Raw genomic sequence first — 57,671 nt, forward strand, 5'->3', positions numbered from 1 at the left:
GACACTCGCCCCCCGAAACGTATATGCCCTTTGAGCCGATCATAGTATCAACACCCTCAGGGAACTTCTCGATTATATCCATGCACTGTGCGTCACGAAGCGCCTGCATAACTTCCTCGTCCGTGGCGTCAGGTCTGCCCATTCGCACGTTGTCGAGAATACTCATTTTAAGAAGCTTGCTGTCCTGGAAAACATATGAAACATACTTCATAAGCTCCTCTGACGGAATGTTTCTCACGTCTGCCCCTCCTATCTTTATAGAGCCGCTCTTTACGTCCCAGAAACGTGCGATAAGCGAACAAAGGGTGGTCTTTCCTCCTCCTGAAGGACCTACTACCGCAATATGCTCTCCTGCCTTTATGTTCATCGTTATTCCGTCAACAGCGTTGCTCTCTGCATTGTCATAAGCAAACACCGCATTGTCAAGCTGGATAGATGAGTCCTTTGGAGTTTCACCGCTCTTTGTCTCAGCAAGCGGCTCAGTTTCAAGAATAGAATACATTCTGTTCACAGCGTCGTCCACCAACATCTGTGACTCTCCTGCATATGCTATCTTCATAAGCGTTACAGTAAGAATAGAAGTTATTATCACATAAAAGAAAAGATTAAGAACAAACTCGTCCGTAACTCCATGGGAAGTGAGTTTGAAAGCCGCAATTATAAGCGCCGCAAAAATGCCGTTTGCCGCAGTGGTGAAGCATATCATCGGAAGCATCATGTTCTTTGTGTATCCAAGAGTCCACTTTTCATATTCGTCAATAGCAAGCTTGAAACGCTTGAAAGAAAATATCGTCTGACCAAAGGTTTTTACAACAGGTATTCCACGAACATACTCCACCGCCTCAGATGACATTTTTTCAAGTGCATTCTGATACTGCTTCATATCCTCCGCCATTTTAGGACCCATCATAAGCGTGCCCATAAGCACAAATGCGATGAACGCAGGGATAAGGCTAATAAGTCCAAGCCGCCAGTCGAATATGAACATCATAACAAGCAGACCCACAGGGGTCGCCATTGAAACAGCCTTGTCAGGGAAATTGTGGGCAAGATAGGTTTCCGTTGACGCACTTGAATCCATAACTATCTTTCTTATCTTTCCTGTTCCCTCAGCTTCAACATAACCAAGCGGAAGCTTCATAATATGCTTCATCATGCTCACTCTCATGTTAGCCTGCACCCTGAACGCTGCCTTGTGAGAACACATTAGCGCAGCGATATAAAACACCATTCCAAGAAGTGCAAAGCCCACAGCCTCCCAGCCGTATCGGCTTATGTTCTCCGCCTTTGAAAAATCAGGTCTTACCCTGAGTATCTCTTTTATGATGCGCCAAACATCATAAAACGGTATAAGTGCTATCCATGCACTTATTACAGCAAGAACAGCAGAAGCGTAGGAATAATACTTATGTCCGCCTGCATAGTGCATAAGAACTGCAAAGGAACTTTTCTTTTTCTCTTTCTTTTTCACAACAATACCTCCTGTTTGTTTATATAGTTAGATTTAACTAACTTATTACCATTTAAAAAGCAACACCCTATAAGGGGTTGCTGAAAATGTTAAAAAAGTCAAATGATTTTGACATCTTTTCTGTAGGGGAGCGGCGCAATTTCTGCTTTGCAGAAATGCGAAGTCCCGCTCCCTGCTCAAAGTTCTACTAAAAACCCGAACAACACCAAGACCCTACAAGCCCAGATCCTCATAATTCTGCCCCAGAACTTTCCCCCAGCCTGCGAAGCAGAACTCTCTTATGCTTTTCATAAAGATCTGCGCCTCATCATAAGAAAGATCATGAGAGACCACCTCGTAAATATAAGACCAGCCTGTTCGGCAGATAACGTGTATAAAGAAGTCGCTCACCATGTTTTCACGCCTTGAAAACTGCTTTACAAACTCCCTGTAATACTTTTCCTCTATCTCAGCAAGCTCGTCAAAATAACGCTCATACTCTGTTCCTGCCGAGTGGCAGAAGATAAGCTTGAAAACGTCAAAGTTTTCATAAATATATTTCAGCACAAGCTCAGTTCCCTCATTGCCCTGACTTGTCGCCTCCGCAGGGTCGCCGCTCTCCCTTGCAGCGGTTATGCTTTCAAGATACAACTCCATAAGTCCGTCTGCAGCTGGCTTTACCACCGCCGAAAAAAGTCCAGCCTTGTCCCCAAAGCGTGTATATATAGACCCCGTACTTACTCCGCTCTCAGAAGAGATCCTGCGAAGATTTGCATTTTGAAAGCCGTGTTCAAGAAATTCTTTTTTTGCACTCTCTATAAGAGTTTCTGTAACTCCTGCTGTTTCCGTTCTCATTTTGCACCTGCCTGAAAATAACCATGTTATAATAACAGTGTTATTATAACATGGTTATTTAAACTTGTCAAGTTTTTTTCTTAAAGCAGCTCAAAATCTTGTAATAATATCATTTTCATGATATAATTTTATCATATGAATAAACGACAGGAAATGATAAAATGAAAAACATAAATAAAGCGATCGCCTTTGCTAAAAAAGAAACCGTCCTGATAGTGGCAATGCTCTTAGCCGTTATATCTGCATTTTTCGTCACACCTGACAAAGCATATGCAAGTTATATCGACTTCCGAACACTTGGACTTCTGTTCTCTCTTATGACAGTGACCGAGGGCTGCAAAGGTCTTGGCATTTTTGAACGCAGTGCAAAATTTATCATAAGCAAAGTCAATACCGCATTTCAGCTTTCCATAGTGCTTGTGGGGCTTTGCTTCTTTTCAAGTATGTTCATAACAAATGACGTTTCACTTCTGACCTTTGTTCCCCTCACTCTCACCGCCCTCTCAACTCTCGGTGAAGCAGGTAACAAGCTTCTCATACCCATTGTCGTTCTGCAGACCATTGCCGCAAATCTTGGCAGTATGCTCACGCCTATAGGCAATCCTCAGAATCTATACCTTTTTGGTGTATCGGATATGAAGCTGAAAGATTTTCTTGTACTTATGCTTCCCTTTACTATTGTTGCAGGAGCGATGCTTTTTCTGTGGACGCTTGCAGTGTGTAAAAAGTCAGGAAAGCTGTCTGTCAAGACAGATATAACTGCTGAAAACTTCGATACATATTCGACTAAAGACAAGACAAAGCTTTCAGGATACGTCCTGCTTTTTGTCCTTTGCCTGCTTACAGTTGCAAGGCTTGTCCCATGGCAGATAACAGCCCTCTGCGCACTTGCTTTCTCTGCCATTGCTGACAGAAACGTGCTTAAAACAGTTGATTACTCACTGCTTCTTACTTTCTGCGGATTTTTCATCTTTATCGGAAATATGGGCAGAGTAGAGATTTTCCGCAGTGTCCTCAGCAGCATAATAAACGGTCACGAGCTTTTTATTGCCGTTGCCGCAAGTCAGATAATAAGCAACGTTCCATGCGCTATACTCCTTTCAGGCTTCACCAACAAGCTGAACGCACTTATAATAGGAACGAACATAGGCGGCCTTGGCACTCTTATCGCCTCCATGGCAAGCCTTATATCCTACAAGCAGATATGCCGCAGCCACCCCCATATCAAAGGCAGATATTTCGCATATTTCACAGCCGCAAACATCGCTTTTCTCGCTGTAATGGCTCTGACTGTAAAGATCGCATACTGAAATAAGTTTTCTATACCCTGCCCACTTTATCTGCATAACATTTTCGCTAAATGCCCACACTATCCGCAGGAGGTGTTTTTATGCTTGAATTTTTTGCAGGAACGCTGGTAGGCGGTTTTGTGGGCGTTGTGACAATGTGCCTTTGTATCACCGCAGGCGAAAGCGACCGTCATGATGAACGATGATGTTTTACACAGGTAAACTTCGTGATTTTCACCAAAAAAGCTGCCGCAAAATTTCCCTTTGCGGTGGCTTTTTTTATGCCTGTCCGTATTGACAAATACTCCGCTTTGTACTATAATAGTATCATTGTACTTTAGCAAGTAAAAACGCAAAAGCATAAAAGCTTTAAAGCGACACATGATGTAAAAGGAGTGTATTGGATTGACAGCAAGGTGGATAGTATTGGTATTATACCTTGCACTTATGATAGGCATAGGTGTTTATTACCGCAGAAAATCGGCAAGCGTCAATGATTTTGTACTGGGAGGAAGAGGTCTTGGAGCGTGGTTCACAGCCTTTGCATATGGAACTTCATACTTCTCGGCAGTAATTTTTGTAGGCTACGCAGGAAAATTCGGCTGGAATTACGGTGTGGCTTCCACATGGGTAGGAATTGGAAACGCCGTCATAGGCTCATGGCTTGCATGGAAAGTTTTGGGCAGACGTACAAGGATAATGTCAAAGCACCTTGAGGCAAAGACCATGCCTGAGTATTTTGAAAAGAGATACAACAGCAAGCCCTTGAAGATAGTTTCGGCACTTATCGTGTTCGTATTCCTTATCCCTTATACGGCTTCGGTCTACAACGGCTTGTCAAGACTTTTTGAGAAGGGCTTTGGTATTCCTTACAAATATTGTATAATCGGCATGGCAGTTTTCACTGCAGTGTATGTTATCATGGGTGGCTACAAGGCTACAGCACTGAACGATTTTATTCAGGGAATAGTAATGCTTGTAGGCATTGCGGCGGTAGTGCTGGCGGTGCTTGGTGAAAACGGTGGCCTTGGAAATTCTCTTGACCTGCTTGGCGATATTTCTGACGCAAATGGCGACAAGGGTGCATATTCGTCACTATTCGGCCCTGATCCTATAAACCTTGCAGGCGTTGTTATTCTTACCTCTCTCGGCACATGGGGACTTCCGCAAATGGTGCAGAAATTCTATGCAATAAAAGACGACAAGGCTATCAAGACAGGAACTATAGTATCCACATTCTTTGCAGTAGTGGTAGCAGGCGGCTGTTACTTCCTTGGCGGATTCGGCAGACTTTTTGTCAAGAGCGCTGACGGACTTCCGGAGGGCGGTTTTGACGGAATAGTTCCGACTATGATGGAAAAGCTTCCTTCACTGCTTTTCGGACTTGTTATCGTTCTTGTGCTTTCGGCTTCAATGTCAACACTTTCATCGCTTGTGCTTACATCAAGCTCCACTTTGACGATCGACCTTATCAAGCCTATAATGAAAGAAAAAATGGACGAGAAAAAACAGCTTATCACAATGAGAATTTTCATTGCCGTATTTCTTATCATCTCAGTTGTGCTTGCAATAATCACCCTTGAAAATCCACAGACAGTAATTTCAACTCTCATGTCTATCTCATGGGGCGCACTTGCAGGAGCATTCCTTGCACCGTTTATGTACGGACTTTTCTGGAAGGGCGTAACAAAGGCGGCCTGCATGGCAAGCTTTATCGCAGGAGTAGGCATAACAGTGATACACATGGCATACTACACCCTTGCAGGTCACACAGGAACACTTTGGGGCATAAACCTTGCCTCGCCTATCAACGCAGGCGCATTTGCAATGCTTTTCGGACTTGTTCTTGTACCTATCGTTAGCCTTATCACAAGGCAGAGCGACACTGACAAGGCTCATGCTGAAAAGGTGTTCGAGTGTTATAATGACAGCGAAATATAATCTTATATCGCTTACATACTTGAAATGCAGACAGGAACGGACTTTGTTCGTTCCTGTTTTTTTGGGTGATAATGCAAATGATATAGTGAGCGAAACGACAAAACAAGCGGGCGAACGGTGTTCGCCCCTACGATTTTGTTGCCGTGGGTTTTAGCCTTTTTTATTCAATTTTCAAATTGAATTCGGAGTATGACACTGGGTATTATGCCCTAGGTTTTGTATACACAAAATATCACAATGCACGCCCACGTCTTGATACAAGTACTCTACAGCCTGTTCCAGAATCTCTCATCGTATTCACTAAGTCACAGGGCTTGTACGTGCCCGCAAGTATCTAAGACGCTTTCTACTTATCCCTGAAAAATGCTCTTTTTGTTGCATAAAAAATGCAACAATTAATGGATTATTGCCAAATTAAATCATAAATCATTTGTTTGCACAAATTGACCACATGAATTTTGTATAATATCCACTGTAGGGGCGAACAGTGTTCGCCCGTTTTCCTACCTGAACTAACTTTTGGGGGTCCACATTATTAATGTGTATACAGACAGCAAAAAGTTCCATAAAACACCGTTCAACACCTGAACGCATTTTATGGAACTCTTTTCAGATTATAAATTTCTTCGCCTTGTTTACAATACTGCGGTCGTTTTCGTAAGACAGGACCTGTCCTGCCCTGCCGATCTCGACCCAACGTATGTCTGCGATCTCCTCTTCCTGAGGAGTGTAGTCGGTGTTCTTTGCTTTGCCGATAAAGTAGACAACGATCTTCTGCGTGTCCTTCCTTGGTGAATAGGACACTATCTCCCGAAACGTGGTATCAAGATTTACGTCTATCCCCGTTTCCTCCATGATCTCACGCTTGGCAGTTTCTTCCTCTGTTTCATCGCCCTCAACGTGACCCTTTGGGAATGACCAATGACCGCTGTTGATATGCTTTATCAGCAGTATCTCGGTGTTGCCGTGATACTTTCTGTAAACGATAGCACCGCAGGATTTTTCATGTAGCATCATTTTTCCTTTCCGGAGCTTAGCCCCAATATTTACTCATTGATTTAATTATATCACAATAGCCCTCATTTGTCTATACCCTTTAATAAATATACTCCCATTTTGTGCATATTCCACAAATCAGGTAAAATAAAAAAAGCCGTGCAAAAGCACAGCTTTTTGAAACAGTCAAAGATTATTCCTCGACCTTGTTCTCGATATACTTAACGATATCGCCAACAGTCTTGATGTTCTCGACCTCTTCATCAGGGATCTCTACATCAAAGCTCTCCTCGATGCTCATTACAAGGTCAACTACGTCCAGTGAGTCAGCGCCGAGATCCTCTGTGATAGAAGCCTCCATAGTTACTGCGTCCTCTTCAACGTCGAGCTGCTCTACGATAATGTCCTTGATCTTATCAAATACCATTACTTTACCTCCATTCTGTACTTTACTGGGTCTGCCGCTCAGCGCAGCATTTATGTCAGCCGCCGCCGCTCATAAGTCGGCAAATCATTCGGCATGATCATCAAAAAAAACTCATTCCTGCGAACTTTCCTCAAACTCGCCCACAGTTCTAAACTTATTATACCGCCCCTCAAGCAATTCGTCAAGACCTTTTTGCAATTTTCTTTTCAAAGCTCCCTCAATATAGTCAGAGATATTCTCCGCAGTGAGCTGTGGGTCGTTATGTGCGCCGCCGTCGGCTTCGGAAATTATATGGTCGCACACCCCAAGTCTTGTAAGATCCTCGGCGGTTATCTTCATTATATCGCAGGCTTCACGCTCTCTTGTGGAATCCTTCCACAGGATACTTGCAAAGCCTCTTGGCGATATTACTGAATAAATAGCATTTTCAAGCATTGCAAGCTCATCGCATACTGCAAGAGCCAGCGCTCCTCCCGAGCCGCCTTCTCCGAGTATTATGGAGATAACAGGAGTCTTGAGGGTCATGAACTCCATGATGTTTTTGGCTATCGCTTCGCCCTGACCACGCTTCTCAGCTTCTACGCCGCAGAATGCGCCTGCTGTATCAACAAGGCATATAACAGGTCTATGGAACTTCTCAGCCTGTCTTGCAAGCCTGAGAGCCTTTCTATAGCCCTCCGGGTGTGGCATACCGAAATTGCACTTCTGATTTTCTGCAAGATCTCTGCCCTTTACCTCAGCAATGACTGTTACCGGTATGCCCTTAAAATAGGCTATACCGCCCATAACAGCACCGTCATCACCAAAAAGTCTGTCTCCGTGCATCTCAAAGAAATCGTCGAATATAAGAGGGATATAGTCCTTGGCAGTCGGTCTGCCCTTGTGTCTGATTATATCAAGTCTTTGACAAGCTGTCAGCTCACTCATTTGAGGACACCTCCTTTGCTGGCTTATGAAGTCTGAGTATATGAGCGAGAACTCTTCTCATTTTCTTTCGCTCAACTATCATATCAACAAAGCCGTTTTCAAGCATGAACTCGGCAGACTGGAAATCGTCAGGAAGCTTCTGCTTGATAGTACCCTCTATAACACGTCTGCCTGCAAATCCGATAAGCACCTTTGGCTCTGCGATTATGATATCGCCCAGTGACGCAAAGGAAGCTGTTACACCGCCCGTGGTAGGGTCGGTCATAACTGCGATATAAAGCAGACCTGCTTGATTATGTCTAGCCACAGCACCGCTTGTTTTCGCCATTTGCATAAGGGAAACTATACCCTCCTGCATTCTTGCTCCGCCTGAAGCTGTGAATGCGATAACAGGGAGCTTATTTGCGGTGGCGTATTCGATAGCTCGTGTTATCTTTTCGCCCACAACGCTGCCCATGGAAGCCATCATATAGTTGGAATCCATAACGATTATAACTATCTTCTCGCCTCTTATGGCAGCCTTTCCTGTGATAACGGCGTCTTTAAGACCGGTCTTTTCTCTCAAAGCCTGCTGTTTTGCTTCATAGTCAGGAAAATCTATAGGATTTTTTGATACCATATCCTTATCAAATTCCTCAAAGCTACCCTTATCTATGGTGATATCAAGACGTTCTTTTGCGGTAAGTCTTGAATGATAGTTACAGTGAGGACAAACCTTGCCGTTTGCCTGAAACTCCTCCATAAAAGTGACGTTTCTGCATCTTGGACACTTGAAAAGCAGACCCTTTGGGATATCGGTCTTTTTCTTGTCATCGTCCGCCTTATCGCCGTTAAATCTTACTTTAACGACAGAAAACAGATCTTCAAGCATTATTCCTTACTCCTCTCATCTGCCAAAATGTCGGTACGGTTAAGAAAACCGTTATCGTAATTGCCCTCTAAAAACTCCGGGCGTCTTATAAGCTTAAGCTGGAAATCAACATTGGTTGCAACGCCGTCCACGATAAACTCAGACAGTGCCCATGTCATTTTTGCAATAGCTTCTTCTCTATTCTTACCATGAACGATGAGCTTGCCTATCATTGAATCGTAATAAGGCGGTATCTCATAGCCCTGATAAACTGCGGTATCTACTCTTATTCCAGGGCCTCCTGGGATAAAGAGAGACTTTATCCTGCCAGGTGACGGTCTGAAATCAAGAAGCGGATTTTCCGCATTTATACGGCACTCTATTGCATGACCTGTCAGCTTTATATCCTCCTGCTTTATGGACAATCTCTGTCCTGATGCGATAAGGAGCTGTTGCTTTACAAGGTCAACGCCTGTGACGGCTTCTGTGATAGGGTGTTCCACCTGTATACGGGTGTTCATTTCCATGAAATAGAACTCGCCGTTTTTATCCACGAGGAACTCTATTGTGCCTGCATTCCTATAGCCGCAGACCTTAGCGGCTGTACAAGCGGCTTTGCCCATTTTCGCACGAAGCTCCTCATTCATAAAGCTTGCAGGGGAAGGGGCTTCCTCGAGGACCTTCTGATTTCTTCTCTGCATGGAGCAGTCACGCTCGCCCAGATAGATAACATCGCCGTAATTATCCGCAAGTATCTGTATCTCGATATGCTTAGGGTCTTCTATGAATTTCTCGATATAGATCTCGTCATTGCCGAAGCAGGCAAGAGCTTCCTGCTTTGCGGCGGTCATCTGTGCTTCAAGCTCATCGTCGGAGTGAACGATCCTTATACCGCGTCCTCCGCCGCCTGCTGAAGCCTTTACCATAACAGGGTAGCCAAGATCTCTTGCAAGGGTATGCGCCGCATGGATATTTGAGATAGCGCCGTCTGAACCCATTATAACAGGCACGCCTGCTTCTTTCATTGTTTCCTTTGCCTGCGCTTTATCGCCAAGCATTTCAATAGACTCGGCTCTTGGTCCTATGAAAGTTATGCCGCACTTTTCGCACATTCTCGCAAAGGACGGATTTTCAGACAGAAAGCCAAAGCCCGGGTGGATAGCGTCTGCACCTGTTATCTCGCAGGCGGAGATTATCGCCCTGACATTAAGATAACTGTCCTTGCTTGGTGCAGGACCTATGCAGACTGCCTCATCTGCTATCTGAGCGTGGAGAGCGTTTCTGTCGGCGGTGGAATATACCGCAACAGTATGTATGCCAAGCTCTCGGCAGGCTCTTATAATGCGGACAGCGATCTCGCCTCTGTTCGCTATCAATACTTTTTTGAACATATTATGCCTCACTAATTATGACTAGAATAAGAGATACCTTACTTTATCGCAAAAGTTATCTCAGCGGAAACAGCCTTCTTGCCGTTTACAGAAGCAAGTGCCTTTCCAACGCCGATAGGACCCTTGACTTTGATTATCTCCACCTCGATATCCAGCTTATCACCAGGCACTACCTGCTGACGAAACTTACAGTTGTTTATGCCGCCGAACAGACCTATCTTGCCCTTGTTCTCAGGAAGTGAAAGCAGTGCAACTGCACCTGCCTGCGCACACATCTCTACCATAAGTACGCCTGGAGTAACAGGATAGTTCGGGAAATGTCCCTTGAACCAAAAGTCCTCAGCCTTTATATACTTTGTAGCCTTTACACGCTTGCCCACTTCAAGCTCGTTTACCTCGTCGATAAGCAGAAAAGGGTCACGGTGAGGGATTATTTCCATGATCTGCTCTTTATTCAAAACAACTGCCATTGTCTTTCCTCCAAATCAGTTTAGTCAAGTATCATTATGGTCTGATCGAACTCAACAGCGTCGCCGCTGTTTACGCATATCTCTCTTACCACGCCGTCAAATTCGCTCTGTACTTCGCTCATTACCTTCATGGACTCGATAATGAAGATAGTGTCGCCCTTCTTTATCTTGTCGCCAACGCTTACGAACGGCTTTGAATCAGGTGACGGAGCGGCATAGAATGTTCCCACGATAGGGGCTTTAACTGCCTTGCCGCCTGTTACCGGCGCTGATGTTGCCGACGCTTCTGGTGCTGTCTGTGCTGCAGGTGAAGCTGTGCCCACAGCCATTGGCATAGGCATTCCCATTGGTGCAGGAGGAGGGCATTTCTTGCCCTTTACTGTTATCACCTTGTCACCGTCAGCTATTGTTATCTCACCGAGGTCTTTATTTTTCACGATATCGGCAAGCTTTTCTATTGTTTCAAGGTCAAACTGACCATAAATTTTTTCGCTCATATCAGTTTCTCCTTATTAGTCGCACTTCTTGATACAGATAGTAGCGTTATGTCCGCCAAAGCCCAGAGAGTTTGAAAGTGCTGCATAGACAGGCATTTCTCTGTTGCCCTCAATGCAGTAGTCAAGGTCGCACTCAGGGTCAGGAGTGGTGTAGTTTATTGTCTTATGAACAAAGTCGTTCTGTACAGAAAGTGCAGTAACGATAGCTTCCATGCCGCCTGCCGCACCAAGAAGGTGACCTGTCATAGACTTTGTGGAGTTTATGACCGTCTTTCTTGCGGCTTCTTCGCCAAGAGCAAGCTTGATAGCTGTTGTTTCATACTTATCGTTAAGACCTGTTGATGTGCCGTGAGCGTTGATGTAGTTCACCTGCTCAGGCTTCAGACCTGCTTCTTCATAGGCATACTTCATTGCATGGGCGGCAGCCTCACCTGTTGGTGATGGGCTTGTCATGTGATAAGCGTCGCCTGTTGCGCCATAGCCTGCTATTTCAGCTATGATATTTGCACCTCTTGCTTTAGCGTGCTCATACTCCTCAAGGCAAAGTATGCCTGCACCCTCGCCAAGGACAAAGCCCTGTCTGTTCAGGTCGAATGGAGTTGAAGCCTTGTCAAGCTCTGTTGCCTTTGAGAGAGCCTTCATATTGTTGAAGCCGCTGAGTGCGAAATGAGAGATACAAGCCTCTGAGCCGCCGCAAAGGCAAACGTCAAGGTAGCCGTCCTTTATCTTTCTGAAAGCCTCGCCGATAGCGTGAGTACCTGAAGCGCAAGCTGTAGTGGTACAGAAATTATCGCCCTTAAAGCCTGTCTGCATTGCAACAGTGCCGGCAGCCATATTGCCTATCATCATAGGGATAAAGAATACGGACACCTTGTCAGGCTTTTCGTTGAACTTTGTGACTTCCTTTTCGGTCATGTTAAGACCGCCGATACCAACGCCGATTATAACGCCTGCTTTGAAAGGATCAACGTCCTTGAAATCAGTGCCGGCCATGGCAAGAGCCTGCTTTGCAGAGCACACAGCGAACTGTGTGAATCTATCCATTCTCTTTGCCTCTTTTTTGTCTATATACTCTGTGCAGTCAAAATCCTTGACAGCTCCGACTATCTTTACAGGGAAATTCTCAGTATCGAACTGGTCAACATATGAAAGACCGTTCTTGTTAGCCTTGATGTTCTCCCAGAACTCTTCTACGTTTTTTCCAAGAGGGTTTACTGTACCCATACCTGTGATAACAACTCTTCTCATTTAAACACTCCTTTATTTCTGAAACAATGATATATCTTATCTTTCCACGGCACATATCGAGCACATGGCTTGTGGGATAACGGGCAAACGCTGTTCGTCCCTACATTATTGCTTGATATAAAGCCAAACAATATTTTTATTCGGTCTGCATATTTTCGCTGAGCGGACACAAATTACATCATACCGAAACGCACGGCGTAAAATGCCCGTCACGGCGAGTGACCGAGTGACTACATCATAAGTCCGCCGCTTATTTCTATTACCTGTCCTGTAACGTAGCTTGCGTCCTTTGAGGCAAGGAATGATACAACGCCTGCTATCTCATCTACCTCGCCGTAACGTTTCATAGCTATCTGATTTATCATAGCCTGTTTCTGAGCGTCTGTAAGCTTGTCCGTCATAGGGGTCTTGATAAATCCAGGGGCTACTGCATTGCAGGTGATACCTCTTGAGCCAAGCTCCTTTGCAACTGTCTTTGTCATGCCGACGATAGCCGCCTTTGTTGCGGAATAGTTTATCTGTCCAGGGTTGCCGTAAAGTCCTGCAACGGAAGCAAGATTTATTATCTTGCCTGACTTCTGTCGCATCATAACGTTACCAACGAACTTTGACATATTGAACACGCTCTTCTGATTTACAGCAACTACCATATCGTACTGCTCCTCGCTCATACGAGCCATAAGACCGTCACGGGTGATTCCTGCGTTGTTTACGAGAACGTCGATAGTGCCGAAACGAGCCTTTACTGCCTTGACTGTTTCCTCTACCTGTGCATAGCTTGAAACGTCGCAGATGAACTTTTCACACTCTACGCCCTCTGCCTTTATCTTATCCATTATATCGTTATCTTCAAACATTGTCTCAGAGATATCGTTGAGAGCAATATTATAGCCGTCCTTTGCAAGTCTGAGTGCTATTGCTGCACCTATTCCTCTTGCGGAACCTGTTATCAATGCTGTTGCCATTTTATCTTCCTCCGTCTTTTACTTGCCGAGAAGCTTTTCTGCTTCTGTGAACATTTCCTCTATCATATCCTTTGCAGGCTCGACCTTCTTTACCATGCCTGCGATAGCTCCGCAGAGGAAAGAACCCTCCTCAAGGTTGCCGTCCTGAACGGCTTTTCTCAGTGAACCGAGGGTTATCTCCTCAAACTCCTCAGGTGTGATAGTGCCGTTTGCTTCGCCGCTTGCAAGCTTCTTTGAGAACTTTGTCTTAACGTTTCTGCATGGGTGACCTGTATATCTTCCTGTTACGATACTGTCTGTATCCTTAGCCTTTACAACAAGCTCCTTATAAACAGGGTTTATCTGACACTCCTCTGCGGCAAGGAAACGTGTGCCGAGCTGTACGCCCTCTGCTCCAAGCATGAATGAAGCGGCTATTCCTCTGCCGTCTGCTATTCCGCCTGCGGCGATAACAGGTATCTCAACTGCGTCAACTACCTGTGGTACAAGACACATGGTTGTGTTCTCACCGATATGTCCACCTGACTCTGTTCCCTCTGCGATAACAGCGTCAGCGCCTGCTCTTTCCATTCTCTTTGCAAGAGCAACTGACGGAACGACAGGTATCACCTTTATGCCTGCTTCTTTCCATGCAGCCATATACTTGCCTGGGTTGCCTGCACCTGTTGTTACGACAGGTACGCCCTCGTCTATAACGAGCTGAGCGAGGTCGTCGGCATTAGGGCTCATGAGCATGATATTAACACCGAAAGGCTTGCCGTTTACAGCCGCCTTTGTCTGTCTTATCTGATCTCTCAGGTAGTCGATAGGTGCAGAGCCGCCTGCGATTATGCCAAGTCCGCCTGCGTTTGAAACTGCGGAAGCGAGAGTATGCTCAGCTATCCAAGCCATACCGCCCTGAAAGATAGGGTATTTTATACCCAAAAGTTCAGTTATTCTTGTCTTTGTAGTAGTCATAGTAGTTCTCCTTATTGTCAAAAGCAAATTTTATGCCATAATACATAATAACAATTTATTATGTACCGAATATAAACTGTATATTGATTATCAATACTCGAAAACAGCCGCACCATAAGTAAGTCCACCGCCGAAGCCTACAAGACAAATCTTGTCGCCTCTTTTTATCCTGCCTTCTGCAACTGCGTCGCAAAATGCGATAGGGATAGATGCGGAAGATGTGTTTCCATAGCGGTCGATATATACCGGGAACTTGTCCATTGAAACGCCAAGGTGCTTTGCGGCAGTTTCGATTATTCTTATATTTGCCTGATGCGGCACTATCCAATCAAGGTCATCAGGGGAAATTTCGATCTTTGCACAAGCCTGCTCAACTGCATTTGGAAGTGCCTTTGTGGCAAACTTATAGACCTCTTTGCCGTCTTGCTTGAAGAAATAATCCTTTGTTTCAGGCATATCCATATCAAATTCCTCGGTATTGGTTCTGAATGCGTTCTCAGACTTCAAAGCACGGGAAGCAAGATACTTTGCACCGTTTCCGTCTGCGCCAAGGAAACTTGAGTATGTAGTATCCTCTGCTGTTTCAAGGACGAAAGCGGCTGCGCCGTCACCGAAAAGCACGCAGGAAGAACGGTCGGTATAATCAACGAATTTTGAAAGCTCCTCAGAGGCCACCAAAAGAACGGTCTTTATTCCGTCGCCTGTCTGGAGATATCTCTTTGCGGTATCAAAGCCGTAAACAAAGCCTGCACAAGCAGCGTTAAGGTCAAATGCGATACAGCCTATCGCGCCTATCTCTCTCTGGATAAGGCAGGAAAGTGACGGAGTGAAATAATCCCCTGTTACTGTTGTGGCAATAATAAGGTCGATATCCTCTGCCTTTACTCCTGCGTCAGCCATTGCAGCCTTTGCCGCCATTGCTCCAAGATAGTATGTAGGCTCGCCATTTGTAATGTGTCTTTGCTTGATGCCTGTTCTCTGAGTTATCCACTCGTCGCTTGTTTCAACGATCTTTGTGAAATCCTCGTTTGTTGCGACCATTTCAGGCACATATTTGCCTATGCCCTTGATCTTTACGCCTGTTACTTTACTTCCCACTGATTTTTCCTCCTGAAAATTCTATATTATATATTGTATATTTCCGTAATTTGTGCTATAATGTTCTTGTTCCTATGGAGCAAGTCAAAATATATTATATCAAAATATAATTAGTTAATTTTTTAACTATATAACACATATCATAACATTATAATTATAAACTGTTTTTTTAGATACGTCAATAACAAATTATGAACAACTCTTGATGAATTTAAACATTTAGAGAATTTTTCACAAGTTTTAGGGCGTTAGTTAATATTATGTGTCTATTTTTGAAAATATCTTGCAAAAATTAAATCATAAAACAATAATTGAGCGGAGATAACTTTCAAAAATTTACAGATATGAGATAAGGCGGCTTTGATATTATCAGGCGGCTATGTATAAATTTAACCACAAAGGAGTAAAATTTTATGTCAAAAAATATTTTTTTGTTTTCAGGTCAGGGCTCACAGTATGTAGGAATGGCTAAGGAGCTTTGCGAAAAGTATGATGCTGCAAATGCGGTTTTCGACACAGCGGAAAAGGTGCTGGGATATGACCTGAGAGCGGTAACATTTGACGGTCCTGACACTGAGCTTAACAAGACAGTGAACTCACAGCCTGCTATAATGGCTTGCTCGCTTGCCGCTTTTGAAGCCGCAAAGGCTGAGGGCATCACATTTGACGGCGTAGCAGGTCACTCACTGGGCGAATATGCTGCTATGGTAGCCGCAGGTGTTGTAACTATGGAGGACGGCTTCAAGCTCATCAAGGCGAGAGCGGCTGCAATGCAGAAAGCCGCAGAGGCTAACAGCGGTTCAATGTATGCTATAATCGGTCTGCCTGCTGAAGAGGTCGAGAAGATATGTGAGGAAACAGAGGGCTATGTTGTTCCTGTAAACTACAACTCAGCTGTTCAGACAGTTATCGCTGGTGATACTGCGGCTTGCGAGGCGGCTGCGGCAAAGTTTTCGGAGATGAAGAAAAAGGCTATAAAACTCAACGTCGCTTCTGCTTTCCACTCAAAGCTCATGCAGAGTGCGGCTGATGAATTTATTGAAACTGCAAAGACAGTTGAGTTCAAGACTGCAAACGTTGATTTCTACTCAAACGTTCTTGGAACAAAGCTTGAAGATTTTTCTGCTATGCCTGATATGCTTGCCAAGCACATCGTTTCACCCGTTAAGTTCACTTCTGAGCTTGCAGAAATGGAAAAGGCAGGCTATGAGAACTTTATCGAGCTTGGCCCTAACAAGGTGCTTACGGGTCTTGTAAAGAAAACTCTCAAGGGCAAGAACGCTGTGAACATTGAGAACAATGCCACAATGGAAAAGGCTCTTGCTTCTCTGAGCTAAAATATCGAGGGGAGAAAAATGAAAAAGGCTATGAAAAGGGCTTTGCTGTTGGCATTGGCGGTGGCAATGCTTGTTTGTCTGAGTGCCTGTGGAAAATGTGCGTGGGAGATAAAGATAAACGGCAAGGATATACAGATACCATGCACTCTGGACGATATTGGCGAGGAATATGAATACACGCTGGATTATCCTTTTTCGGGAAACTCAAACGGCAAGGGGATATTCTCGGTGGCGCTTATGCAGGACGGCAGTATAATAGGCACTGTTAAGGTAGAAGCGGACAGTGTTGACGACATTGACAGAAAGTCGAAGATACGTCAGATAAGTGCGGCGCAAAGCAGTTCCGATAAAAAGGGAATGAGCATTGCAGGGGTAAAATGCGGTGATGACAAGGCGGAAGTCAAAAAAGTTTTCGGCGAGCCTGACAGTCCTGACGCAGACGCATGGAAATACAAGAAAAGGGGCTTTTTGGCGACTTTCTTTTTTGATGATGACGGCAAGGTGACAATGCTGAGCATATCAGACATTGATGATGAAGATACCTGATAAAAGGCGGTGTATAAAATGAAACGCAATGACTACATATCATGGGACGAATATTTTATGGGCATTTCACTGCTATCTGCACAGAGGAGCAAGGATTCTCACACGCAGGTAGGGGCGTGCATAGTTTCTCAGGACAACAAGATATTGTCAGTAGGCTACAACGGTATGCCTACCGGATGTTCTGATGATGAGATGCCGTGGGACAGGAACGGAGAGTTTCTTGACACGAAATATCCATTTGTGTGTCATGCCGAGCTTAACGCCATTCTCAACCATGCGGCAGGAAGCTTACAGAATGCCAAGATATATGTTTCACTTTTTCCATGCAACGAATGTGCAAAGGCTATCATTCAAAGCGGCATAAAGGAAGTCGTTTACTGGGAAGACAAATACGCTGACACTGACGGAGTTAAGGCTTCTAAGAAAATGTTTGAGCTGACGGGGGTAAAGATACGCAGGTATGTGCCTACTAACCGTGAGATAACTATAAGGCTGTAAAAGGCAATTATCCTGCCGAAACGGTTTCAGGCGACAATGCGGGCGAACACTGTTCGCCCCTACTGTACATTGTGCGGTTATTAAGGTTTGTGCAATAAATTGCAAGTTGCCCCTACAGATATACATTATTAATATGCGGAAATTTTTTATAAAGAAGGAATGTAAAATGTCAAGAAAATACGCTATACTTGGAGAAACGCTTAAACACACTATGTCGCCCCCTATTCACGCCAGGCTTTTTGAGCTGAAAGGACGTGAGTTTGAGTATGAGATACTGGAGGTAAAGCCTGAGGAGCTTAAGGACAAGGCGGAGTATCTTAATTCTCTTAACGGCTACAACATCACTATTCCCCACAAGATAGGCATTATCGACTACACTGATGAGCTTGACCAGTCGGCAAAGCGTTATCACTCAGTGAACTGCGTTGACAACAAAAACGGCAGGCACGTTGGTTATAACACTGACTGCGACGGCTTTCTCAGAACTGTTCGTGCAATGAATATCGACTTCACGGGAAAGATACTGCTTATAGGCTGCGGCGGAGTAGGCAGAATGATGGCAATTGAGGCAGCTCTTGCCGGGGCTGACCTTTACATTGCGGTACTGGAGAGCGATATGCCTTTGGCTAAGCAGGTAGAGAAAGAGATAAAGGCTATGAAGTCTGACGCTAGGATAACTATTGTTCTAAACACTGAGATACCGACCGACGTTCACTACGAGCTGCTTATGAACGCTTGCCCTGTGGGAATGTATCCTAAGACAAACGCCTGCCCTGTTCCTGATGAAGTTATAAAGGCGAGCGGTGCGGTATTTGACGTTATATACAACCCTCGTGAGACTTTGCTCATGCAGAAAGCCAAGGCTATGGGCAAGAACGCTGTCGGAGGCATGGCAATGCTGGTTTGGCAAGCGGTTTCCGCTCACGAGATATGGGACGGCGACGAATACACAGACGAGGAAGTTCAGTCTATCATAGACGAAATGGAGATCGCTGTGGAGAAGGATTTTAAATAACTTGCGATACTGACATATGAAAATGTCAAAAACAAGGCTTATCGAGTAAAAACACTGTGCGCTAGGAGAAACGGGCGAACGCTGTTCGCCCCTACATGAAACACGGTGTTTGCTTGATTGCAGAGATGACAGACAAACAGTGACAGCGGGCGACCAGAGGTCGCCCCTACATTAGTTTGGCAAAATACATTATAATACATTATAATAAGGATAGTAACTATGAAACCAATATTTTTGTGCGGCTTTATGGGCTGCGGAAAATCTACTGTGGGAAAGATCTTGGCGAAAAAAATGGGCTGTCAGTGCGTTGACCTTGACAAGTATATCGAAGATACGGCAGGAATGAGCATACCTGAAATATTCGACAAATACGGTGAGGAGCATTTCAGGAAGCTTGAAACCGAGGCTCTTGCAGCATTTGCTGACATTGGCGGCGTTGTTGCAACAGGCGGCGGAGCATTGCTTTCGGAGGAGAACGGCAAGGTGGCTAAAAGATCGGGCATGGTGGTCTTTATCGACACATATTTCAACACCTGCTACGGACGCATAAAAAACGACCCTAACAGACCTATCGCTTACAACTCCACCAGAGAACAGCTTTCAGAGCGGTTTGATTATCGAAGGCCTTTATATCTTGCCCACTCACACTATGTCATAAGCGGTGGTTATCCGCCTATCGTCATCGCTTCTAAGATACAAAAGCTTTACAAGAGATTTGATTTCGGGCAGGGCTGATTCAGCTCTTCCCTGTGGGGCGACCTTCATGCCCACTGTTTTCGGGCTTATCGCAAACCATGCGAGCCTTAAGCTTATGCCCGTTTATCTTGCATTTTTCTTCATACTTCTCCTTGTGATGATATCAAAAACGGAAAAGCTTTGTCATAATAAATAGTACGGCTTGTGCAAACAGTACCAAATTATTTGTATTTTGGATAATCAAAAATAGCTATTTATAACGAATAATCCAAAAAGCCTGCAAGCACTGATAAAAAATGTTGAAAATCCTAACGACATGTTGTATACTTATGATATGAAAACGTTATATTAAACTGCAATATGACAGAAGGGAGTTGCAAATGGACATACAGAAAACCGTGCTTGTCGTTGACGACAGCACAACGAACCGATCTATACTTTGCGACATACTACATTCTGACTATACTGTGATCCAAGCAGGAAATGGCATACAGGCTCTTACAATGCTAAAAAAACAGGATAAAAAAGTTGACGCTATAATACTGGATATCATAATGCCCGAAATGGACGGATATGAGTTCATGAATAAAATAAAGCAGGATAAAACCTTATCTCAGATACCTGTTATTATACTAACAGAAAAATCAGACAGAGACACTGAAAAGAAGGTGCTTGAAAGCGGTGCGTGGGACTTTGTTCCAAAGCCTTATGACGCTGAGATTATAAAGCTAAGGCTCAAAAACGTTATCGCAAGAAGTCAGGTATCGCTGCTCAAAGAGCTTAATAACGTTATGAACTACGACCCTCTTACGGAGATATATTCAAAGAATAAATTTTTCAGTGCGTCAAAGGCACTTCTTAAGGCTAATCCTGACAAGCAGTTCGCTTTTCTAAGACTAGATATCGACCGTTTCAAGCTTATAAATTCATTTTTTGGCACTGCGTATGGAGACAGACTGCTAAAGCATGTTGCAAAACGTATAAGAGATTTTGCAAAAACAACGGAATGCTGTACCTTCGGTAGGATAGATGCTGACGTTTTCGGTATCTTCACCCCTTATCAGGGCAAGGAAGAAACAGTAAAGCAGATAGAGCAGGCTGTTGAAAACATGAAAAAACTGTCCGCAAGCTATAACATCATGATCGTTTACGGTGTTTATGTGGTGACTGACAGAAGCCTGCCAATATCCTTCATGTGCGATCGTGCCGCTCTTGCCGCTAAAACTGTAAAAGGGCATTATATGAAAAGCTATGCTTTTTATGATGACAAAATGCGGCTTTCTATCGAAAATGAGCAGAATATAATAAATGAAATGAGCGACGCTCTTGAAAATAATGAGTTCGTACCTTACTATCAGCCTAAATACGATGTAAAGACAAACAAGCCTGTGGGTGCGGAGGCTCTTGCAAGGTGGATACACCCTACCAAGGGATTTATCTCACCGGGGGTGTTTATCCCTATATTTGAGAAAAACGGCTTTATCTCAAAGCTTGATTTCTACATATGGGAATGCGTATGCAAACAGCTCAAGGAATGGAAAGACAAGGGAGTTCCGCTCTTCCCTGTTTCTGTAAACGTTTCACGGGTCAATCTTTATAACCCTAATCTTTCAAAAATAATAATCGAACTTACGAAAAAGTATGACATTGAGCCTAAGTATTTCAACATCGAGATAACGGAAAGCGTTTATACTGACGACAATATAATGATAGATGATATCACTAGCCAGCTCAGAAATAATGGCTTTACTGTCCTCATGGACGATTTTGGCAGTGGCTATTCTTCCCTGAACGTACTCAAAGATGTTCAGGTGGATATGCTAAAAATGGACATGATGTTCATGTTCAAGGCAAAGTATGACGGCCGTGCAGAAACTATAATTTCTTCTGTTATCAGAATGGCCAAATGGCTCAATATCCCTGTTATAGCGGAAGGCGTTGACAGAGCGGAGCAGGTAGAATTTCTGAAAAGCGTAGGCTGTGACTACATTCAGGGTTTCTATTATTCAAAGCCTTTGCCTGCGGCAGAGTATGAAAAGCTTATATCAGATCAGGAGGAACAGCCTGTGCCTGAGAACGGGACGTCAGTAAACGACCTGCTGTGGGGCAAGAGCGGAGGATTGCTGGCATATATCGACAGCATCGACCAGCCTGCTACGATATATGAATGTTTTCCGGACGGCACAGTGGTAATGGTATGTTCAAACAAGGCGTTTTTACAAAAATACGGCTATGACAGCAGTGTGTACGGCAAACTCAATGTTATGAACTGCATTGACAGCGAATGCAAAGAGAAATTCACAAGCTCTGTAAACAAGGCAATAGAGAGCAAGGACAGAGCAGAATGTGTTCTCAGTATGCACGAGATAAACGGCAGGAAGCACTGGTTCAAGACGCATTTACGATTTGTCAGCGAAATGGGTGTAAGCTCTGTGCTTATAGCGTATTTCACGGACGTGACCGACATGGTGCTGATGGATAAACGCATAAACGAATATAAGAATTATATCCAAGATGAAATAGACCGAAAGCACAAGATCCTTATCGTCAGCAACAACAGCGACGCACGCTGTCAGCTCGAAGAGATACTTTCTCAGGAAAATACTGTTTTCACTGCAGAAACCATTCAGGCAGGAAAAAAGCTTCTTCTTAACGAGGATATCGACCTTATTTATTTTGACATACAGCTTATTTCCAAGGATGATGAATTTCCTCTTGACATTGATGAAAGAAGACTTCCCGTTATTGCTATAACCCAGGCTCATGGCGTGCTTAAAGGCATGACAAAATTAAAGAACAGAGTTTCAGACTTTGTTATGAAGCCGTATATAGATGAGCTGGTACGCCTGAGAACGACCAATCTTATAAAGATCAATATTTCAGGCAGTGCAAACGAAAAATATTTTAGCCGGACGAAATGATTTGAAAAGTCCTCTGCGATAAGCGTGGGACTTTTTCTCTTGTTAAGCAGTCAGCTTTATTGACAAAATATACACTATCTGATATTATATAGGTATGAATGCTGAAAGCGAGGGAGAAAAAATGTATCTTGACAAGTGGCGTGTGGCAATAAGAAATTTGAAAAATTCACTTTTTTCATATCCAAACACGGCTCAAAGCTGTTTCCCTGACCCTATCACAGACGACACGGTGTTTTATTGCGTTCAAGGTCTTGTATATGGCAGTCAAAAGTTTCCTGACGGAAAATTCATACGCAGTTCTCCTGTGACCTCGGTATACACTGAGGACGGAAAGCTTTTTGCCAAAACAACAAACAACGTTTATGAGCTTAAAACGCCAAGCGATTATTTTGACTGCGATATAGCTGAAAATGCCGCACAAAAAACAGGAAGCAGTGAGCTTGCTGAAACAGCTAAAGTGCAGAGAGAAAAGCTCATGGCACAGCTTGATAAATTTTTCACGATCTGCCGGAGGCTTTGTGATAATGAACAGGCTGACGTTGCAAATGAGTTACCTGAAGATACTCTTGTTATATGCTATTACGGCACTGACCCACATGGAAACAAGATGTTCTACAAAAAGGAAGATATGGTAGTGCCTGTTTTTGCAGATGTGACCGTTGGGCTGGTCATTGATTCTGTGGGGCTTGCGGAAAGCGAGGAAAAGCTGGATTTATGGGATACGCTGGGGAGATATTATATTGACAGCGAGCTTATGGAGTTTTATGACTGTGACACGAAAAACCTTATTTTCTGCAATTTAACGAACTCTCCTATATATGTCACAATTTATGAAAGCTCCGCTGCTATGCTCTGTATGCCGAACACGGCTAAGATAGCTTCAAGAAAAGTAAAAGAAAAATAAAACTTTTATCCGTCTGAGATCTCAGGCGGATTTTTTTCATTGCACAATATAGAAAAGAACGCGAAAATTAATAGAATGTTAAACTTTTAACGTGTCATAGCAATTGAATAATCGTCGAAAGTGTAGTATAATTTTCTTATATAGTTGTTTTTTGATGTAAAATAATATATTTAACTATTTTTTTGTATCGTGAGGAAAAGATCATGGAAATTTTAAAACAGCGTATTCTTAAGGACGGAGTAGTAAAGGAAGGAAACGTTCTCAAAGTCGATAAATTCCTTAACCACCAAATGGACGTCAAGCTTTTCAACGATATTGGTGAGGAGTTTGCAAAGAGATTTGCAGGAACAGGCGTAAACAAGATACTCACTATCGAGTCATCCGGTATCGGCATTGCCTGCATTGCGGCACAGCATTTTAACAACTGCCCTGTTATTTTTGCAAAGAAAACTCTCAGCAAAAATCTTGACGGCGAAATGTTCGTTACTCAAGTAAAGTCCTACACAAAGGGCGTTACATATGACGTAATGGTATCTGAAAAATATCTCGGCAAGGGTGACAAGGTGCTTATTATAGACGATTTTCTTGCTAACGGCTGTGCTCTTATGGGGCTTATAGATATTGTAAAGCAGTCTGGGGCTGAGCTTGCGGGAGCAGGTATCGTTATCGAAAAGGGCTTCCAGGTTGGCGGAAAGACTATCCGTGACATGGGCGTAAAGCTCGAATCTCTTGCTATCGTTGACTCTATGGACAACGGCACTATCACTTTCAGGGACTAACGCACAAGGCGTTACCAATAAATATTTTATGGAGGAAGATCAAACATGAAGGTAAGACGTATTCTTGCGCTCGTTCTTTCTGCGGCTCTTGCTGTAACAGCTCTTACAGCATGTACATCTGCTAAGGACGAAGCATCACAGAAGTCGGCTGACAATCAGACGACAACTCTCAGCTATGACACTGTAAAGATCGGTGTTATACACATCGGCAACCCTGCCGACGGTTCAGGTTACACATATGCTCACGATCAGGGTATCGTTGGTATGCAGAAGGAGCTTGGACTTAAAGACGATCAGATCGTTAGAAAAAACAACGTATCAGACAGCGACCCTGCTGCTACAGAAACAGCTATCCGTGAGTGCATCGAGGAAGGCTGCAACATCATCTTCGGCACAAGCTGGGGCTATATGGACAAAATGGAATCCCTCGCTGAGGAATATCCTGACGTTTATTTCTGCCACGGCACAGGCTACAAGAACAACGGCAAGAACCTTAACAACTACTTCGGAAGAATTTATCAGGCAAGATACCTCACCGGTATCGTTGCAGGTATGAAGACAGAGTCAAATCTTATCGGTTACGTTTCCGCTATGGGCAGCGAGAACTCTGAGTGCACAGGCGGTATCGACGCTTTCGCAATGGGCGTTTATTCTGTAAATCCTGACGCTAAGGTATATGTAAAGGTAACAAACAGCTGGTATTCACCAACAGAGGAAACAAACGCTGCAAAGGCTCTTCTTTCTGAGGGCTGCGACGTTATCGCTCAGCACTGCGACACACCTAACCCACAGCTGGAGGCTGAAAGCGCAGGCAAGTGGGGCGTAGGCTACAACACAGATATGTCTAAGGACGCTCCTAAGGCTACACTTACTTCAACTCTTTGGAACTGGTCTGCATACTACACATATCAGGTAAAGCAGATAGTTGATGGCAACTGGAAGTGCGAGAACTACTACGGCGGCATGGCTGACGGTCTTGTAGACATCGCTCCTCTGAACAAGGATCTCTGCACAGAGGATATGCAGAAGGCTGTTGACGAGGCTAAGGCTAAGCTTGAGGACGGCTCATTCAACGTATTTGACGGCGTTATCGAAACAAACGACGGCAAAACAGTTGGCGAAGAGGGCAAAACTCTTGACGACGCTACTATCACAGGCGGAATCAACTGGTACTTCAAGAACGTTGAGGTCAAGTAATAAGGCTTAACAGCTTAACAAAACATTTATACGGGCGGTGCAGGTTGCCGCCTGTTTTGTTAATGATATGAGCATACGGCAGCAGGTAATTCTGCTGTCGGTTTCTGATGACATTAGCAAATCTAAGGAAGTTCATAAAAAGGAGCTGAAAGTATGAGTGAAGAAATATCTGCTGAGATCGCTGTAAAATGCAGCGGTATAACAAAAGTTTTCGGCAGCGTGGTTGCAAACGACGGCATTGATCTTGAAGTAAAATACGGTGAGATACTTGCACTGCTGGGCGAAAACGGATCAGGAAAGACCACGTTGATGAATATGCTTTCGGGTATCTATCACCCTGACAAGGGCAATATCTACATTGCCGGCAAGCCTGAGGCGATAAATTCACCTATGGATTCTATCGAACTTGGCATAGGCATGATACATCAGCACTTCAAGCTTGTGGAGGTGTTCTCCGCCGCAGACAACATTGTGGCAGGCACAAAGGGCAAGCTTAAGAGCAAGGGCGCTGTGAGAGATGAGATAAAAAAGATATCTGAACAGCTTGGTCTTGAAGTTGACCCTGACAAAAAGGTATACAATATGTCCGTCAGTGAAAAGCAGACAGTTGAGATACTGAAGGTGCTTTACAGAGGTGCTAAAATACTTATTCTTGACGAGCCTACGGCGGTTCTTACTCCGCAGGAAACTGAAAAGCTTTTCAATATCCTGAGAAAAATGAAAGCTCAGGGCTGTGCTATCATTATCATCACCCACAAGCTGGGCGAGGTAATGGATATATCTGACAGAGTGACCATACTGCGAAAGGGCAAGAGCGTTGAAACTGTAAACACAGCAGAGAGCAGTGAAAAGCAGCTCACTGAGCTTATGGTGGGCAAGGCGGTGGAGCTTTCAATAGAAAGACCTGAACCTGTGAACGTAAAGCCGATACTTAACGTAGTCGATCTGACGGTAAAGAACTCTGAGGGAAGCATTGCCCTCGATGACGTAAGCTTTGTTATAAACAGGGGCGAGATACTTGGTGTGGCAGGCATTGCAGGAAGCGGTCAGAAAGAGCTTTGCGAGACTATCGCAGGGCTTCAGAAGATAGAAAAGGGCGCAGTGCTTTACAACAAGGAGAACATCATAGGCAAGACACCTAAGGAGATAATAAATCTCGGCATAAGCATGAGCTTTATCCCTGAGGACAGACTTGGAATGGGTCTTATCGCTTCGGTGGGTATGACGGACAATATGCTTCTTAAAACATACAAGCAGGGCAAGCTTTGCTTTGTGGACAGAAAGCCTGCTAAGGCGCTTTCAAAGGAGCTTATAGAAAAGCTTGAAATAAAAACTCCGTCAACTGAGCTTCCTGTAAGAATGCTTTCGGGCGGAAACGTTCAGAAGGTCCTGCTTGGACGAGAGATACACAGTGAGCCTGATCTGCTCATAACCGCATATCCTGTTCGTGGACTTGACATCAACTCATCATATCTTATATACTCGCTTCTTAACGAGCAGAAGAAAAAGAATACGGCTGTGCTTTTCATAGGCGAGGATCTTGACGTTCTTCTGGAGCTTTGCGACAGGATAATGGTGCTTTGTCACGGCAAGATAACAGGTATTTGTGACGCCAAAAAGGTCACAAAGGAACAGGTAGGCATGATGATGACAGGCTCGACAATGGAGGAGGTGCTGGGCATTGGCTGATATTATAAAAAAAGAGCCTCTTATAAGAATAGCCAAGCGTGCTGAACGCTCAAACAAGCAAAAGCTTATCATAAGGCTTCTGTCGGTGCTTCTGGCTATTTGTGCAGGCGGAATATTCATTCTTATTCTTGGTAAAGATCCGTTTTCATACTATGCAAAAATGGTAAAGGGTGCTTTTATCGGCAAGAACGCCGCAAGCCCTTTTATGCCGTTCAAAGAGACAATAAAGATAATGATACCGCTTCTTATATCTTCTCTTGGCATTACTCTTGCGTTTAAGATGAAGTTTTGGAATATCGGTGCAGAGGGTCAGATAATAATGGGCGGAGTTTTCGCTTCATACTTCGCTCTTTATCATTACAATATGCCTCACTATCTGCTTTTCATTGTGATGTTCGTTGCGGCGATGATAGGCGGAGGATTGTACGGCATTATCCCTGCATTTTTCAAGGCAAAATTCGACACAAACGAAACTTTGCTCACCCTTATGCTCAACTATATTGCACTTTACGTTATAGATTGGCTCACAAAGGGCGCATGGCAGGATCCTGAGTCAAAGGGATATCCTAAGATAGCAAGATTTGACCTTAACGCATGGCTTGACTCGCTAGGCGGTGTGCAGATAGGCTGGTTGATAGGTCTGGTGCTTGTGGTATTGGTATTTATCTATCTTAAATACACAAAGCAGGGCTACGAGATAACTGTAGTATCAGACAGCCACGCAACTGCAAGATATGCAGGCATGAGCCCTAGCAAGATAATGATAAGAACGATGTTCCTCAGCGGTGCTATCTGCGGTATCGCAGGAATGGTACAGGCTTGCGGAACGGAACACACACTTTCAACATCTGTTGCAGGCGGAGTAGGCTTCACGGCTATCATAGTTGCATGGCTTGCAAACCTCAATCCATTCGGCATACTTGTGGTGTCATTCTTATTCGCAGTTTTGGAAAAGGGCAGCACTGTGGTATCGTCTGAATTTGTTCTTTCACCTTACTGCTCGGACGTTTTGCAGGGAATAATCCTGTTCTTCGTGCTTGGCTGTGAGTTCTTCATCAGATACAGATTTGTAACAAGAGGAGGCAGGAAAAATGACTAGACTTATTTCATTCCTTGCCCATGCGGTATACATGGGTACTCCTCTGCTTTTCGGCACAGTAGGAGAGATACAGAACGAAAAGGCGGGACACCTTAACCTTGGCGTTGAGGGAACAATGGCAATGGGCGCTTGCGCAGGCTTTATGGTAGCATACAAGACAGGAAGCCTTTGGCTTTCCATACTTGCGGCATTTCTTATGGGTGCGCTTGTTTCCCTTATCTATGCTTTTCTTACCATAACAATGATGGCGAACCAAAACGTAACAGGTCTTACACTGACTATATTCGGCACGGGACTTTCAAACTTCATAGGCGAGCAGATGATATCCGCTTCACCTACAGGCAACCTCAAACTGCCTGACGGAGTGATGAGCAGTCTGAAAAACATTGACATACCGCTTCTCAGCAAGATACCTGTTCTTGGAGAGGTGCTTTTCTCACAGAACATTTTCACATATCTGAGCATTGTTATCGCTGTGATAATGTTTATCTATCTGAAAAAGACTAAGGTGGGTCTTAACCTTAGAACTATCGGTGAGAATCCTGCTGTTGCGGACGCTGTGGGAATAAGCGTTGTGAAATACAAATACATAAACGTTCTTATCGGCGGAGGAATATGCGGAATAGGCGGAGCGTTCTGCTCAATGGTAATAAACGGCGGTGTTTGGATGGCAAACAGCGTGAACGGTCTTGGCTGGATAGCTGTGGCGCTTGTTATCTTCGCTGTATGGAATCCTGCAAGGGCTATTTACGGAGCGTATATTTTCGGTGCATTCATGGTGCTGAAATACTACTTCCCGAAAAACCTCGGCTTCACTGTTCCTGAGTCATTCTTTGATATGCTCCCATATCTTGTAACGGCTCTTGTTCTTATCATCACTTCAGTGAAAAAATCAAGAGAGCGTTCACAGCCACAATCCTGCGGTATAAATTATTTCCGTGAGGAGAGATAGGATATCGAAGCTTGGCATTTTTTACAGATAATACCTAAAGCAACATATTTAAAAGCTCTGCATTTTGCAGGGCTTTTATTTTGCCCTAGTGACAAAATGCAGAAGATGTTCATAGCCCAATTACGATACAAAAAAAAGCGGGCGACCACAGGTCGCCCATACGCTTTGTTAGGTTATGATAAACTGTTTTTACTTCGCCTTTGCCGAAGCCACAAAAGATTTGAGCTCCTCCTCAGGCATATAGCCGACAGTTGAAGCAACTACCTTGCCATGTTTCACAACAAAAAGGGCAGGTATGCTCGAGATACCGAAAGCGGCTGCAAGCTCGTTTTCCTCGTCAACGTTGACCTTCCCCACCTTCACAGAACTGTCCTCCTCAGAATACTTATCCACCAGCGGTGAAAGCATTTTGCACGGACCGCACCATGCTGCCCAGAAGTCAAGCAGGACAGGCTTTTCCGAGTGCATTACTTCGTTTTCAAAATTATCCTTTGTTATGACCTTTACAGACATTTTTCACAGCTCCTTTTCTAGTCTTTGCTTTTGTAATAGAGCATACAATGGCAGAAGCCCTCAAAATTCGGGTCGGCTATCTGCTCACGGAACTCTTTGCACATACACTTGTTTTCCTCTGTGCGCTGTATCCTGCACGGACAATAGCCACCTGTGCGTTTAAGCCCCTCTTTTATGCTCTTTACCATTTCTTTATCATCATTAAGACGTACCATTACTACCTATCCTTTGCAGATATGCTTAGATTATTCCTTGACAAATGCCTTTACTATCTCGCCGATATACTGATAGTGATAATCCTTGTCAGAATACCATTTCTCATCGTTTTCAGTATCAACAAAGCACTCAGACTTCATCTCCTGAACATAAGCCTTTTTGCACACAAGCACCATATCAGCTTCCGCAAAAGCTGTTACCTCCACGCCGTTTTCAGACACGAACACAGGGGTCAGACCTGTTTCCTTTGCCTTGTCGCAGTCACGTCCGCTATGTGAGCCACAGAATGAAAGTGCCTTTTTATACTCCTCTTTGAAAAAGCTTATGGTGAAATATTCTGCCTTGTCGATAAATTCCTTTGTATATCTCTGTGGTCTTATAACTGTGGTGAAGGTGTTCTTTCCCCACATAACGCCTGCAAAGCCCCATGAAGCTGTCATTGTGTTCCAGCCACTCTCGTCGCCTGCTGTTACAAGAAACCACTCCTTGCCTATCTTTTTGTATGGATTGAAGTCAATAGCGTCAAGCTTTTCTGTTACCTCTTTGAAACCGTTGAAACTGCTCATTTTCATTACCGCCTTTCAGTATTATGTCAGACTTATCATACTTATTGTACACCAATATCGTATAGAAAACGTCTGAGTATATTATATATCATTTCTTATGAAATTGCAACCCCTTGAAAACCCTGAAATATTGTACAAAAATCGTTAAACAGGGCTTTTTTGTGTTGCTTTTTTTGAAGAATAGTGATATAATTGAATTAAGTATTTGTAAAGCTGTTTTTGTGTTTTTGGTTTAGCTGTTTTATTTTATGCCGTTACAATACTCGATATGTATATCTTTTGAAGTTTATACAGAATAAATTGTATATTATCTAAAAATATACATTAAAAAGCCTTAAAATGTGTATAAATATAAAATTTTTATGCAAAAGCACTTGACAATGCTGTATAAAGGTGTATAATAATTTTATCGGCATGAAAGCCGTGAAAATATTATACAAACATACTTACTACAAACAATGGAGGAATTTTGTTATGGCAAAAGAGATCAAAAAGGTTGTCCTTGCTTATTCCGGCGGACTTGATACATCTATCATCATTCCGTGGCTCAAGGAAAACTACAACAACTGCGAAGTAATCGCTGTTTCAGGAAACGTTGGTCAGGGCACAGAGCTTGACGGTCTTGAGGAAAAGGCTATCAAGACAGGCGCTTCTAAGCTCTATATCGAGGACCTTACAGAAGAGTTCATCGAGGATTATGTATATCCAACAGTACAGGCTGGCGCTGTTTATGAAAACCAGTACCTCCTCGGCACTTCATTTGCTCGTCCGATCATTGCAAAGAGAATAGCTGAGATTGCTATCAAAGAGGGTGCCGACGCTATATGCCACGGCTGCACAGGTAAGGGCAACGACCAGGTTAGATTTGAGCTTGCTATCAAGGCTTTCGCTCCTGATATGGAGATAATCGCTCCTTGGAGAATCTGGGATCTTAAGTCAAGAGAGCAGGAGATCGAGTATGCTGAGGCACACAACATTCCTCTGAAGATAAACAGAGAAACAAACTACTCAAAGGACAAGAACCTTTGGCACCTTTCACACGAAGGTCTGGATCTTGAAGATCCTGCAAACGAGCCACAGTATGAGAAGCCGGGCTTCCTTGAAATGGGCGTTTCACCTATCATGGCTCCTGACAAGCCAACTTATGTAACTATCCACTTTGAAAAGGGTATCCCAACAGCAGTTGACGGCGTTGAGATGAACGGCAAGGAGCTTGTTACAAAGCTTAACGAGCTTGGCGGTGCAAATGGTATCGGTCTTGCTGACCTTGTTGAGAACAGACTTGTTGGTATGAAGTCAAGAGGCGTTTATGAAACTCCAGGCGGAGCTATCCTTTACAAGGCTCATGAAGTTCTTGAAACTATCACACTTGACAAGGAAACTGCAAGAGTTAAGCAGTATCTTTCAATCAAGTTTGCTGACATTGTTTACAATGGTCAGTGGTTCACTCCTCTCCGTGAGGCTATGAGCGCATTTGTTACAGAAACACAGAAGACTGTTACAGGTGACGTTAAGCTCAAGCTTTACAAGGGCAACATGATAAACGCAGGTGTAACATCTCCATACACACTTTATGATGAAGAAGTTGCTACATTTGATGAGGACAATGTTTACAATCAGGCTGATTCAGCAGGATTCATCAACCTCTTCGGTCTGCCTATCAAGGTAAGAGCTAAGCTCGAGCAGAAGAGAAACGCTAAGAAAGACTAATAGCGACGCTCTGGTCAGCAGAGCATAAAGGTGTATAACCTTAAAAAGTTTGTATAATATTTTTCACGGAGGTTTTGATATGTCAGATAACAACAGCATTTTTGAGCCTGCAATAGACAAGAAGGTCGAGATCTCTTATGACAGCCTGCCGAACTCCTCTTTTGAGGACGTAAACCTCGGCGGAGCAAAGTTCTCGAACGTAAATCTTAAGGAAGCCGTTTTCGATGACGTTAACATGGACGAGACACATTTCAACAACGTCAGCATGAAAGAAAGCGACTTTGCAGATATGTATATGGTAAACACAAAGTTCTTGGGCGTAAATCTCAGCAACTCGAGATTTGGCTGCTCTATCATGAACAATGTTGAGTTTAAAAATCCTGATCTTAAGAACTCACAGTTCATTCACTGTGACCTTACAAACGTTGAGATAAACGATTGCAAGATAGACGGTCTGAAGATCAACGGCGTGGATATCCAGAAGCTGCTTGAACAGCACGAAAAGGAAATTTGATCCGCACTTATTGAAATGTATTGGGGCAGGATGATCCTTTGGGGTCATTTTGCCCATACATTTTTTATATTTGATAACTTGAAATAAACATAAAGGACGGTTTTAAAATGGCAGGAAAAATGTGGGCAGGAAGATTTACAAAGGAAGTTGACGAAAGAGTCAATGATTTCAATTCATCTATTTCCTTTGACGCAAGAATGTACCGCTATGATATAGAGGGTTCTATGGCGCACGCCACAATGCTGGGCGAGTGCGGTATAATCGAAAAGCACGAAAGCGAAAAAATAGTCCAGGGACTTAAGGGTATTCTTGCGGATATCGACGAGGGAAAATTACAGTTCGACCCTACTGCAGAGGACGTTCATATGTTTGTTGAGGCTGAGCTTACCAAAAGGCTTGGCGACACAGGCAAAAGACTTCACACGGCAAGATCAAGAAACGATCAGGTGGCACTTGACGTGAGAATGATACTCAGAGCCGAAACAAAAGAGATAATCGAGCTTGTGAAAAAGCTTGAGCACACTATCCTTGACATTGCAGAGAAAAATCTCACAACTGTTATGCCGGGATATACTCATCTTCAGAGGGCACAGCCTATCACATTTGCTCACCACCTTATGGCGTATGCAAATATGCTTCTGAGAGATATTTCAAGACTTGAGGACAGCTACAAGAGAACGAACATCATGCCTTTGGGAAGCGGTGCTCTTGCATCTACAACTTACCCTATAAACAGACAGAGAGTTTGCGATCTGCTTGAATTTGACGAGATAACACAGAACTCACTTGACGGCGTTTCGGACAGAGATTTCTGCATCGAGCTTTGCTCAGCTATCTCACTGCTTATGATGCACCTTTCAAGATTTTCTGAGGAGATAATTCTTTGGTGCTCATGGGAGTTCAAATTTATCGAGCTTGACGACGCTTATGCAACAGGCTCGTCTATCATGCCACAGAAGAAAAACCCTGATGTTACTGAACTTATAAGAGGCAAGACAGGCAGAGTTTACGGCGACCTTAACACACTGCTCGTTATGATGAAGGGTCTGCCACTTGCATACAACAAAGATATGCAGGAGGACAAGGAGGCTATCTTTGACGCTATTGACACTGTTAAGCTTTGTCTTAAAACTTTCGACCCGATGCTCGCCACAATGAGAGTTATCCCTGAGAACATGAGAAACGCCGCAGCCAAGGGCTTTATCAATGCTACTGACTGTGCTGACTATCTTGTTAAAAAGGGTATGCCTTTCAGGGACGCTTACAAGATAACGGGCACTCTCGTTCACACCTGCATTGAAAAGGGCTGTACACTTGAAACTCTCCCATTGGAGGAGTACAAGAAGCTCACTGACAACTTTGACGAGGACGTTTATGACGCTATCAGCCTTGACACCTGCGTAATGCAGAGAAAAGCGGCAGGCGGTCCTGCGCCTGAGTCTGTAAAAGCTCAGATAGAATATGTCAGAAATAAGCTTTGATAAACACCGCTCCCCTGTTAAGACGGCACTGCTATATCTTGTGCTGTGGGAGCTTGCGACAGTTATAATGTGGCTTTTTACGGCTAAGCTTTTTGTGATATATCCGCTGTTTGCAGTGGGATTTACGGTGGTGTACCCTGTGTGTACATGGTGGGCTTGCTACCGACACGCTAAGAACTACGGCTTGAAATGGTATGTTGCGCCTGTGATGATAGCGGTTTCGGTGATAGAATATATCTTCGTGGAGGAAGCAAGGTCGGTAGTGCCGAACTTTATCGTACTCACTGTGTTGACCGCAGGCTTTGCCGCAGGTCTTGGAAACTGCTTTGCGGATAAGGACGCAATAAACGCCGCAAAGGAAGATAAAAAGCGTAAAAAGCTGAAAAAAGAACCTGAATACAAGAACATTTTGGACGATAATTAAAAGTATGCAGACGGCTAAAGAGCTGTCAGCCAAACGGGCGAACACTGTTCGCCCCTACAAAAGTTTGCCTTTGCATGAGCATACAGATTATTGGCAGACAAAATCATAAAGTTTTTTAGAAGGATATGAAGAAAAATGAAAACAAGAGTTTTTATTGATGGCAAAGAGGGAACAACGGGACTTCAGATATATGAGCGTTTTCAGAACAGAAATGACGTTGAGATAATGCTCATTGACGAGGAAAAGCGCAAGGACGTGAACGAGAGAGCAAAGATGATAAACTCATCGGATATCACTTTTCTCTGCCTGCCTGACGCAGCGGCAATAGAGGCGGCTTCACTTTGCACAAACCCTGATGTCAGGATAATCGACGCTTCTACCGCTCATAGAACAAACCCTGCATGGGACTATGGCTTCCCTGAGCTTTCTGAAAAGCATAGAGAGAATATCCGCAATTCAAAAAGAGTTGCAAACCCAGGCTGTTATGCAAGCGGCTTTATAAGCCTTGTTTATCCTCTCGTAAAGGCAGGAGTGCTTCCTGAGGATTATCCTGTTACCTGCCATGCAGTTTCAGGCTACAGCGGCGGCGGAAAGAAAATGATAGCCGCTATGGAGAGCGAAAATAAAACAAAGGAAATGTATTCTCCACGTCAGTATGCACTGGGGCAGAAGCACAAGCATATCCCTGAAATGCAGGCGGTGTGCGGACTTAAATATAAGCCTATGTTCAATCCGATAGTTGACGACTATTATAATGGTATGGTTGTTTCTGTGCCGCTGGTGACAAGATGTTTGACAAAGAAATATACACCTGAGAATATCCATGAAATAATGGCGGAGCATTATCTTGGTCAGCATTTCGTTAAGGTAATGGAGCTTGGCGGAACAGAAACGCTTCCTGACGGATTTATCGCAGCGAATACATTGGCTGGAACGAATAATATGCAGATATTCGTCTGCGGAAACGAGGATCAGATATTGCTTATGTCGAGATTTGATAACCTTGGAAAAGGTGCAAGCGGCGCAGCAATACAGAATATGAATATAATGTTGGGGATAAACGAAGCAACGGGGCTGGAATAACAAAAAAGCAAAAAACAAACCAAAAGCACCGCACAAAAAATCGCCGGTGCAGGGCGGCGTTAGCCCTGCCGAGGGACAGGGGCGAGCAGCCCCAGCGGGGGCAAAATAAAGCCAAAAGCAAAATCAAACCCAACAGGGGGCAGAGCCCCCACCACAAAAGTACGGTCTAAAAAAAGCGGCGGACAAAAAAAATAAAACAAACCGAAGTAAAATTTCTCAACCAAGCCTAAAAACCAACAAAACTCCGCCGCTTTTGTCATTTGAACAGCGAAGCGTCTTCAAATGACTCGCCAACGGCGACAATAAGCTCCCCCACAAAGGAGAGCAATTCCCGACCAATGAGTGCGAATATAAAAGTGCGGAAAAAATAAGCGGGCGAAAGCTGTTCGCCCCTACAGAAATAATTAATAGAAAAAAATCTGTCCTGATCTAATTAGTGTGAAAATTTTGTAAGGAGTTTTGAATATGAAAGAGATATCAAAGAAAAATTTCGACGGCTATAAGTATGTAGACGGCGGCGTGTGTGCTGCAAAGGGCTTTAAGGCTAACGGTCTTTATTGCGGCATAAAGGAAAACCCTACAAAAAAGCCTGACCTTTGCCTCGTTGAGTCTGACGTTATGTGTTCAGCCGCCGGCGTTTTTACTCAGAATAAGGTCAAGGGTGCTCCTGTTACTGTTTCTCAGAAAAATCTTGCTAAAACAGGCGGCAAGGCTAAGGGCTTTATCCTCAATTCCAAAAACGCTAACACCTGCAACGCTGACGGTGAGGAAAAGGCTTACAAAATGTGCGAGATGACTGCCGCTAAAATGGGCGTTAAGCCTGAGGAAATTCTTATCGCTCAGACAGGCGTCATAGGTCAGATACTTCCTCTCGAGCCTATCGAAGCTAAGATAGACGAGCTTTATGAGGGACTTTCCTATGAGGGAAACGAAAAAGCCGCTATTGCTATCATGACTACTGATACAGTGAAAAAGGAAGTTGCTGTTGAGTTTGAGCTTGACGGCAAGATCTGCCACGTTGGCGGCATGGGCAAGGGCAGCGGTATGATACACCCTAACATGGCGACTACGCTCAATGTTATCACTACAGACTGTGCTGTATCTTCCGAAATGCTCAAAAAGGCTCTTACTGATATCGTCAAGATAACATATAACTGCCTGTCTGTTGACGGCGACCAGTCAACGAATGATACCTGTGCTGTTATGGCTAACGGACTTGCAGGAAACCATGAGATAACAGCCGAGGGTGAGAGCTACGAGGTGTTCAAAAAAGCTCTTTATATCGTTATGATGAACATTACTAAGATGCTCGCAAAGGACGGCGAGGGCGCAACTAAGCTCCTTGAATGTACTGTTACCGGTGCAAAAGACCTTGACACCGCTATAATCGTTGCAAAGAGCGTTATATGCTCGCCGCTTTTCAAGTGTGCAATGTTCGGTGCTGACGCTAACTGGGGCAGGATACTCTGCGCTGTTGGATACGCTGAAGCTGATTTTGACATAAACAAGGTGGACGTTTCACTGTCATCAAAGGCAGGAGAGATACACGTTTGCCACAACGGCGCAGGCATAGAGTTCTCTGAGGATGTGGCTAAGACCGTTCTTCTTGAGGACGAGATCACAATAAGCGTTTCTATCGGCGACGGCAACGGCACTGCCACTGCATGGGGCTGTGACCTTACATATGATTATGTTAAGATAAACGGCGATTACAGAAGCTAAGACATAAAATCAGTATAGGAAAGAAGAATGAGAAATGGACATAAGCAATAAAATCAGAAGTCAGATACTTATTGACGCTCTGCCACACATTCAGAAATACCACGACAAGATAGTCGTTGTAAAATACGGCGGCAACGCTATGACAAACGCTGAGCTTAAAGAAGCTGTTATGAGCGATATCGTGCTTCTAAGCGAGGTAGGCATAAAGGTAGTTCTTGTTCATGGCGGTGGCCCTGAGATAAATGCAATGCTCAAAAGAGTCGGCATTGAAAGCAAGTTCATAAACGGTCTGAGATACACTGACGCTGAAACTATAGATATCGTTAAAATGGTGCTTTGCGGCAAGGTAAACAAGGAGCTTGTTTGCGCTTTGCAGCTTCATGGCGGAAAGGCTCTCGGTCTTTGCGGCTGTGACGGTCAGATGATACTTGCGCAGAAGCTTGACAGCGAGGTAGACCTTGGTTTTGTGGGCGACATCAAAAAGGTAACAACAAAGCCTATAGTTGACGCACTTAACAACGGTTATGTTCCTATAATCTCCACAGTTGGCGTTGGCGAGGACGGACAGTCTTACAATATCAATGCTGACACTGCGGCGGCGAGAATCGCTTCTTGTCTGAGAGCGGAAAAGCTTATCCTTATGACGGATATAGTTGGTCTGCTGGAGGACAAGGACGATGATTCCACACTTATCCCACAGGTAAACGTCAGCGATGTGCCTTATCTCAAAAAGAAAGGCATCATAAGTGGTGGAATGATACCAAAGATAGACTGCTGTGTTGAAGCCGTAAGACGTGGCGTTAAAAAGACCACTATCATTGACGGCAGAGTACCGCACTCGATACTTATCGAGCTGCTCTCTAACGAGGGTATCGGTACACAGTTTATATAAAATATCAATACATATTGAAAAGAGTGATAAAAATGAACACCATAGAACAGTTCAACGAACACGTTATGCAGACCTATGGCAGAATAGGTCTTGTTATGGAAAGCGGTCATGGTCAGACGGCTGTTGGCGAGGACGGAAAAGAGTATATCGACTTCGGCTCCGGTATCGGCACAAACAGCCTTGGCTACTGCGACGAGGATTGGGTGAACGCTATTTGCGATCAGGCACACAAGATACAGCACACCTCAAACTACTATTACACAAAGGTACAGGCTGACTTTGCAAAAAGACTTTGCGAGGCAACAGGCTATGAGAAAATGTTCTTCGGCAACTCGGGCGCAGAGGCTAACGAGTGCGCAATAAAGCTTGCAAGAAAATACAGCTTTGACAAATACGGCAAGGACGCTGAGAGAAATATCATCATCACCCTTGTAAACAGCTTCCACGGCAGAACGCTTTGCACTCTTTCTGCAACAGGTCAGGAGGTTTTCCACAACTACTTCTTCCCGTTCGTTGGCGGATTTGAGAATGTTATCGCTAATGATATTGACGATCTTATGGACAAGCTCAACAAGCTTGACAACAAGGTCTGCGCTGTAATGTTCGAGTTTGTTCAGGGCGAGGGCGGTGTTATACCTCTTCAGCAGAGCTTTGTGAACACTATCATGCTTGAGTGTGCAAAGAGGGATATCCTCACTATCGCAGACGAGGTACAGACAGGCGTTGGCAGAACTGGCAAGCTCCTCACATCTGAGCTTTACAACGTAAAGCCTGACATAACAACACTTGCAAAGGGTCTTGCAGGCGGTGTTCCGATAGGCGTGTGCCTTGCTAACAAGAAGTGCAGTGAGGTACTTGGCAAGGGTACGCACGGCTCAACATTCGGCGGAAATCCTATTTCCTGCGCAGGCGGAAACGCAGTTCTTGACAAGGTGACAAAGCCTGAATTTCTTGAAGAAGTTCGCAAAAAGGGCGAATATTTCAGAGAAAAGCTTGTCCAGATAGACGAAGTTGAAGGCGTTGACGGACTTGGTCTTATGATAGGCGTAAGGCTCAAAACCAAGAAAGCCGCTGATGTGCTCAACAAATGCTTTGAAAACGGCCTTCTTATTCTCACTGCAAAGGACAAGCTGAGATTTTTGCCGCCGCTGAATATCTCATATGAGCAGATAGACAAGGGACTTGCTATTCTGAAAAAAGTTCTTGACGAGAAATAACAAAGTGTGTAGGTGCGAACAGTGTTCGCCCGTTTGATACGCAATACCAAATAAAAATCAAATTACGGAGGAAATATTATGAAACATTTACTTAAAATGCTCGACCTTTCCAAGGAGGAAATTCTCGACATTCTCAATCTTGCAGACCAGCTCAAATACGAAAACAAAAATGGTATCGAGCATCACATTCTTAAAGGCAAAACTCTCGGAATGATATTCCAGAAGTCCTCTACCCGTACAAGAGTTTCTTTTGAAACAGGTATGTATCAGCTTGGCGGTCAGGCACTTTTCCTTTCAAACCGTGATCTCCAGATAGGCAGAGGCGAGCCTGTTCAGGACACAGCCCGTGTTCTTTCACGTTACCTTGACGGCATCATGATCCGTACTTTTGAGCAGAAAGAGGTTGAGGATCTTGCTAAATATGGCTCTATCCCTGTAATAAATGGTCTGACAGACTTCTGTCACCCTTGTCAGGTGCTTGCTGACCTTATGACTATCAGAGAGTTCAAGGGACGTTTCGAGGGTCTGAAAATGTGCTACATAGGCGACGGCAACAACATGGCAAACTCTCTTATCGTTGGTGGACTTAAGGTAGGCATGGAAGTTTCTATCGCTTGCCCTAAGGATTATCAGCCTGCTGCTGAGGTTCTTGAATTTGCCAAGGGCTACGGAGACAAGTTCTCAATGACAGACGTTCCTCTTGAGGCTGCAAAGGACGCTGACGTTCTGTTCACAGACGTTTGGACTTCCATGGGCGAAGAGGCTGAAACAGAAAAGAGAAAGATAGCATTCAAGGGCTATCAGATAAACGACGATATCATGGCTGTTGCAAAGGCTGACGCAATGGTTCAGCACTGTCTGCCTGCTCACCGTGAGGAGGAGATAACAGAAAAGGTATTCGAGGCTCACGCAAATGAGATATTCGAGGAAGCTGAAAACAGACTTCATGCACAGAAAGCCGTTATGGTCAAGGTAATGGGTCCGCAGGAATAATTCGCATATGACAAAAGCCGTCCACGCTGGTGGGCGGCTTTTTTGTGTTGAACACATCAAAAAGGTCTTTGATGTGACGGGATAAAAAGATCCGCAGTCCTCAAAGAACTGCGGTCATAGTTAAATAACATTTTCATTTACGATATGGTAGCTTTGCAGAATTTCTGGGTCAAACTGAATGAGTGAGATCATTCTGCGTGCAGGACCGATAGGCTGGTTCGTACCTTTTTCCCACGCCTCAACAGTTTTTGTCGAAACTCCGATCACTGCGGCAAATACCGCCTGCGTAAATCCCAGCTTTTTTCGGATCGCTTTTATATCTTCAGCAGATATATCAGGCAAAGGCTCTATTCTAAGAGTTGTTTTTTAGCAGAAATTTTACCTTTTTCGTAGTCAACTGCCTCGTTAAGTCCAGTAATTATGCTGTCAAACACATTCATATTAAAGCTGGTCTCCTTCGTATTTATTATTGAAGTTGTAATATACTTTCTCATTTGGAAGCACTGCCTTAATCGGATAAACTGACATCCCAAAAGAATCTGTAAAAATAACATCTTCTCCAATATGTTTTTCAAGAAACTCATCAGAAAAATCAGATATTAAACCAATGCTGATAGCTCCATTCCTTGTAAAATTCAATCCTTCAATTTGTATACTCTTTTCAATCAAAGAACAATCTGAAGTGTGAAAAAAATTCAACAACATTTTTTGAATATCTCGTTCGATTTGAATCTGATTATCAAGATAATATCTGATTGCTTCTTCTTGTTCAAATGAAATTACAGCATCTTTTTGATTTGAGTATATACATAGATACAGGTCAAAAGTTTTATCCCATAATGTAATGATAAAGCTCTTCTTTGTGTACCAATCTGTTTTTTTAATCAAAGTTCCTAATACAGGATGCTCAATTGTAGTTGGTTTATTTTTTTTCTTTGTCTTTCCAAAAAACATAATCTCGCCTTTAAAATTTGTATGGCTTAGCCCATTACTACCTCAACATTTACTGTTGCACCATTTTCAGCTACAGGGAGAACATTGCCCTCTACTGCCTTGCCGTCAACTGTTACGCTCTTTACGCCCTTGCAAACGTGGTCAGGGTTCTTAACAGTGATGTTGTATGTTGCACCTCTGTACTGACGTGTTGCTGTCATGCCGTCCCACTCGTGAGGGATAGATGGATCTATCTTCAAGCCGTCAAAGTCAGCCTGTACTCCGAGAATGTACTGTGAGATAGCTACCATGTTCCATGCGGCTGTACCTGTGAGCCAGCTATTCTTGCCCTCGCCGAATCTGCTTGCGTCCTTACCAGCTATCATCTGACCGTATACATAAGGCTCTGTCTTATGAAGATCAGAAATCTCCTCGTTGAATGCAGGAGCTATCTTGCTGTAATACTCGAACGCCTTGTCACCTCTGCCTGCATATGCCTCTGCGCAGATTATCCAAGCATTGTTGTGTGTGAAGATACCGGCATTCTCCTTATATCCGCCCGGATATGTGGATATCTCACCATACTGGATATAATACTTTGAGTATGCAGGGTTGTTAAGAACAAGACCATATTTTGTATTGAGGTACTTGTCGATAGAATCAAGTGTCTTGATGTCAGCGCCCTCGTCCTTGCCTATTTCAGACATAACTGCGAAGCCCTGTGGTTCGATGAATATCTTACCCTCTTCGCACTCCTTTGAACCCATTTTTGCGCCTGTGGAATCGTAAGCTCTCAGGAACCAATCGCCGTCAAATGCAGATTCCATAACGTTCTTCTTCATCTTGTCTATCTCAGCCTGTGCTGCGGCAGCTTCATCGTCCTTGCCAAGGTGCTTGAGGATAGACACATAGTTAGGACCTGTGTATGTAAAGAGTGTTGCCACCATTACAGACTCAGCTACCTTTGAGTAGCCGCCCTCGGCTGCAAACTTAGGGTTTGTATAAGTCTGGAAGCTCTCGCCCGGAGTGTCAGAGTAGCATGAAAGGTTGATACAATCGTTCCAGTCAGCTCTCATTGCAAGTGGCAGACCGTGAGGGCCGAGGTTATTTACAATGTGATAGAATGATACCTTAAGGTGGTCGAGCATTGGCTTAGCCTTTGACTCGTCATTATCGTATGGTACCATTTCGTCAAGGATAGACCAGTCGCCAGTTTCCTTGATGTATGCGGAAACTGAAAGGATCATCCACAGCGGATCGTCTGAGAAGTCGCCGCCGATATCGGAGTTGCCCTTCTTTGTAAGAGGCTGGTACTGATGATAGCAGCCACCGTCAGGAAGCTGTGTAGAAGCGATGTCGATGATACGCTGTCTTGCACGGTCCGGTATCTGATGAACGAAGCCGAGGATATCCTGGTTTGAATCTCTGAAGCCCATTCCTCTGCCGATACCGCTCTCGAAATATGATGCGGAACGTGAAAGGTTGAATGTTACCATGCACTGATACTGGTTCCAGATATTTACCATTCTGTTTACCTTGTCATCAGGTGTGTCAACATTGATAACGCTGAGAAGTCTGTCCCAAGTTGCCTTGAGTTCTTCAAGACCTGCGGCTACCTTTTCAGGAGTGTTATACTGCTCGATCATTGCGAGAGCCTTTTCCTTATTGATAGTAACGCCGTCAGCCTCGAACTTCTTGTCAACAGGCATTTCAACATAGCCGAGGATAAATACAAGAGTCTTTGACTCGCCCGGAGCAAGTGTTATCTTCTTGTAGTGTGAAGCGATAGGTGACCAGCCGTCTGCAAATGAGTTGTTAGCCTTGCCTGCTTCAACAGCCTGTGGGTTATGGAAGCCGTTATAAAGACCGATAAATGAATCTCTGTCTGTATCATAGCCGTCTATCTCATCATTTACTGTATAGAATGCAAAGTGATCTCTTCTGTCTCTGTATTCTGTTTTGTGATAGATAGTTGAACCTACTACCTCAACACGGCCTGTGCTGAAGTTTCTCTGGAAGTTTGTGCAGTCGTCCTGAGCGTCCCAAAGACACCACTCTGCAAATGAGAAGAATGAGAATGTTTTTTCTTCATTGCTCTCGTTTGTGAGAACTACCTGCTGAACTTCGCCGTTATAGTTCTGAGGAACAAAGAATGTAGCCTCAGCCTTAAGTCCATTCTTCTTACCTGTGATGATAGTATAGCCCATACCGTGACGGCACTCATAAAAATCAAGCTCTGTCTTTACCGGTGACCAGCCCGGATTCCAGATAGTTTCGCCGTCTTTGATATAGAAATATCTTCCGCCCATGTCGATAGGCACGTTGTTGTAACGGTAACGAGTTATTCTTCTCAGTCTTGCGTCCTTATAGAAGGAATAGCCTCCTGCTGTGTTGGAGATAAGTGAGAAGAATTCCTGTGTGCCAAGATAGTTTATCCATGGATATGGCGTTCTTGGATTGCTGATGACATATTCCTTTTTCACGTCATCAAAATGACCAAATTTCATCAATAATTTCCACCTTTCGTAATTTATCTATTGTTAATTAATTTCTTAATTATAACCCATACAAATGCGTATATCAACGGGTGACCTCAGTTCACCCCTACTGCATTTTCTATTATTCAGTAAAGAATCTCTGCCAGCACTTGAATGTGTGACCCTTTGTTATCTCCTCATATCCGCTCACTTCGTTAGGCAGGCTGAGATTAGGAGAGTTTATCATAGCTGTCATTGGTTCAGGGCAGAAATATCCTTTATTGCCCTTATCGTTCCACATATTCCAGAACTTAAATTCTTTTGACACCTCGTTGCAAACCTTATGACCATTGTCAGTATCCACAACATAAGAGCCATAGAAGTCCTTACCGTCAAGCTTGTTCATGCCTGCGGTGTACATATCGTTTGAGATATTATGCAGGGTAGGCATTTTTGTACCCTCTTTATATTCAAGGTCTTTCTTTTTAAGAGGCAAAAGCTTTTCTGTTGGCAGACATCTCTTGTCAAGCTCGCACTTTTCGATTATCGGCACGCACATTCTCATTGATTCCTCCCTGCCACCATCGCACATTGGCGCATTAAGGCAGGTATGAGTACATATAGAAACAGGCAGAGCCTTGTCGCTGTTGTTTGTCAGGTATATCTCCTGCAAAAGGCCGTTTTCAGAAAGCGTAAACGTATAAGATATTTTAAAATCCACCGGAAAATAAGAATACATCTCGTCATTCTTGTCAAAGGTATAAGAAGTAACAAGCACAACTTTTTTATCCTGTGTTGAATAACACTCTATTTCGTGTTCTCTCTTATGCACCCAGCCATGGATAAAATTATCAAGCTTTTTCTCATTTACAGGCATTTGATACACTGCGTCAGAGGTCTTTATAATGCCCTTATCAAAGCGATTAGGCAAGAAAAGAGTAGGCAGTCCCCATATCTCTCTCGCCTTATTTATAGTCTTGAGAGTGCAGTCATCACGATATCTGAACACCTCTATGCCGTTTTCCTCGTCACGAAGCCTCAGCACAGAAGCACCAAGTTTTGGTGCGATAACGCAGGAATACTTTCCCGACTGCATTCTGACACATTCCGTATCTTTAAACATGAATTTAAGGTCTATATTATTCAAAAAAGTAACGCCCCCATAGTGCAAAGCGATGATCTGCCTCACGCTTTACCATACATTTTTACTTAAACGATTAACATACAATTATTATAACATAGCCCGTCGCTTTTGTCTAGTACAAAACGCAGATTTTTATATAGAATTTTAGCTGTGTTTTTTAGTAGTTTTTTACCAAACGTTTAATGAATAATCCAAAAAAATATGACAATACTACAATTAACAGCCCGCTGACAGACGGACTGCTCTATATCTTAAACAATCAAAGGAGGAGTTTCTCATGATAGATAGGATCGCACTGCTGCTTCTCATAATAGGCGGCATAAACTGGGGGCTTGTGGGCATTTTCCAGTTCGACCTTGTGGCATTTCTTTTCGGAGGTGCTGCGGCGATACTAAGCAGGATCATCTACGTTTTGGTAGCTATTTCGGCTATCTGGTGCATTTCACTGTTTTTCAAAGACAACAGACTTGTCACCGAGCAGTAGTCCCCTGCAGGTCATGACGGCAGGAGAGGGAGCTTGTTTCAGAGGGCAGCATTTTATCACGGGTTTGCCTGCTGCATATTCTAAAATCGGCTCTCTTTCCTGCTGTCATGACCTTATTTTTTTGTTTTAAACATTAAAATTTGAACATCACAGACGCTAAAAATGGATAAGATATTTTACTTTTTTAAGTCGAATTAAGTTCAGACCTCACGCAGATGTCATTGTTAGCATAATGTCAACGAAATATTTGTGCAAAATCCCGAATTTTCAGAAAATTAACAAGTTCTTTGCAACTTTTTCTTGACTATCGCTACAAAAGAGGTTATAATTTAATTGATGTTAAGGATATTGAACATAATTTGTTTGATTTAACATCCGTTTTGTTGTCTCCTTTCTTTTGTTCTACACATAGTTTTTTTTATTTTATTTTCTGCTGAGCACCGTTGCTCAGCATTTTTTTTGCCCATTTTATGCACACGTTGAAAAATTCATATTTTAGAGTTATAATGTTACTTTATGGACTAATAAAACAATATGTCAGTTCTTACCTGTCAAAACGTTTTCGTCGTGAGAGAAAGGAGTAAATAGAATATGAGATATCTTATAGTTGTTGATATGCAGAATGATTTTGTCACGGGCAGTCTTGGTTCAAAAATGGCAGAAATGATCGTTCCTGCTGTCTGTGAAAAAATACGCAGTTACAAGGCTCAGGACAGCACTGTATTCATGACCCTTGACACACATTTCAAGGATTATCTTGAAACGCCTGAGGGAAAAAAGCTCCCTGTGGAGCATTGCATAAAAGGCACCGAGGGCTGGCAGCCTGAGACTCAGGTAGCTGAGGCTATCGGTGGAAGCGCAGAGATCTATGAAAAAAGCACATTCGGCTCGGCTGAGCTTGCACAGCACCTTGCTGAAATAACAAAGGCAGGGGACGAGATAGAGCTTTGCGGACTTTGCACAGACATTTGCGTGGTATCAAACGCTTTGCTAATAAAAGCTTTTTGCCCTGAATGCGAAGTCATAGTTGACGCAAACGCCTGCGCAGGAGTAACGGAAGAAAGCCACAAGGCGGCACTTGTTACAATGGCGTCATGTCAGTGCAGGATAGATAATTTTTGATTTGAGGGGGAACACCGCTTCGGCGGAATGATTTATGAGTGGTTTCAAAAAAGGTCTTAAAGACGGCATACCTATTGCTTTGGGGTATCTTTCGGTATCTTTTACATTCGGACTTCAAGGCGTAAAAGGTGGTCTGAGCTGGTGGGAAACTGTGCTTATCTCTATTTGCAACGTGACCTCGGCAGGTCAGTTCGCAGGACTTGACATTATGCTGTCGGGGGGCGGTTTCTGGATAGAAATGGCTTGTGCCCAGTTTATCATCAATCTGAGGTATGCACTTATGTCCATATCTCTTTCACAGAAAGCTGACAAGTCACTGTCGGGAATACACCGCTGGCTGGTAGGCTTCGGAGTTACAGACGAGATATTTGTCATGGCAATGGGAAATATAGGGGAAGTTTCAAGGCAGTATATGTATGGGCTTATCGCTTTACCTGTAGCAGGCTGGTCGCTGGGGACTCTTATAGGTGCGGCGGCAGGAAAAATACTTCCTGAGATAGTCATAAGCGCACTTAGCATTGCAATATACGGAATGTTCCTTGCAATAATAATACCGCCTGCAAAGAAAAACAAGGGCATTGCAATGGCGGCGATATTTGCGGCTCTTCTTAGCTGTTGTTTCAAGTGGCTGCCTATTCTTAATAAGGTATCTGGAGGATTTTCCATAATAATCTGCACCGTTCTTTCCGCAGGAATAATGGCGGCTCTCATGCCTGTGAAAAATGAGGAGGACGGTCAATGCTGAGTATAAGAGATTTCTTCATTTATCTTTTCATTATGGCAGGAGTGACCTATCTTATTCGTGCCCTGCCGTTGGTGATATTCAAGGGCAAGATAACAAACAGATTTGTGCAAAGCTTTCTTTACTATGTGCCATATGCTGTGCTTGGAGCAATGACTTTCCCGTCCATACTTTTCTCAACGGGGAACCTTGCGGCTTCCATAGCAGGACTTATAACAGCCTGCGTGCTTGCATTCAAGGAAAAAAGCCTTATTATAGTTGCGGCATTTGCCTGCCTTGCAAGTTTCTGCGTGATACTTATTTGTCAGCTTATTTAAAGTATGGGCTGGCGTCCTCGACAGCCCACTGGCTAAGGACGTTGCATATGTTCTTTACTGTTATTTAGACATACTTTGACCTTTCTGCTATATGCGGAGAGGTCTTTATTATTACTATTTTTATATAGCATATGAAATGTCGTAAATGGAGTATAAAATTTTCGGCTAGTTTCATATTCTTTTCTTGCAAAAAATTCTGGGCTGTGATATAATCTTATTGTGTGAAAACGTTTACTGTTTTTTTGATCTATGACAAAATATATGGAGGTATTGCAATGTCAGACACAATGAACATTTCTCCTGAGCTCTTGGAGAAAATGAACAGGTATTGGGAAGCTGCCAATTATCTTTCGGCAGGTCAGCTCTATCTGCTTGACAATCCGCTTCTCCGTGAGCCGCTCACAATGGATCACGTCAAGAAAAAGATAGTTGGTCACTGGGGTACTGTACCTGGTCAGAACTTTATCTATGTTCACCTTAACAGAGTCATCAAGAAATATGACCTTGACATGATCTATATTTCAGGCCCTGGTCACGGAGGAAACTTCATGGTAGCCAACACCTATCTTGAAGGCTCTTATTCTGAGGTATATCCTAACATTTCAAGAGATGTTGAGGGTATGCAGAAGCTGTTCAAGCAGTTCTCTTTCCCAGGAGGAATCTCATCACACGTTGCGCCTGAAACCCCAGGTTCTATAAACGAGGGCGGTGAGCTTGGTTATTCACTTGCACACTCATTCGGCGCTGTATTCGACAACCCTGACCTTATCACAACTTGCGTTGTCGGCGACGGTGAGGCTGAAACCGGTCCTCTTGCAACAGCATGGCACTCAAACAAGTTCCTGAATCCTAAGACTGACGGTGCTGTACTTCCTATACTTCACCTTAACGGCTACAAGATATCAAATCCAACTGTATTCTCAAGAATTTCTCATGAAGAGATAAAGAGCTTCTTTGAGGGTTGCGGCTGGAAGCCATACTTTGTCGAGGGCGACGATCCTATGACAATGCACAAGCTCATGGCTGAAACTCTTGACACTGTTATCGAGGAAATAAAGACTATCCAGAAGAACGCAAGAGAAAACGGCGTTACTGAAAGACCAAAGTGGCCTATGATAATATTCCGTTCACCAAAGGGCTGGACAGGTCCGAAGGTTGTCGATGGCAAGCAGATAGAGGGTACATTCAGAGCGCATCAGGTACCAATGACAATGGAAGCTCCTGAGCATCTGAAAATGCTTGAGGATTGGCTCAAGAGCTATCACCCTGAGAAGCTTTTCACAGAAGAGGGCAGACTTATCCCTGAGCTTGAGGAGCTTGCTCCTACAGGCGACAGAAGAATGGGTGCAAACCCACACGCCAACGGCGGACTTCTTCTGAGAGATCTCAGACTTCCTGATTTCAGGAAATACGGCATTGATGTGCCTGCTCCTGGCGCAGTTGAAGCACAGGATATGATAGAGCTTGGCGGATTTGTAAGAGATATATTCAAGCTTAATGAAGAAAGCAGAAACTTCCGTATCTTCGGACCTGACGAAACAATGTCAAACAGACTTGGCAAGGTCTTTGAGGCAACAAACAGAGATTGGAACGCTGACAAGTTAGACAACGACGAGTTCCTTGCCTCTGACGGTCGTGTTATGGACTCTATGCTTTCTGAGCATATGTGCGAGGGTTGGCTGGAGGGCTATCTGCTCACTGGCCGTCACGGTTTCTTCGCAAGCTATGAGGCTTTCATCAGAATAGTTGACTCAATGTTCTCACAGCACGCTAAGTGGCTCAAAGTTACTTCACAGCTCCCATGGAGACAGAAGATAGCTTCACTTAACTACATACTTTCTTCCAACGTATGGCAGCAGGATCACAACGGATTTACACATCAGGATCCAGGCTTCCTCGATCACGTTGCTAACAAGAAAGCAGACGTTGTAAGAATGTATCTCCCACCGGACACAAACTGTCTGCTGTCATGCTTTGACCACTGCATACGTTCAAAGAACTATGTAAACGTAATGGTAACATCAAAGCACCCAAGACAGCAGTGGCTCACAATGGAGCAGGCTGTTAAGCACTGCACACAGGGTATCGGTATCTGGGAATGGGCTTCAAACGATCAGGGTCAGGAGCCTGACGTTGTTCTGGCTTGCTGCGGCGACACACCTACACTTGAAGCACTTGCGGCAGTAACTATCCTGAGAAAGAATCTGCCACAGGTTAAGATAAGATTTATCAACGTTGTTGACCTGTTCAAGCTTCAGCCACAGTCAAAGCACCCACACGGACTTTCCGACGCTGACTTTGACGCACTGTTCACAAAGGACAAGCCTATCGTATTTGCATTCCACGGCTATCCTACACTTATCCACGAGCTTCTCTATCATCGTCACAACCGCAACCTTTATGTATGCGGCTACAACGAAGAGGGTACGATCACAACTCCATTCGACATGAGAGTTCAGAATGAGATAGACCGTTTCCACCTTGTTATGGAAGTTATCAAAAGACTTCCACAGCTTGGAAACACAGGCGCTTATCTCCACCAGCTCATGCAGGACAAGCTTGTTGAACACAAGCAGTATATTGCTGAGTATGGTCTTGATATGCCTGAGATCAGAGATTGGAAATGGGATATCTGATAAAAAAGCCTTTCTATTAATTAAATATATCCACACAAAAAGGGACTTCCGTTTATTCGGGAGTTTCTTTTTTGTGCATAAAAATATCCCCCGCCTTGCGACGAGGGATAAAAATACTCTAGCACATAAATTACTTTCTGTTGTTTGCTATCTTTGCAAGGAGATTCAGTATTTTAAGATAAAGATAAATAACGCCTACGATAAGACCATAGCTTGCATACCATTCATACTGAGCAGGAAGCCCCTGTTCAACTGTCATCTGGATAGTTTCAAAATCGCACATAAGAAGCGCTGCGGCGATAAGAACGCCAATAACAGCGAAAAGTATGCCGATAGGACCGTTGTTTATTGCAACGATTGAAGTGTAGATAGCTGAATGAGGTGCGAGCCATGCAAGAAGCATGAAAAGCAATCCGCCTATGATAGAGACCCAAAGGCAGGTAATAAGAGCAGTTTTCATTCTGCTTCCCACACGAACGCCCTTTGAATAGATAACTGCAAGCACTGCAACTGTGAGAAGCGTCAGTGTAACGGCTTCAACTATTATGCCTTTCCACTGCATTGCGTAGATCATTGACATAAAGGTGAGGGCATATCCCATGCCTGCGGAATAGATAGAGCCTGTTACCGCCGTTGTTTTCGGAGCGAATGAAGCCACAAGTCCTGCTATTGCTGTTGCGATAAGAGCGCCGACAAAGATAGTATACTCAGTGGAAAAAGCCTGCGCACCACCGCCAAAGAAGTTGTGAATGTAAAAATATGCTCCCATGCCTGCGGCGAAAACTGCAACAAAATACAAGGTCTTCATTGCAATGCCCTTATAGCTTGCCGCCTCTATGCCGTAAGTGGACTGTGCGAAAGAACGCAGCTTTTTCACTCGTGGATTTGAATAGCTTTCAGAAAAATTATTATAATCGTTCATGAATTTGCCTCCTTTATTTTTTCGCCAATATTTATTTTCATGGCTTATATACTATTATACATATTTTCTTAAAAAAGTCAATATGATTTTTCAGGCAACAACGCAAGGTTCTTTTTTGGGACTTGTCCGCATATGATGTAAGCAAAGGCAAAAGCACTGAAAAATCTTGTGCAGTCAAAACGTTTCGCACAATGTTATCAAGGCTATGCCAAAAAATCGGAAAGGAAGATACATTGTGCTGGATATACTTGAAAAGAAGCTTACGGAAAACCCGACCACAAGAAAGGGGCTAACAACTGCGGAAGCTGAAAAGCGGCTCAGTACGGACGGAGAGAACCGCCTTGCCAAAAAGAAAAAGACCTCTGCGGCGAAAATTTTTGCAGGACAGTTTCATGACGTTATGGTGATGATACTTCTTGTGTCGGTGGTGATATCCGTAGCACTTGGGCAATACGCTGACGCTGTGCCTATCGTGCTTATAGTTATCATTAACGCTGCGCTGGGATTTATTCAGGAATACCGCTGTGAAAAAACTCTGGAAAAGCTTGAAAACATGACCGCTCCCACCGCCATGGTATACCGTGACGGCAGGCTTGTGAAAATTCCTGCATCGGAGGTCGTGGCAGGAGATGTTTTTACTCTTGAAGCAGGCGACAGAGTGCCTTGCGACGGCTACATAAACTCATCAAGGGCGTTATCATGCGACGAATCTGCACTCACTGGCGAAGCTGTGCCTGCGGTAAAGAAATGCCGTACATCTGAGATAGATTTTACCGCACTGAACAAAGACTACATGGTCTACATGGGAACAGTTGTCACAAAGGGCGTTGGCGAGGTCACGGCTGTGGCAACAGGTGAGCGAAGCCAAATGGGCAGGGTTTCAACCATGCTTGATGAGATAAAAGAGCCTGAAACTCCATTGCAAAAGAAACTCGGAGAGCTTGGCAGAACTCTTGCTATCATCTGCCTTGCAGTGTGCGTGGTAGTCTTTATTGCAGGCGTACTAAGGGGCGAGCCTGTTCTCAATATGGCAATGACAGGAATAACCATAGCCATTGCCGCAATACCTGAAGGCTTGCCTGCCACGGTGACCATAGCGCTTGCCCTTGCGGTCAGAAAAATGCTAAAGCGTCAAGCACTTGTACACAGGCTTCATTCAGTGGAAACTCTTGGCTGTGCCACTGTTATCTGCACTGACAAGACAGGCACTGTGACAATGAACAAAATGACAGTTACTGATATTTTCACCTGCACCGAGAAAAGCCGTGCTTACAGCGTAACAAAAGAGGGAGCAAGCTTTGATGACAAAGCCCTCAAAGCATGGGAAAGCCCTGACCTTGGCAGGATACTTTTATGCGGCGCAGCCTGCAACAACGCAAGGCTCTGCCCGCCTGAGAAGATAAAAAAACGTGACAGGGGCGGCAGGCAAAGCGAGCTTTGTGCAGAGGGCGACCCTACAGAAACAGCTATACTCATAGCCTGCGCAAACTCAGGTATAAACGTCAGCTCCCTTGGTTACAGACGAACTGACGAGCTGCCATTTGAAAGTGAAACACGCTCCATGACGGTAATATGCGCTGATGAAAAGGGGGTTACAACGGCATTCAGGAAAGGCGCTTTTGACGTTATCATAAAAGAATGCAGCCACGTTTTTTCTGACAGCGGCGAGCTTTTGACATTTGGCGGAGCAATGAGAAAACAGGCTTTTTACAAGTGCGATGAATACGCTTCAAAAGGTCTGCGTGTGATAGCATTTTCACAGCAGGTGGACGGGGAATGGGCTTTTCTTGGACTAATGGCAATGAAAGACCCTCTCAGGGCTGAAGCCGCAAAGGCGGTGGCGGAATGTCAGCGTGCAGGCATAAAGACAGTTATGATAACAGGCGACCACAAGCTCACTGCCCAGGCTATTGCAAAAGAAGCCGGCATTATGAAAGCAGGCTCTATCGCTTTGACGGGCGACGAGCTTGACAGAATGGACGACAAACAGCTTGACGAGGTAATAGAAAACTGCCGTGTGTTCGCAAGGGTGACACCTGAACACAAGCTCAGGATAGTAAAGGCATTCAAAAGCCGTGGGCACGTTTGTGCAATGACAGGCGACGGGGTAAACGACGCACCTGCTATAAAAGAAGCCGACATAGGTGTATCAATGGGAATATCAGGCACAGAGGTCACAAAGCAGGCGGCTGACGTGATACTTCTTGACGATAATTTTGCCACCCTTGTGAACTCCGTTGAGGAGGGCAGGACCATATATCAGAACATAAGAAAATTCGTGCGCTACCTTATTTCCTGCAACATAGGCGAGGTCATAACAATGCTCGGTGGAATTTTAATGGGGCTTCCAATGGTACTGCTTCCAGCGCAGATACTTCTTGTAAACCTTGTTACAGACAGCCTGCCTGCAATTGCGCTGGGGCTTGAGCCTGCGGAAAGCTCGGTAATGAAAAAGCCCCCTAGAAAAGAGGACGACAGCTTTTTCAGCGGCGGACTTATGTGGCATATCGTCATAAGAGGGCTTCTTATCGGTATCTGCACCCTTGCAAGCTTCACTGTTCTGCTCACTAACACCCATTCTCTCGGCACTGCAAGGACAGGTGCGCTTATAACCCTTGTGCTTAGTCAGCTTATCCATGTGTTTGAATGTAAATCGGAAGAAAAGACGCTTTTCACTGTGCCTTATCTTTCAAACCCATTCCTGCTTTTCTCTGTATTCATATCAGCGGCAGTGCTGTTTGCAGGCATATGGCTCCCTGTTCTGCAAAAGGTATTTTTCACAGCCGTTCCGAGCCTTGGAGAGTTTCTTGTGGCGGTGGCAGCGACGGCTATCGTGCCTGTTGGGGCAGGCATAATACCAAAGCTTTTTACGGGCAAAAAATCTCCTGACGTAACAGTGAACGCCCCGCAGGGATAGCAAAAGACCGACAGGGCAAAGCTTTGTCGGTCTAATTTTTTAATCCATATTTTTTATCCAGCCTTTTAAATATCCTGCCAAAAGGTTTTGATAAAACCAGCAGGAAGAACACGTTGGAGACTGCGTATATAAGTGTGAAAACTGCTGACGAGCCAACAAGGGCAAGGTATCTGCTGAGAATAAAGGCGTTATCAGCCCACAGACAGCTCCACAAGTCCATGATGAGAGAGAACGCCGTTCCTGAGATTATGCCGAAGGTCACAAGGAGTGGCTTGCTTTTTATAAGCTTATCAGCCAACATTCCTGCAAAATATCCTGTCAGACCCCAAACCAGCATTTGAAAAGGCGTCCACGCACCTTGTCCGAAATAGAAGTTTGAGATAAGGGCTGTCATTGCGCCTGTCATAAAGCCCGATTCTCTTCCCATATAAAGGGCGGTGATAATGACTATAGCGGTGCAGGGTTTGAACCCAGGCAGAAAGCTGAAAACTATCCTGCCGAAAACGGACAATGCGGTCATGGCGGCTATTATCACAAGCTGTGTACTGTCGGAGTGCTTTTTCTCAAAGTGGAGAAAATAGCCTGCCACAGTAAGAATGGCAAGTGCGGCGGTGACGAAAGAATAGAAGCGTTCTCTGAAAAACATTATGCCGCCAAAGCACACAAGGGGTATGACAAGAAGATAGATAAGCCCTGACACAAGTTTTTTACTGCTCATTTTGACCTCTATTCACCATTGCGAGTCGTTCTCTTACGGCTGTTGACGTCACTACACCACTGAAAAAGCCCCTTGTGAGCCTTGCGGCGGCGGTGGTGTAAAAGCGATTGTGAGAGAAAAACTCCACGGCATTATCCTCGGCGACTATCTTCCCGTCAAAAAGAAGTCCGCACCTGTCGCAGTATTGTGCGGCAAATTCAAGGTCATGGGTCACAAGAAGTATCGTCCTGCCCTCGTCTTTTAGGCCCAAAAGAATATCACCAAGAGCCTTTTTGGCGAAACTGTCCATGCCCTTTGTACTCTCGTCCAGGACTATTATTTTCGGGTCAGCAAGAAGAATTTTTCCAAAAGCACATTTCTGTATCTCGCCGCCGCTGAGATCCCAAGGGTGGCGGTCAAGAAGATGTTCTATGCCCATACGCTGTGAAACATTTTCCACTGTGACTTTGTCACCACTTTGCAAAAGATCCTCACGGACGCTTTCTTTCACAAACATTGTCACAGGCTCTTGGGGCAAAAATGCAAGCATTTCATGAAAAAGTGAGCCGTTTTTATAGGCTTTCTGCTTTTTCCCGAAAAGGGAAACAGTGCCCATATAAGGCTTGCAAAGTCCGCATATCACACGCAGGAGCGTTGATTTTCCGCCGCCGTTTGAGCCTAAAAGCCCATAGCACTCCCCTTTTCTGATACCAAGATCACAGCCTTTGAGGATATCGGGGGAGTTTTTTTCATATCTCTGCCACAGATTTTTGCACTGCAGGGCATAAGGCTCAGCACGTTCTGTATCAGTGACAGCCTGCTTTGGAATATCCGTCACGCCAAGCTTTTCAAGCTTCGCCCTGCCTTGTCTTACATTGAGGGGCAGGTCGTCGCAAAGCCTTGCGAACGCCTTGGCGGTTTCGGGAAGAAAGCCCTCCAGAGCGTTCTTCACAAAATATTTTGCAGTCAAGGCAGGCGTACCGAAAAACTCGGTTTTGCCCTTTGCAAGATACAAAATTTTGTCGCAGGAGTCAAAAAGCTCCTCGGGGTCATGCTCGGCAATGATGATAGTCACGCCCATTTCTTTGTTAAGGCGGTCTAAAATGCCAAGAAGCTCCCTTGCGGCAATGGGGTCGAGCTGTGCGGTAGGCTCATCAAGAAGCAGGATATCAGGGTCTGTGGCCATGACGGAACACAGAGCGACGAGCTGTTTCTGACCGCCCGAGAGTGTGGAAATATCCCTGTCATAGAGCGGCTCGATACCGAAAAAAGCCGCCATTTCACCAACACGGCTTTGTATCTCACCACTTTTCACACCAAAGCTTTCAAGCCCGAAAGCAAGCTCAGCCGATACTTTGTCGCATACCGTCTGGCTGTCAGGGCTTTGCATTACAAAGCCTATCTTTTCGGCACTTTCTCTATCAGAAAGCTCGCTTCTGTCCTTGCCCATAAGGGTGATGTTTCCAGAAAGCTCGCCCCTTGGGGAAAGCTCTCTTTTCAGAAGCCTGAGCAAAGTAGATTTTCCGCTTCCCGAAGCACCGCAGAGCATTATTTTTTCGCCTTTTTTCACTGAAAAAGTGCAGTCAGAAATGGCATAGTCCGTGCTTTCGTTATATTTGAAAGCTACATTTTCGCAAGACAATATTTCCATTTTATGCTCTCCTTTACTTCAAGAATAAACGGGAAAACGCATAGTAATGCGAACATTCCCACAGGAAAAACGCTGTTTTCAAGCTTTATCACAGGGTAAAAAGCGGCGGACAGCTCGCCCCTTGCGGAAAATATCAGCACCAATGCAAAGATAACTACAAAAACCGCCACAAAAATGCCGTCCCATGCTCTGAACTTGAACGAATGTGCAAAGCTTCGTTTCTGGATACCATAGCCACGGGCTTTCATTGAAGCGGCTGTGTCCGCTCCCCTTTCAAGCGTGCCTGCACAAAGGGCTGTGAACACTGTGCAGTCTTTTTTCAGGCGGTCAAAACGGCTGTCGGAGATGTTCGCACCAGAGCAGTTCAAAGCGTCCAAAAGCTGTCTGTGAAGCCTTTTGAGCTTTGGGATAAAGCCCATTGTCATTGTTATCACAAGGGCGGCTTTGGGCGTTTTTCGGCCAAAAATGTATAGGAGCTTTTCCCTTGTAAGCACCTTTCCAAGAGCTTTGCACCACATTATCACAGCGGTGAGGGATAGTCCAGCGGTCAAGCCATAAAAAAGGGCTTCCTTTGTGTAAGCCTTGCCGTTTACGAAAAACAGCGGCGTTACGCCCTTATGTGAAAAAAGTGGATTTGTGACAGTCAAAACGGCGGTAAGAAAGATGTAGAAAGCAAGGTCTGATGCGGTCTGTCTACAGCTTTGAGTTATGGCACAGAACAGGAACGCTCCCACTGCCGAGCATATACCAACGGCTGGTGAAAAGCAGAACATTGTCACCGCAAGCACAGCCGCAAAATACACAAGGGCGGTCAAAGGGTGAAAAGCTGACAACCTCATTTCACCGCCTCCTTTGTGTAGTCGCAAACGTAGTAAAACTCCACGCTGTCACCGTCATTGAGGACATACTGTGAACAGCCCTTATCGGGGCTTTCGCCATTTACCGTATATGTCCACCCTGAGGACGGACCGCAGGAAAACTCGTAGATATTGTTTATGCCACGGACATACACAGTGTTGTAAATATTATCCTCTGAGCCTTGATAATCAAGGGGTATCTTCTCACACCTTGTAGCTTTTTCCAACAGATCAAATGCTGTGTCGCCCTCACGGAGGACATATTTTTCCGCAGGCATAACAATGCCGTCTGAGGGAACATAGCACTCGTCACGGAGATTTTTGTCAAGCATATCGTAATTATCCAAAATATCAGAGCAATCCACTGTCAGAGTGACAGTGTGAGAGGCATTTGCGGTATCGTCGCTGTGCAGGCTGTAATACTCGTCAACGGACTGAATATCAACT

General features: G+C 44.3%; 57 protein-coding genes (1 of these 57 running past the window's edge). 31 read left to right on the forward strand and 26 right to left on the reverse strand.

Features of this window, described 5'->3' with window-relative positions; genetic code table 11:
- Positions 1-1,471, reverse strand: a 1,471-nt coding sequence (locus WS40_RS02250; protein WP_325208366.1) for an ABC transporter ATP-binding protein, incomplete at its 3' end; no start/stop codon positions are given.
- Between the two features lie 213 nt (positions 1,472-1,684).
- The gene (locus WS40_RS02255) at positions 1,685-2,305 is read right to left on the reverse strand and encodes a TetR/AcrR family transcriptional regulator (protein ID WP_046439834.1); all 621 of its coding nucleotides are present in this window, start codon (positions 2,303-2,305) and stop codon (positions 1,685-1,687) included.
- 161 nt (positions 2,306-2,466) lie between these two features.
- On the opposite strand from WS40_RS02255, the gene WS40_RS02260 reads away from it, so the two are divergent.
- The 3 genes from WS40_RS02260 to WS40_RS02265 all read left to right on the forward strand — a co-directional run bounded on the left by WS40_RS02260 (position 2,467) and on the right by WS40_RS02265 (position 5,535).
- Positions 2,467-3,615, forward strand: a complete 1,149-nt coding sequence (locus WS40_RS02260) for an SLC13 family permease (RefSeq protein WP_046439836.1) — start codon at positions 2,467-2,469, stop codon at positions 3,613-3,615.
- A gap of 80 nt (positions 3,616-3,695) precedes the next feature.
- Positions 3,696-3,800 carry a DUF3789 domain-containing protein gene (locus WS40_RS11285; protein ID WP_022288118.1) on the forward strand — a complete coding sequence of 35 codons (105 nt, stop codon included), beginning with the start codon at positions 3,696-3,698 and terminating at the stop codon, positions 3,798-3,800.
- A gap of 241 nt (positions 3,801-4,041) precedes the next feature.
- Positions 4,042-5,535 (forward strand): sodium:solute symporter family protein, encoded by a 1,494-nt coding sequence (locus WS40_RS02265; protein WP_046439928.1) that lies wholly within the window; start codon positions 4,042-4,044, stop codon positions 5,533-5,535.
- A gap of 609 nt (positions 5,536-6,144) precedes the next feature.
- Here the strand turns inward: WS40_RS02265 and WS40_RS02270 are convergent.
- From WS40_RS02270 to WS40_RS02320, 11 genes are all read right to left on the reverse strand, one after another.
- Positions 6,145-6,549 carry a bis(5'-nucleosyl)-tetraphosphatase gene (locus WS40_RS02270; protein WP_046439839.1) on the reverse strand — a complete coding sequence of 135 codons (405 nt, stop codon included), beginning with the start codon at positions 6,547-6,549 and terminating at the stop codon, positions 6,145-6,147.
- Between the two features lie 175 nt (positions 6,550-6,724).
- Complete coding sequence (gene acpP / locus WS40_RS02275; protein WP_038672418.1) at positions 6,725-6,958, reverse strand: acyl carrier protein; 234 nt, start codon at positions 6,956-6,958, stop codon at positions 6,725-6,727.
- A 111-nt stretch (positions 6,959-7,069) separates the two neighbouring features.
- Positions 7,070-7,885, reverse strand: a complete 816-nt coding sequence (locus WS40_RS02280) for an acetyl-CoA carboxylase carboxyltransferase subunit alpha (protein WP_022288122.1) — start codon at positions 7,883-7,885, stop codon at positions 7,070-7,072.
- A complete protein-coding gene (gene accD, locus WS40_RS02285; RefSeq protein WP_046439842.1) occupies positions 7,878-8,756 on the reverse strand; it encodes an acetyl-CoA carboxylase, carboxyltransferase subunit beta in 879 nt (292 codons plus the stop codon). The genes WS40_RS02280 and accD overlap by 8 nt, the downstream gene beginning before the upstream one ends.
- Positions 8,756-10,126, reverse strand: a complete 1,371-nt coding sequence (locus WS40_RS02290; protein ID WP_038672424.1) for an acetyl-CoA carboxylase biotin carboxylase subunit — start codon at positions 10,124-10,126, stop codon at positions 8,756-8,758. Before WS40_RS02290 ends, accD begins: the two co-directional genes overlap by 1 nt.
- A gap of 38 nt (positions 10,127-10,164) precedes the next feature.
- Positions 10,165-10,596, reverse strand: coding sequence for a 3-hydroxyacyl-ACP dehydratase FabZ (fabZ, locus tag WS40_RS02295; RefSeq protein WP_022288125.1), 432 nt, complete (start codon positions 10,594-10,596; stop codon positions 10,165-10,167).
- Positions 10,597-10,616: 20 nt separating this feature from the next.
- The gene (accB, locus tag WS40_RS02300) at positions 10,617-11,093 is read right to left on the reverse strand and encodes an acetyl-CoA carboxylase biotin carboxyl carrier protein (protein WP_046439845.1); all 477 of its coding nucleotides are present in this window, start codon (positions 11,091-11,093) and stop codon (positions 10,617-10,619) included.
- 15 nt (positions 11,094-11,108) lie between these two features.
- Entirely contained in the window at positions 11,109-12,341 is a 1,233-nt protein-coding gene (gene fabF / locus WS40_RS02305) for a beta-ketoacyl-ACP synthase II (RefSeq protein ID WP_046439847.1), read from the reverse strand.
- 230 nt (positions 12,342-12,571) lie between these two features.
- A complete protein-coding gene (fabG, locus tag WS40_RS02310) occupies positions 12,572-13,306 on the reverse strand; it encodes a 3-oxoacyl-[acyl-carrier-protein] reductase (protein ID WP_046439849.1) in 735 nt (244 codons plus the stop codon).
- A gap of 18 nt (positions 13,307-13,324) precedes the next feature.
- The gene (gene fabK, locus WS40_RS02315; RefSeq protein WP_022288129.1) at positions 13,325-14,263 is read right to left on the reverse strand and encodes an enoyl-[acyl-carrier-protein] reductase FabK; all 939 of its coding nucleotides are present in this window, start codon (positions 14,261-14,263) and stop codon (positions 13,325-13,327) included.
- A 90-nt stretch (positions 14,264-14,353) separates the two neighbouring features.
- Complete coding sequence (locus WS40_RS02320; RefSeq protein ID WP_287613914.1) at positions 14,354-15,361, reverse strand: beta-ketoacyl-ACP synthase III; 1,008 nt, start codon at positions 15,359-15,361, stop codon at positions 14,354-14,356.
- A 413-nt stretch (positions 15,362-15,774) separates the two neighbouring features.
- On the opposite strand from WS40_RS02320, the gene fabD reads away from it, so the two are divergent.
- From fabD to WS40_RS02380, 13 genes are all read left to right on the forward strand, one after another.
- Positions 15,775-16,698: an ACP S-malonyltransferase gene (fabD, locus tag WS40_RS02325; RefSeq protein ID WP_046439851.1), complete on the forward strand. Its 924-nt coding sequence runs from the start codon at positions 15,775-15,777 to the stop codon at positions 16,696-16,698.
- Between the two features lie 18 nt (positions 16,699-16,716).
- Complete coding sequence (locus WS40_RS02330; RefSeq protein WP_046439853.1) at positions 16,717-17,244, forward strand: hypothetical protein; 528 nt, start codon at positions 16,717-16,719, stop codon at positions 17,242-17,244.
- Between the two features lie 18 nt (positions 17,245-17,262).
- Positions 17,263-17,742 (forward strand): deoxycytidylate deaminase, encoded by a 480-nt coding sequence (locus tag WS40_RS02335; RefSeq protein ID WP_046439855.1) that lies wholly within the window; start codon positions 17,263-17,265, stop codon positions 17,740-17,742.
- Positions 17,743-17,908: 166 nt separating this feature from the next.
- Positions 17,909-18,757: a shikimate dehydrogenase family protein gene (locus WS40_RS02340; protein WP_117858069.1), complete on the forward strand. Its 849-nt coding sequence runs from the start codon at positions 17,909-17,911 to the stop codon at positions 18,755-18,757.
- Positions 18,758-18,976: 219 nt separating this feature from the next.
- Positions 18,977-19,492, forward strand: coding sequence for a shikimate kinase (locus WS40_RS02345; RefSeq protein WP_046439861.1), 516 nt, complete (start codon positions 18,977-18,979; stop codon positions 19,490-19,492).
- 28 nt (positions 19,493-19,520) lie between these two features.
- Positions 19,521-19,649 (forward strand): hypothetical protein, encoded by a 129-nt coding sequence (locus WS40_RS11290; RefSeq protein WP_256321617.1) that lies wholly within the window; start codon positions 19,521-19,523, stop codon positions 19,647-19,649.
- A 184-nt stretch (positions 19,650-19,833) separates the two neighbouring features.
- Positions 19,834-22,374 carry an EAL domain-containing protein gene (locus tag WS40_RS02350; protein ID WP_325208367.1) on the forward strand — a complete coding sequence of 847 codons (2,541 nt, stop codon included), beginning with the start codon at positions 19,834-19,836 and terminating at the stop codon, positions 22,372-22,374.
- A 94-nt stretch (positions 22,375-22,468) separates the two neighbouring features.
- Entirely contained in the window at positions 22,469-23,278 is an 810-nt protein-coding gene (locus tag WS40_RS02355; protein WP_325208368.1) for a hypothetical protein, read from the forward strand.
- Positions 23,279-23,481: 203 nt separating this feature from the next.
- Positions 23,482-24,057, forward strand: a complete 576-nt coding sequence (locus WS40_RS02360; protein ID WP_022288138.1) for a xanthine phosphoribosyltransferase — start codon at positions 23,482-23,484, stop codon at positions 24,055-24,057.
- 45 nt (positions 24,058-24,102) lie between these two features.
- Entirely contained in the window at positions 24,103-25,254 is a 1,152-nt protein-coding gene (locus WS40_RS02365; protein WP_046439866.1) for a BMP family ABC transporter substrate-binding protein, read from the forward strand.
- A 153-nt stretch (positions 25,255-25,407) separates the two neighbouring features.
- Entirely contained in the window at positions 25,408-26,943 is a 1,536-nt protein-coding gene (locus WS40_RS02370) for an ABC transporter ATP-binding protein (RefSeq protein WP_022288140.1), read from the forward strand.
- Positions 26,936-28,042: an ABC transporter permease gene (locus tag WS40_RS02375; RefSeq protein ID WP_325208369.1), complete on the forward strand. Its 1,107-nt coding sequence runs from the start codon at positions 26,936-26,938 to the stop codon at positions 28,040-28,042. Before WS40_RS02370 ends, WS40_RS02375 begins: the two co-directional genes overlap by 8 nt.
- Complete coding sequence (locus WS40_RS02380; RefSeq protein ID WP_022288142.1) at positions 28,035-28,994, forward strand: ABC transporter permease; 960 nt, start codon at positions 28,035-28,037, stop codon at positions 28,992-28,994. Before WS40_RS02375 ends, WS40_RS02380 begins: the two co-directional genes overlap by 8 nt.
- Positions 28,995-29,183: 189 nt before the next feature.
- On the opposite strand, the gene trxA is transcribed toward WS40_RS02380, so the two are convergent.
- Genes trxA through WS40_RS02395 form a run of 3 tightly spaced genes read right to left on the reverse strand, consistent with a single transcriptional unit; the run spans position 29,184 to position 30,289 of the window.
- Positions 29,184-29,507, reverse strand: coding sequence for a thioredoxin (trxA, locus tag WS40_RS02385; RefSeq protein WP_046439868.1), 324 nt, complete (start codon positions 29,505-29,507; stop codon positions 29,184-29,186).
- Between the two features lie 17 nt (positions 29,508-29,524).
- Entirely contained in the window at positions 29,525-29,722 is a 198-nt protein-coding gene (locus WS40_RS02390) for a ferredoxin-thioredoxin reductase catalytic domain-containing protein (protein ID WP_022288146.1), read from the reverse strand.
- A 30-nt stretch (positions 29,723-29,752) separates the two neighbouring features.
- On the reverse strand, positions 29,753-30,289 hold the full coding sequence (locus WS40_RS02395; RefSeq protein WP_046439869.1) for a flavin reductase: 537 nt from the start codon (positions 30,287-30,289) through the stop codon (positions 29,753-29,755).
- Between the two features lie 474 nt (positions 30,290-30,763).
- On the opposite strand from WS40_RS02395, the gene WS40_RS02400 reads away from it, so the two are divergent.
- From WS40_RS02400 to argC, 5 genes are all read left to right on the forward strand, one after another.
- Positions 30,764-31,999 (forward strand): argininosuccinate synthase, encoded by a 1,236-nt coding sequence (locus tag WS40_RS02400; RefSeq protein WP_022288148.1) that lies wholly within the window; start codon positions 30,764-30,766, stop codon positions 31,997-31,999.
- 79 nt (positions 32,000-32,078) lie between these two features.
- Entirely contained in the window at positions 32,079-32,513 is a 435-nt protein-coding gene (locus WS40_RS02405; protein ID WP_022288149.1) for a pentapeptide repeat-containing protein, read from the forward strand.
- 107 nt (positions 32,514-32,620) lie between these two features.
- Entirely contained in the window at positions 32,621-33,994 is a 1,374-nt protein-coding gene (gene argH, locus WS40_RS02410; RefSeq protein WP_046439871.1) for an argininosuccinate lyase, read from the forward strand.
- Positions 33,975-34,418 (forward strand): hypothetical protein, encoded by a 444-nt coding sequence (locus tag WS40_RS02415; RefSeq protein WP_046439874.1) that lies wholly within the window; start codon positions 33,975-33,977, stop codon positions 34,416-34,418. Before argH ends, WS40_RS02415 begins: the two co-directional genes overlap by 20 nt.
- Before the next feature lie 135 nt (positions 34,419-34,553).
- Positions 34,554-35,501: an N-acetyl-gamma-glutamyl-phosphate reductase gene (gene argC / locus WS40_RS02420; RefSeq protein WP_046439876.1), complete on the forward strand. Its 948-nt coding sequence runs from the start codon at positions 34,554-34,556 to the stop codon at positions 35,499-35,501.
- Between the two features lie 59 nt (positions 35,502-35,560).
- Here the strand turns inward: argC and WS40_RS11295 are convergent, their stop codons facing one another.
- Entirely contained in the window at positions 35,561-35,761 is a 201-nt protein-coding gene (locus WS40_RS11295) for a hypothetical protein (protein WP_148303595.1), read from the reverse strand.
- Between the two features lie 205 nt (positions 35,762-35,966).
- On the opposite strand from WS40_RS11295, the gene argJ reads away from it, so the two are divergent.
- From argJ to argF, 4 genes are all read left to right on the forward strand, one after another.
- Entirely contained in the window at positions 35,967-37,223 is a 1,257-nt protein-coding gene (gene argJ / locus WS40_RS02425; protein ID WP_046439878.1) for a bifunctional glutamate N-acetyltransferase/amino-acid acetyltransferase ArgJ, read from the forward strand.
- Positions 37,224-37,257: 34 nt separating this feature from the next.
- The gene (gene argB, locus WS40_RS02430; protein WP_022288154.1) at positions 37,258-38,115 is read left to right on the forward strand and encodes an acetylglutamate kinase; all 858 of its coding nucleotides are present in this window, start codon (positions 37,258-37,260) and stop codon (positions 38,113-38,115) included.
- Between the two features lie 32 nt (positions 38,116-38,147).
- Complete coding sequence (locus tag WS40_RS02435) at positions 38,148-39,332, forward strand: aspartate aminotransferase family protein (protein ID WP_046439880.1); 1,185 nt, start codon at positions 38,148-38,150, stop codon at positions 39,330-39,332.
- A gap of 78 nt (positions 39,333-39,410) precedes the next feature.
- Positions 39,411-40,325 (forward strand): ornithine carbamoyltransferase, encoded by a 915-nt coding sequence (argF, locus tag WS40_RS02440; protein WP_046439882.1) that lies wholly within the window; start codon positions 39,411-39,413, stop codon positions 40,323-40,325.
- Between the two features lie 120 nt (positions 40,326-40,445).
- Here the strand turns inward: argF and WS40_RS02445 are convergent, their stop codons facing one another.
- The 4 genes from WS40_RS02445 to WS40_RS02460 form a co-directional block, all read right to left on the reverse strand.
- Positions 40,446-40,667 (reverse strand): helix-turn-helix domain-containing protein, encoded by a 222-nt coding sequence (locus WS40_RS02445; protein WP_278634450.1) that lies wholly within the window; start codon positions 40,665-40,667, stop codon positions 40,446-40,448.
- 99 nt (positions 40,668-40,766) lie between these two features.
- A complete protein-coding gene (locus tag WS40_RS02450; RefSeq protein WP_022288158.1) occupies positions 40,767-41,279 on the reverse strand; it encodes a hypothetical protein in 513 nt (170 codons plus the stop codon).
- 26 nt (positions 41,280-41,305) lie between these two features.
- Positions 41,306-43,765, reverse strand: a complete 2,460-nt coding sequence (locus WS40_RS02455; RefSeq protein WP_022288159.1) for a GH36-type glycosyl hydrolase domain-containing protein — start codon at positions 43,763-43,765, stop codon at positions 41,306-41,308.
- A gap of 112 nt (positions 43,766-43,877) precedes the next feature.
- The gene (locus tag WS40_RS02460) at positions 43,878-44,882 is read right to left on the reverse strand and encodes an aldose 1-epimerase (RefSeq protein WP_195249493.1); all 1,005 of its coding nucleotides are present in this window, start codon (positions 44,880-44,882) and stop codon (positions 43,878-43,880) included.
- Between the two features lie 274 nt (positions 44,883-45,156).
- On the opposite strand from WS40_RS02460, the gene WS40_RS02465 reads away from it, so the two are divergent.
- The 5 genes from WS40_RS02465 to WS40_RS02485 all read left to right on the forward strand — a co-directional run bounded on the left by WS40_RS02465 (position 45,157) and on the right by WS40_RS02485 (position 50,180).
- Positions 45,157-45,363, forward strand: a complete 207-nt coding sequence (locus WS40_RS02465) for a DUF378 domain-containing protein (RefSeq protein ID WP_022288161.1) — start codon at positions 45,157-45,159, stop codon at positions 45,361-45,363.
- Positions 45,364-45,954: 591 nt separating this feature from the next.
- Positions 45,955-46,485, forward strand: a complete 531-nt coding sequence (locus tag WS40_RS02470) for a cysteine hydrolase family protein (protein WP_046439885.1) — start codon at positions 45,955-45,957, stop codon at positions 46,483-46,485.
- A 34-nt stretch (positions 46,486-46,519) separates the two neighbouring features.
- Positions 46,520-47,230: an AzlC family ABC transporter permease gene (locus tag WS40_RS02475; protein WP_022288163.1), complete on the forward strand. Its 711-nt coding sequence runs from the start codon at positions 46,520-46,522 to the stop codon at positions 47,228-47,230.
- Positions 47,224-47,544: an AzlD domain-containing protein gene (locus WS40_RS02480; RefSeq protein ID WP_022288164.1), complete on the forward strand. Its 321-nt coding sequence runs from the start codon at positions 47,224-47,226 to the stop codon at positions 47,542-47,544. Before WS40_RS02475 ends, WS40_RS02480 begins: the two co-directional genes overlap by 7 nt.
- Positions 47,545-47,819: 275 nt before the next feature.
- Positions 47,820-50,180: a phosphoketolase family protein gene (locus WS40_RS02485; RefSeq protein WP_046439888.1), complete on the forward strand. Its 2,361-nt coding sequence runs from the start codon at positions 47,820-47,822 to the stop codon at positions 50,178-50,180.
- A 130-nt stretch (positions 50,181-50,310) separates the two neighbouring features.
- On the opposite strand, the gene WS40_RS02490 is transcribed toward WS40_RS02485, so the two are convergent.
- A complete protein-coding gene (locus WS40_RS02490) occupies positions 50,311-51,102 on the reverse strand; it encodes a Bax inhibitor-1/YccA family protein (RefSeq protein WP_046439890.1) in 792 nt (263 codons plus the stop codon).
- A gap of 235 nt (positions 51,103-51,337) precedes the next feature.
- Between WS40_RS02490 and WS40_RS02495 the strand changes: the two genes are divergently transcribed.
- Positions 51,338-54,019: a cation-translocating P-type ATPase gene (locus WS40_RS02495; RefSeq protein WP_325208370.1), complete on the forward strand. Its 2,682-nt coding sequence runs from the start codon at positions 51,338-51,340 to the stop codon at positions 54,017-54,019.
- 31 nt (positions 54,020-54,050) lie between these two features.
- Here the strand turns inward: WS40_RS02495 and WS40_RS02500 are convergent, their stop codons facing one another.
- The 4 genes in view from WS40_RS02500 to WS40_RS02515 are tightly spaced (each overlapping or abutting the next) and all read right to left on the reverse strand, a layout consistent with a single transcriptional unit that may run on beyond the window.
- On the reverse strand, positions 54,051-54,737 hold the full coding sequence (locus tag WS40_RS02500) for an ECF transporter S component (RefSeq protein WP_046439893.1): 687 nt from the start codon (positions 54,735-54,737) through the stop codon (positions 54,051-54,053).
- Complete coding sequence (locus WS40_RS02505) at positions 54,727-56,367, reverse strand: ABC transporter ATP-binding protein (RefSeq protein WP_046439895.1); 1,641 nt, start codon at positions 56,365-56,367, stop codon at positions 54,727-54,729. The genes WS40_RS02500 and WS40_RS02505 overlap by 11 nt, the downstream gene beginning before the upstream one ends.
- Entirely contained in the window at positions 56,340-57,206 is an 867-nt protein-coding gene (locus tag WS40_RS02510; protein ID WP_046439898.1) for an energy-coupling factor transporter transmembrane component T, read from the reverse strand. Before WS40_RS02510 ends, WS40_RS02505 begins: the two co-directional genes overlap by 28 nt.
- Positions 57,203-57,671 carry the 3' portion of a DUF4430 domain-containing protein gene (locus tag WS40_RS02515; protein ID WP_046439900.1) on the reverse strand. The gene runs 62 nt beyond the window's last position, so only the last 469 of its 531 coding nucleotides appear in the window; its start codon lies beyond the right edge, outside the window; its stop codon occupies positions 57,203-57,205. Before WS40_RS02515 ends, WS40_RS02510 begins: the two co-directional genes overlap by 4 nt.

Origin of the sequence: Ruminococcus sp. N15.MGS-57, assembly GCF_000980385.1 — a bacterium.
Classification (GTDB): Bacteria; Bacillota; Clostridia; order Oscillospirales; family Ruminococcaceae; genus Hominimerdicola; species Hominimerdicola aceti.

Bases quoted from the DNA above. Each gene is read 5' to 3' on its own strand.
- WS40_RS02255 (WP_046439834.1), bottom strand. From the start codon at position 2,305: ATGAGAACGGAAACAGCAGGAGTTACAGAAACTCTTATAGAGAGTGCA.
- WS40_RS02260 (WP_046439836.1), top strand. From the start codon at position 2,467: ATGAAAAACATAAATAAAGCGATCGCCTTTGCTAAAAAAGAAACCGTC.
- WS40_RS11285 (WP_022288118.1), top strand. From the start codon at position 3,696: ATGCTTGAATTTTTTGCAGGAACGCTGGTAGGCGGTTTTGTGGGCGTT.
- WS40_RS02265 (WP_046439928.1), top strand. From the start codon at position 4,042: ATGATAGGCATAGGTGTTTATTACCGCAGAAAATCGGCAAGCGTCAAT.
- WS40_RS02270 (WP_046439839.1), bottom strand. From the start codon at position 6,549: ATGCTACATGAAAAATCCTGCGGTGCTATCGTTTACAGAAAGTATCAC.
- acpP (WP_038672418.1), bottom strand. From the start codon at position 6,958: ATGGTATTTGATAAGATCAAGGACATTATCGTAGAGCAGCTCGACGTT.
- WS40_RS02280 (WP_022288122.1), bottom strand. From the start codon at position 7,885: ATGAGTGAGCTGACAGCTTGTCAAAGACTTGATATAATCAGACACAAG.
- accD (WP_046439842.1), bottom strand. From the start codon at position 8,756: ATGCTTGAAGATCTGTTTTCTGTCGTTAAAGTAAGATTTAACGGCGAT.
- WS40_RS02290 (WP_038672424.1), bottom strand. From the start codon at position 10,126: ATGTTCAAAAAAGTATTGATAGCGAACAGAGGCGAGATCGCTGTCCGC.
- fabZ (WP_022288125.1), bottom strand. From the start codon at position 10,596: ATGGCAGTTGTTTTGAATAAAGAGCAGATCATGGAAATAATCCCTCAC.
- accB (WP_046439845.1), bottom strand. From the start codon at position 11,093: ATGAGCGAAAAAATTTATGGTCAGTTTGACCTTGAAACAATAGAAAAG.
- fabF (WP_046439847.1), bottom strand. From the start codon at position 12,341: ATGAGAAGAGTTGTTATCACAGGTATGGGTACAGTAAACCCTCTTGGA.
- fabG (WP_046439849.1), bottom strand. From the start codon at position 13,306: ATGGCAACAGCATTGATAACAGGTTCCGCAAGAGGAATAGGTGCAGCA.
- fabK (WP_022288129.1), bottom strand. From the start codon at position 14,263: ATGACTACTACAAAGACAAGAATAACTGAACTTTTGGGTATAAAATAC.
- fabD (WP_046439851.1), top strand. From the start codon at position 15,775: ATGTCAAAAAATATTTTTTTGTTTTCAGGTCAGGGCTCACAGTATGTA.
- WS40_RS02330 (WP_046439853.1), top strand. From the start codon at position 16,717: ATGAAAAAGGCTATGAAAAGGGCTTTGCTGTTGGCATTGGCGGTGGCA.
- WS40_RS02335 (WP_046439855.1), top strand. From the start codon at position 17,263: ATGAAACGCAATGACTACATATCATGGGACGAATATTTTATGGGCATT.
- WS40_RS02340 (WP_117858069.1), top strand. From the start codon at position 17,909: ATGTCAAGAAAATACGCTATACTTGGAGAAACGCTTAAACACACTATG.
- WS40_RS02345 (WP_046439861.1), top strand. From the start codon at position 18,977: ATGAAACCAATATTTTTGTGCGGCTTTATGGGCTGCGGAAAATCTACT.
- WS40_RS11290 (WP_256321617.1), top strand. From the start codon at position 19,521: ATGCCCACTGTTTTCGGGCTTATCGCAAACCATGCGAGCCTTAAGCTT.
- WS40_RS02350 (WP_325208367.1), top strand. From the start codon at position 19,834: ATGGACATACAGAAAACCGTGCTTGTCGTTGACGACAGCACAACGAAC.
- WS40_RS02355 (WP_325208368.1), top strand. From the start codon at position 22,469: ATGAATGCTGAAAGCGAGGGAGAAAAAATGTATCTTGACAAGTGGCGT.
- WS40_RS02360 (WP_022288138.1), top strand. From the start codon at position 23,482: ATGGAAATTTTAAAACAGCGTATTCTTAAGGACGGAGTAGTAAAGGAA.
- WS40_RS02365 (WP_046439866.1), top strand. From the start codon at position 24,103: ATGAAGGTAAGACGTATTCTTGCGCTCGTTCTTTCTGCGGCTCTTGCT.
- WS40_RS02370 (WP_022288140.1), top strand. From the start codon at position 25,408: ATGAGTGAAGAAATATCTGCTGAGATCGCTGTAAAATGCAGCGGTATA.
- WS40_RS02380 (WP_022288142.1), top strand. From the start codon at position 28,035: ATGACTAGACTTATTTCATTCCTTGCCCATGCGGTATACATGGGTACT.
- trxA (WP_046439868.1), bottom strand. From the start codon at position 29,507: ATGTCTGTAAAGGTCATAACAAAGGATAATTTTGAAAACGAAGTAATG.
- WS40_RS02390 (WP_022288146.1), bottom strand. From the start codon at position 29,722: ATGGTACGTCTTAATGATGATAAAGAAATGGTAAAGAGCATAAAAGAG.
- WS40_RS02395 (WP_046439869.1), bottom strand. From the start codon at position 30,289: ATGAGCAGTTTCAACGGTTTCAAAGAGGTAACAGAAAAGCTTGACGCT.
- WS40_RS02400 (WP_022288148.1), top strand. From the start codon at position 30,764: ATGGCAAAAGAGATCAAAAAGGTTGTCCTTGCTTATTCCGGCGGACTT.
- WS40_RS02405 (WP_022288149.1), top strand. From the start codon at position 32,079: ATGTCAGATAACAACAGCATTTTTGAGCCTGCAATAGACAAGAAGGTC.
- argH (WP_046439871.1), top strand. From the start codon at position 32,621: ATGGCAGGAAAAATGTGGGCAGGAAGATTTACAAAGGAAGTTGACGAA.
- WS40_RS02415 (WP_046439874.1), top strand. From the start codon at position 33,975: ATGTCAGAAATAAGCTTTGATAAACACCGCTCCCCTGTTAAGACGGCA.
- argC (WP_046439876.1), top strand. From the start codon at position 34,554: ATGAAAACAAGAGTTTTTATTGATGGCAAAGAGGGAACAACGGGACTT.
- WS40_RS11295 (WP_148303595.1), bottom strand. From the start codon at position 35,761: ATGACAAAAGCGGCGGAGTTTTGTTGGTTTTTAGGCTTGGTTGAGAAA.
- argJ (WP_046439878.1), top strand. From the start codon at position 35,967: ATGAAAGAGATATCAAAGAAAAATTTCGACGGCTATAAGTATGTAGAC.
- argB (WP_022288154.1), top strand. From the start codon at position 37,258: ATGGACATAAGCAATAAAATCAGAAGTCAGATACTTATTGACGCTCTG.
- WS40_RS02435 (WP_046439880.1), top strand. From the start codon at position 38,148: ATGAACACCATAGAACAGTTCAACGAACACGTTATGCAGACCTATGGC.
- argF (WP_046439882.1), top strand. From the start codon at position 39,411: ATGAAACATTTACTTAAAATGCTCGACCTTTCCAAGGAGGAAATTCTC.
- WS40_RS02450 (WP_022288158.1), bottom strand. From the start codon at position 41,279: ATGTTTTTTGGAAAGACAAAGAAAAAAAATAAACCAACTACAATTGAG.
- WS40_RS02455 (WP_022288159.1), bottom strand. From the start codon at position 43,765: ATGAAATTTGGTCATTTTGATGACGTGAAAAAGGAATATGTCATCAGC.
- WS40_RS02465 (WP_022288161.1), top strand. From the start codon at position 45,157: ATGATAGATAGGATCGCACTGCTGCTTCTCATAATAGGCGGCATAAAC.
- WS40_RS02470 (WP_046439885.1), top strand. From the start codon at position 45,955: ATGAGATATCTTATAGTTGTTGATATGCAGAATGATTTTGTCACGGGC.
- WS40_RS02475 (WP_022288163.1), top strand. From the start codon at position 46,520: ATGAGTGGTTTCAAAAAAGGTCTTAAAGACGGCATACCTATTGCTTTG.
- WS40_RS02480 (WP_022288164.1), top strand. From the start codon at position 47,224: ATGCTGAGTATAAGAGATTTCTTCATTTATCTTTTCATTATGGCAGGA.
- WS40_RS02485 (WP_046439888.1), top strand. From the start codon at position 47,820: ATGTCAGACACAATGAACATTTCTCCTGAGCTCTTGGAGAAAATGAAC.
- WS40_RS02490 (WP_046439890.1), bottom strand. From the start codon at position 51,102: ATGAACGATTATAATAATTTTTCTGAAAGCTATTCAAATCCACGAGTG.
- WS40_RS02500 (WP_046439893.1), bottom strand. From the start codon at position 54,737: ATGAGCAGTAAAAAACTTGTGTCAGGGCTTATCTATCTTCTTGTCATA.
- WS40_RS02505 (WP_046439895.1), bottom strand. From the start codon at position 56,367: ATGGAAATATTGTCTTGCGAAAATGTAGCTTTCAAATATAACGAAAGC.
- WS40_RS02510 (WP_046439898.1), bottom strand. From the start codon at position 57,206: ATGAGGTTGTCAGCTTTTCACCCTTTGACCGCCCTTGTGTATTTTGCG.